The sequence below is a fragment of the Vibrio sp. 2304 genome (assembly GCF_033339475.1).
In the GTDB taxonomy this organism is placed as follows: Bacteria; Pseudomonadota; Gammaproteobacteria; order Enterobacterales; family Vibrionaceae; genus Vibrio; species Vibrio alginolyticus.
Window position 1 is genome coordinate 1 of record NZ_JAWOUQ010000013.1, and the last position, 57,671, is coordinate 57,671.

At 44.3% G+C, this 57,671-nt stretch carries 50 protein-coding genes and 2 tRNA genes (1 of these 52 running past the window's edge); 15 read left to right on the forward strand and 37 right to left on the reverse strand.

Annotated features, from left to right (window positions below; translation table 11 throughout):
* Positions 1-115: 115 nt before the first annotated feature.
* Entirely contained in the window at positions 116-985 is an 870-nt protein-coding gene (gene htpX, locus R7P64_RS20120) for a protease HtpX (RefSeq protein WP_005388085.1), read from the reverse strand.
* 509 nt (positions 986-1,494) lie between these two features.
* On the opposite strand from htpX, the gene R7P64_RS20125 reads away from it, so the two are divergent.
* The gene (locus R7P64_RS20125; protein WP_005378215.1) at positions 1,495-1,662 is read left to right on the forward strand and encodes a hypothetical protein; all 168 of its coding nucleotides are present in this window, start codon (positions 1,495-1,497) and stop codon (positions 1,660-1,662) included.
* A gap of 82 nt (positions 1,663-1,744) precedes the next feature.
* Here R7P64_RS20125 and bioD read toward each other — a convergent pair whose 3' ends face one another.
* The 4 genes from bioD to bioB are packed head-to-tail and all read right to left on the reverse strand — an operon-like array spanning position 1,745 to position 5,439.
* Positions 1,745-2,431: a dethiobiotin synthase gene (gene bioD / locus R7P64_RS20130; RefSeq protein WP_005378217.1), complete on the reverse strand. Its 687-nt coding sequence runs from the start codon at positions 2,429-2,431 to the stop codon at positions 1,745-1,747.
* Entirely contained in the window at positions 2,428-3,249 is an 822-nt protein-coding gene (gene bioC, locus R7P64_RS20135; RefSeq protein ID WP_005388087.1) for a malonyl-ACP O-methyltransferase BioC, read from the reverse strand. Before bioC ends, bioD begins: the two co-directional genes overlap by 4 nt.
* Positions 3,249-4,400: an 8-amino-7-oxononanoate synthase gene (bioF, locus tag R7P64_RS20140; RefSeq protein ID WP_318123901.1), complete on the reverse strand. Its 1,152-nt coding sequence runs from the start codon at positions 4,398-4,400 to the stop codon at positions 3,249-3,251. Before bioF ends, bioC begins: the two co-directional genes overlap by 1 nt.
* Positions 4,387-5,439 (reverse strand): biotin synthase BioB, encoded by a 1,053-nt coding sequence (bioB, locus tag R7P64_RS20145; RefSeq protein ID WP_086369529.1) that lies wholly within the window; start codon positions 5,437-5,439, stop codon positions 4,387-4,389. Before bioB ends, bioF begins: the two co-directional genes overlap by 14 nt.
* Positions 5,440-5,569: 130 nt before the next feature.
* On the opposite strand from bioB, the gene bioA reads away from it, so the two are divergent.
* Complete coding sequence (gene bioA / locus R7P64_RS20150) at positions 5,570-6,850, forward strand: adenosylmethionine--8-amino-7-oxononanoate transaminase (protein WP_005388097.1); 1,281 nt, start codon at positions 5,570-5,572, stop codon at positions 6,848-6,850.
* A gap of 69 nt (positions 6,851-6,919) precedes the next feature.
* Here the strand turns inward: bioA and R7P64_RS20155 are convergent, their stop codons facing one another.
* The 8 genes from R7P64_RS20155 to lrp all read right to left on the reverse strand — a co-directional run bounded on the left by R7P64_RS20155 (position 6,920) and on the right by lrp (position 15,833).
* The gene (locus tag R7P64_RS20155; protein ID WP_005437185.1) at positions 6,920-7,186 is read right to left on the reverse strand and encodes a DksA/TraR family C4-type zinc finger protein; all 267 of its coding nucleotides are present in this window, start codon (positions 7,184-7,186) and stop codon (positions 6,920-6,922) included.
* Positions 7,187-7,323: 137 nt separating this feature from the next.
* Positions 7,324-7,764 (reverse strand): hypothetical protein, encoded by a 441-nt coding sequence (locus R7P64_RS20160; protein WP_318119148.1) that lies wholly within the window; start codon positions 7,762-7,764, stop codon positions 7,324-7,326.
* Positions 7,758-8,489, reverse strand: coding sequence for an ATPase (locus R7P64_RS20165; protein WP_318119147.1), 732 nt, complete (start codon positions 8,487-8,489; stop codon positions 7,758-7,760). Before R7P64_RS20165 ends, R7P64_RS20160 begins: the two co-directional genes overlap by 7 nt.
* Positions 8,490-8,695: 206 nt before the next feature.
* Positions 8,696-10,003 carry a serine--tRNA ligase gene (gene serS / locus R7P64_RS20170; RefSeq protein WP_318119146.1) on the reverse strand — a complete coding sequence of 436 codons (1,308 nt, stop codon included), beginning with the start codon at positions 10,001-10,003 and terminating at the stop codon, positions 8,696-8,698.
* A 91-nt stretch (positions 10,004-10,094) separates the two neighbouring features.
* Positions 10,095-11,450, reverse strand: a complete 1,356-nt coding sequence (locus R7P64_RS20175; RefSeq protein ID WP_318123904.1) for a replication-associated recombination protein A — start codon at positions 11,448-11,450, stop codon at positions 10,095-10,097.
* Positions 11,451-12,077, reverse strand: coding sequence for an outer membrane lipoprotein chaperone LolA (gene lolA, locus R7P64_RS20180; protein ID WP_318119145.1), 627 nt, complete (start codon positions 12,075-12,077; stop codon positions 11,451-11,453). It abuts the gene before it with no gap.
* A gap of 61 nt (positions 12,078-12,138) precedes the next feature.
* A complete protein-coding gene (locus R7P64_RS20185; RefSeq protein WP_086046623.1) occupies positions 12,139-15,186 on the reverse strand; it encodes a DNA translocase FtsK 4TM domain-containing protein in 3,048 nt (1,015 codons plus the stop codon).
* A 152-nt stretch (positions 15,187-15,338) separates the two neighbouring features.
* Positions 15,339-15,833 carry a leucine-responsive transcriptional regulator Lrp gene (gene lrp, locus R7P64_RS20190; protein ID WP_005378234.1) on the reverse strand — a complete coding sequence of 165 codons (495 nt, stop codon included), beginning with the start codon at positions 15,831-15,833 and terminating at the stop codon, positions 15,339-15,341.
* Between the two features lie 156 nt (positions 15,834-15,989).
* Between lrp and ald the strand changes: the two genes are divergently transcribed.
* The gene (gene ald, locus R7P64_RS20195; protein ID WP_005378241.1) at positions 15,990-17,114 is read left to right on the forward strand and encodes an alanine dehydrogenase; all 1,125 of its coding nucleotides are present in this window, start codon (positions 15,990-15,992) and stop codon (positions 17,112-17,114) included.
* 93 nt (positions 17,115-17,207) lie between these two features.
* Here ald and R7P64_RS20200 read toward each other — a convergent pair whose 3' ends face one another.
* Positions 17,208-18,404 carry a methyltransferase gene (locus R7P64_RS20200; RefSeq protein ID WP_158156125.1) on the reverse strand — a complete coding sequence of 399 codons (1,197 nt, stop codon included), beginning with the start codon at positions 18,402-18,404 and terminating at the stop codon, positions 17,208-17,210.
* 53 nt (positions 18,405-18,457) lie between these two features.
* Positions 18,458-19,432, reverse strand: a complete 975-nt coding sequence (cysB, locus tag R7P64_RS20205; RefSeq protein WP_005388967.1) for an HTH-type transcriptional regulator CysB — start codon at positions 19,430-19,432, stop codon at positions 18,458-18,460.
* 313 nt (positions 19,433-19,745) lie between these two features.
* Here cysB and R7P64_RS20210 point away from each other — a divergent pair, with 313 nt between their 5' ends.
* Complete coding sequence (locus tag R7P64_RS20210) at positions 19,746-20,510, forward strand: hypothetical protein (RefSeq protein ID WP_005378247.1); 765 nt, start codon at positions 19,746-19,748, stop codon at positions 20,508-20,510.
* Between the two features lie 97 nt (positions 20,511-20,607).
* Entirely contained in the window at positions 20,608-21,378 is a 771-nt protein-coding gene (miaE, locus tag R7P64_RS20215; RefSeq protein ID WP_047100806.1) for a tRNA isopentenyl-2-thiomethyl-A-37 hydroxylase MiaE, read from the forward strand.
* 125 nt (positions 21,379-21,503) lie between these two features.
* Here miaE and R7P64_RS20220 read toward each other — a convergent pair whose 3' ends face one another.
* Both R7P64_RS20220 and R7P64_RS20225 read right to left on the reverse strand, forming a co-directional pair.
* Positions 21,504-23,132, reverse strand: a complete 1,629-nt coding sequence (locus R7P64_RS20220; RefSeq protein WP_318119144.1) for a methyl-accepting chemotaxis protein — start codon at positions 23,130-23,132, stop codon at positions 21,504-21,506.
* Between the two features lie 155 nt (positions 23,133-23,287).
* On the reverse strand, positions 23,288-23,554 hold the full coding sequence (locus tag R7P64_RS20225; protein ID WP_025766895.1) for a hypothetical protein: 267 nt from the start codon (positions 23,552-23,554) through the stop codon (positions 23,288-23,290).
* Positions 23,555-23,845: 291 nt separating this feature from the next.
* On the opposite strand from R7P64_RS20225, the gene R7P64_RS20230 reads away from it, so the two are divergent.
* Together R7P64_RS20230 and R7P64_RS20235 are read left to right on the forward strand one after the other, a co-directional pair.
* Complete coding sequence (locus tag R7P64_RS20230; protein WP_318119143.1) at positions 23,846-25,174, forward strand: sphingomyelin phosphodiesterase; 1,329 nt, start codon at positions 23,846-23,848, stop codon at positions 25,172-25,174.
* Complete coding sequence (locus tag R7P64_RS20235; RefSeq protein ID WP_318119142.1) at positions 25,171-26,127, forward strand: ATP-dependent dsDNA exonuclease; 957 nt, start codon at positions 25,171-25,173, stop codon at positions 26,125-26,127. Before R7P64_RS20230 ends, R7P64_RS20235 begins: the two co-directional genes overlap by 4 nt.
* An 84-nt stretch (positions 26,128-26,211) precedes the next feature.
* Here R7P64_RS20235 and trpS read toward each other — a convergent pair whose 3' ends face one another.
* A complete protein-coding gene (gene trpS, locus R7P64_RS20240) occupies positions 26,212-27,234 on the reverse strand; it encodes a tryptophan--tRNA ligase (RefSeq protein WP_213973500.1) in 1,023 nt (340 codons plus the stop codon).
* Positions 27,235-27,835: 601 nt separating this feature from the next.
* Here trpS and R7P64_RS20245 point away from each other — a divergent pair.
* On the forward strand, positions 27,836-28,792 hold the full coding sequence (locus tag R7P64_RS20245) for an AEC family transporter (RefSeq protein WP_005388415.1): 957 nt from the start codon (positions 27,836-27,838) through the stop codon (positions 28,790-28,792).
* 44 nt (positions 28,793-28,836) lie between these two features.
* Here R7P64_RS20245 and R7P64_RS20250 read toward each other — a convergent pair whose 3' ends face one another.
* The 4 genes from R7P64_RS20250 to R7P64_RS20265 all read right to left on the reverse strand — a co-directional run bounded on the left by R7P64_RS20250 (position 28,837) and on the right by R7P64_RS20265 (position 35,887).
* Positions 28,837-29,292: a MarR family winged helix-turn-helix transcriptional regulator gene (locus R7P64_RS20250; RefSeq protein ID WP_017635039.1), complete on the reverse strand. Its 456-nt coding sequence runs from the start codon at positions 29,290-29,292 to the stop codon at positions 28,837-28,839.
* A 187-nt stretch (positions 29,293-29,479) separates the two neighbouring features.
* Positions 29,480-32,641 (reverse strand): efflux RND transporter permease subunit, encoded by a 3,162-nt coding sequence (locus R7P64_RS20255; protein WP_005378264.1) that lies wholly within the window; start codon positions 32,639-32,641, stop codon positions 29,480-29,482.
* 2 nt (positions 32,642-32,643) lie between these two features.
* Positions 32,644-33,783, reverse strand: coding sequence for an efflux RND transporter periplasmic adaptor subunit (locus R7P64_RS20260; RefSeq protein WP_005388411.1), 1,140 nt, complete (start codon positions 33,781-33,783; stop codon positions 32,644-32,646).
* Between the two features lie 466 nt (positions 33,784-34,249).
* Positions 34,250-35,887 carry a methyl-accepting chemotaxis protein gene (locus tag R7P64_RS20265; protein WP_104978955.1) on the reverse strand — a complete coding sequence of 546 codons (1,638 nt, stop codon included), beginning with the start codon at positions 35,885-35,887 and terminating at the stop codon, positions 34,250-34,252.
* A gap of 774 nt (positions 35,888-36,661) precedes the next feature.
* On the opposite strand from R7P64_RS20265, the gene R7P64_RS20270 reads away from it, so the two are divergent.
* Entirely contained in the window at positions 36,662-37,651 is a 990-nt protein-coding gene (locus R7P64_RS20270; protein ID WP_025766900.1) for a Solitary outer membrane autotransporter beta-barrel domain, read from the forward strand.
* A gap of 5 nt (positions 37,652-37,656) precedes the next feature.
* Here R7P64_RS20270 and R7P64_RS20275 read toward each other — a convergent pair whose 3' ends face one another.
* Positions 37,657-37,905: a hypothetical protein gene (locus R7P64_RS20275; protein WP_005378271.1), complete on the reverse strand. Its 249-nt coding sequence runs from the start codon at positions 37,903-37,905 to the stop codon at positions 37,657-37,659.
* An 816-nt stretch (positions 37,906-38,721) separates the two neighbouring features.
* Between R7P64_RS20275 and R7P64_RS20280 the strand changes: the two genes are divergently transcribed.
* The 3 genes from R7P64_RS20280 to R7P64_RS20290 all read left to right on the forward strand — a co-directional run bounded on the left by R7P64_RS20280 (position 38,722) and on the right by R7P64_RS20290 (position 41,524).
* Positions 38,722-40,053 carry a cytochrome ubiquinol oxidase subunit I gene (locus R7P64_RS20280; protein WP_025766901.1) on the forward strand — a complete coding sequence of 444 codons (1,332 nt, stop codon included), beginning with the start codon at positions 38,722-38,724 and terminating at the stop codon, positions 40,051-40,053.
* Positions 40,054-40,055: 2 nt separating this feature from the next.
* Positions 40,056-41,048, forward strand: a complete 993-nt coding sequence (locus tag R7P64_RS20285) for a cytochrome d ubiquinol oxidase subunit II (RefSeq protein ID WP_318119140.1) — start codon at positions 40,056-40,058, stop codon at positions 41,046-41,048.
* A gap of 347 nt (positions 41,049-41,395) precedes the next feature.
* Complete coding sequence (locus R7P64_RS20290) at positions 41,396-41,524, forward strand: hypothetical protein (RefSeq protein WP_017635045.1); 129 nt, start codon at positions 41,396-41,398, stop codon at positions 41,522-41,524.
* Between the two features lie 273 nt (positions 41,525-41,797).
* Here R7P64_RS20290 and R7P64_RS20295 read toward each other — a convergent pair.
* Positions 41,798-41,872, reverse strand: a tRNA-OTHER gene (locus R7P64_RS20295).
* Between the two features lie 484 nt (positions 41,873-42,356).
* Positions 42,357-42,722, reverse strand: coding sequence for a hypothetical protein (locus R7P64_RS20300; protein ID WP_029848594.1), 366 nt, complete (start codon positions 42,720-42,722; stop codon positions 42,357-42,359).
* A 246-nt stretch (positions 42,723-42,968) separates the two neighbouring features.
* Between R7P64_RS20300 and R7P64_RS20305 the strand changes: the two genes are divergently transcribed.
* Together R7P64_RS20305 and R7P64_RS20310 are read left to right on the forward strand one after the other, a co-directional pair.
* Positions 42,969-43,523 (forward strand): recombinase family protein, encoded by a 555-nt coding sequence (locus R7P64_RS20305; RefSeq protein ID WP_078581159.1) that lies wholly within the window; start codon positions 42,969-42,971, stop codon positions 43,521-43,523.
* Positions 43,524-43,714: 191 nt separating this feature from the next.
* Entirely contained in the window at positions 43,715-44,653 is a 939-nt protein-coding gene (locus tag R7P64_RS20310; RefSeq protein WP_234702563.1) for a hypothetical protein, read from the forward strand.
* A gap of 127 nt (positions 44,654-44,780) precedes the next feature.
* Here R7P64_RS20310 and R7P64_RS20315 read toward each other — a convergent pair whose 3' ends face one another.
* From R7P64_RS20315 to R7P64_RS20330, 4 genes are all read right to left on the reverse strand, one after another.
* The gene (locus tag R7P64_RS20315; protein ID WP_005390782.1) at positions 44,781-46,484 is read right to left on the reverse strand and encodes a site-specific integrase; all 1,704 of its coding nucleotides are present in this window, start codon (positions 46,482-46,484) and stop codon (positions 44,781-44,783) included.
* 93 nt (positions 46,485-46,577) lie between these two features.
* Positions 46,578-46,665, reverse strand: a tRNA-Ser gene (locus tag R7P64_RS20320).
* A gap of 144 nt (positions 46,666-46,809) precedes the next feature.
* A complete protein-coding gene (locus tag R7P64_RS20325; protein ID WP_025766903.1) occupies positions 46,810-47,259 on the reverse strand; it encodes an L-alanine exporter AlaE in 450 nt (149 codons plus the stop codon).
* A gap of 502 nt (positions 47,260-47,761) precedes the next feature.
* The gene (locus tag R7P64_RS20330; protein ID WP_047100819.1) at positions 47,762-50,182 is read right to left on the reverse strand and encodes a hybrid sensor histidine kinase/response regulator; all 2,421 of its coding nucleotides are present in this window, start codon (positions 50,180-50,182) and stop codon (positions 47,762-47,764) included.
* Between the two features lie 51 nt (positions 50,183-50,233).
* Between R7P64_RS20330 and R7P64_RS20335 the strand changes: the two genes are divergently transcribed.
* Positions 50,234-50,845, forward strand: a complete 612-nt coding sequence (locus tag R7P64_RS20335) for a YecA family protein (RefSeq protein WP_005378278.1) — start codon at positions 50,234-50,236, stop codon at positions 50,843-50,845.
* A 73-nt stretch (positions 50,846-50,918) separates the two neighbouring features.
* Here the strand turns inward: R7P64_RS20335 and R7P64_RS20340 are convergent, their stop codons facing one another.
* The 8 genes from R7P64_RS20340 to tolB form a co-directional block, all read right to left on the reverse strand.
* Positions 50,919-52,085 carry a glutathionylspermidine synthase family protein gene (locus R7P64_RS20340; protein WP_318119138.1) on the reverse strand — a complete coding sequence of 389 codons (1,167 nt, stop codon included), beginning with the start codon at positions 52,083-52,085 and terminating at the stop codon, positions 50,919-50,921.
* 8 nt (positions 52,086-52,093) lie between these two features.
* On the reverse strand, positions 52,094-52,663 hold the full coding sequence (locus R7P64_RS20345; RefSeq protein ID WP_025766906.1) for a DUF1190 domain-containing protein: 570 nt from the start codon (positions 52,661-52,663) through the stop codon (positions 52,094-52,096).
* A gap of 8 nt (positions 52,664-52,671) precedes the next feature.
* Entirely contained in the window at positions 52,672-53,088 is a 417-nt protein-coding gene (locus R7P64_RS20350; RefSeq protein WP_005378281.1) for a DUF350 domain-containing protein, read from the reverse strand.
* A complete protein-coding gene (locus tag R7P64_RS20355; protein ID WP_017635053.1) occupies positions 53,088-54,131 on the reverse strand; it encodes a potassium channel protein in 1,044 nt (347 codons plus the stop codon). Before R7P64_RS20355 ends, R7P64_RS20350 begins: the two co-directional genes overlap by 1 nt.
* A gap of 118 nt (positions 54,132-54,249) precedes the next feature.
* Positions 54,250-55,311: a quinolinate synthase NadA gene (gene nadA, locus R7P64_RS20360; RefSeq protein ID WP_318119137.1), complete on the reverse strand. Its 1,062-nt coding sequence runs from the start codon at positions 55,309-55,311 to the stop codon at positions 54,250-54,252.
* Between the two features lie 251 nt (positions 55,312-55,562).
* Positions 55,563-56,315 (reverse strand): tol-pal system protein YbgF, encoded by a 753-nt coding sequence (ybgF, locus tag R7P64_RS20365; RefSeq protein ID WP_238844287.1) that lies wholly within the window; start codon positions 56,313-56,315, stop codon positions 55,563-55,565.
* A 15-nt stretch (positions 56,316-56,330) separates the two neighbouring features.
* A complete protein-coding gene (pal, locus tag R7P64_RS20370) occupies positions 56,331-56,855 on the reverse strand; it encodes a peptidoglycan-associated lipoprotein Pal (protein ID WP_005378293.1) in 525 nt (174 codons plus the stop codon).
* Between the two features lie 30 nt (positions 56,856-56,885).
* Positions 56,886-57,671, reverse strand: the 3' portion of a protein-coding gene (gene tolB, locus R7P64_RS20375; protein WP_005387925.1) for a Tol-Pal system beta propeller repeat protein TolB. It continues 567 nt past the right edge of the window; only the last 786 of its 1,353 coding nucleotides appear in the window; the start codon falls outside the window, past its right edge; the stop codon is at positions 56,886-56,888.

A 57,671-nucleotide genomic window follows, 5' to 3' on the forward strand; every position in this document is an offset into this window, starting at 1 on the left:
GAGGCCTCATACGGCTTTAAAATACAAAACGCCCGATGAAGTACATCGAGCGTTTTAGTTAAAAAGTGTCAACCCATATCAGGACGGGTCATAACAATTATTTAAGTAGGAACAATTAGTATTGCTGGCCTCGCAACGCTGCAATACGTTTATCTAGCGGAGGGTGGCTCATTAGTAGCTCAGTCAGCGACTGCTTGCCATTGATACCAAACGCCATCATGGTGCCATCCAGTTGAGATTCATGACTCACCTTCAAACGCTCTAGAGCCGCAATCATTTTTTCTTTGCCAACGAGGCGCGCAGCACCTGCGTCCGCGTGGAATTCGCGATGACGGCTGTACCACATAGTCAAGAAGCTAGCTAGGAAACCAAATACCAGTTCAAGCACCATGGATACGCCAAAGTAAACCATCATATTTGTACCTTGGCCTTCTTCATCATCGTTCGATGCCACGATATTGGCAATAAAGCGTGATAGGAAGATAACAAACGTGTTCACGACACCTTGCATCAACGTCATCGTGACCATATCACCATTTGCAATATGGCTCACTTCGTGTGCAAGTACTGCCTCTGCCTCATCACGAGTCATATTGTGTAAAAGACCAGTAGAAACTGCGACAAGAGAGTCATCTCGTTTTGCACCTGTCGCAAATGCATTGATATCTGGTGAATCATAAATAGCCACCGTTGGCATACCAATACCCACTTGTTGAGCTTGACGACCCACAGTTTCGACTAACCAATGCTCCGTTTCGTTGCGCGGGCTTTCAATGACCATACCACCAACCGAGCGTAGCGCCATACCCTTTGACATCATCAACGAAATAAATGCGCCACCAAAACCAAATACAGCAGCCATTACAAGTAAACCTGACAGACTGCCTGGTTGCATTCCAGTTACAGCGTAAACAATATTCAGAACAACACTAAGCACTAGCACGACAGCTAGGTTAGTTGCTAGGAATAACATAATTCGCTTCATTACTTTTCTCCGAGGAAGCTTATCGTTTTTTTAAAACGGATTGTTATAAGGAACAAATGGTAATCGCTATAAAAGCCAATTCCGTTGATTTTCATGTTCCGTGCGTTATAGATATAGTCTATCCGCGATAAAAACAAGGTTAAGCAATAAATTGCAACATTTGTTTTCGGGACTGAAATATTTGATTCAAGCGATTTCAAAACATGCTTTGGTAGGAGCTGGAACCTCCGTTCATATACATTTATCAAAATGATAAAATAAGCTCTGAGCTACCCATCATCTATTGATAGATGATCTTGGTGTTAAATCTATCACCTCTTAGCAACTTAGCTAGAAATTTTTTAATAGACCAAAAACAGTACGTTAGCTCTGCTATAGACTTTGGTCTTATTGTGCGGCCACATGGACATGCTAAATTCGAATGAGATGAACAAAACAGAGCCACTCTAAGTACATTGCAAAAAGTGCATTGGGTGAGCTCAAAAACTCCATGTATTGAGGGAAAAACCATGGTAGAAACTAACGACTATCAAATGGCTATTGATTTACTACGTTGTCACCTAGGCATCTCAGAGGACGAGGCAAAGCAACAACTTGGTATTTCAACCGATCATCATATGTCTCAGCGTGTTGCAGAAACACAACAAGCATTGATGGGGCTCAGCCAAGATAAGTAATCTGACTTTTTAGGTTACACCAACAAGAAAGGGCTGCATTGCGCAGCCCTTTGGGTTTTTTAGTCTTTTATCCTAAACACCATTAGTCAGTGTTTAGCAACGGCTCTACATTAATGTACTTGCCTAGCTCTTTGCGTTTAGCACTTGGAATATATGGAATTTCCCCAAGCTTAGGTGCATCGATACGTGCTTCTAGCATCTCGATAATGTCAGCGTAGTGCTCTGTGCCAGGGTTGACGCGGTTTGCCACCCAGCCAACAAGATTCAAACCATCCGCTTTAATACTCTCCGCTGTGAGTAAAGCGTGGCTCAAACAGCCTAATTTAATGCCAACCACCAGTACAACAGGTAACTGCTCTTCTTTTACCCATGTAGATAAACAGTCCGTATCGGATACTGGCACACGCCAGCCTCCAGCACCTTCAACGAGAACAACATCGGCTTGCTGCTTATGTTGAGCCAGTTTTTGACTCAGAACATCGTAACTTATTTCGACATGTTCATGCTTCGCTGCAATGTGGGGAGAAGCAGGCAACTCTAAAGCGTATGGGTTCACATCATCATAGGCCACATCGAGTGTTGCGGCGTCTTGTAAGTGTAAAGCATCAGAGTTACGCCATCCGGCTTCAGTCTTGTCACTCCCTGCTGCCACTGGCTTATAACCAATAGTGTTTAGTCCTTTTGCAGCGATCGCTTGCAAAATGGCTTTAGACGCTACCGTCTTTCCAACATCAGTATCCGTACCAGCAATAAAAAAAGCATCAATCATAGATGTATTACTCCAAAACAAACCTGATAACTTGCAGGTAGAAGACCTTGATCGTTTTTAAACGCTTGGTACGCATGCTCAACTTTTAACAAAGTCTCGCGACTAGTTAAACCGTGTGAGCGCCCGCTTACGTGATTTGCACCTATACCTTTGAGGTCACGCATAACTGAAAATGCAGAGTCGTACCAAACTGTGATGGTGGTCAAGTCTAGTTGATGGCTGTCACATCGAGATTGCGCTAACGCAATTTTTACCTGATTGAGCGTTAGAAAGTTATTGACGTGTTGATATGCATCAATTTTTTCCCATGATGCACGCAGCTCATACAGTGATCCATCAACCAGTGTAGAGAACCACGCTTTCCCACCATTTTTTAGCACGCGGCGCACTTCTTTTAGTGGGTAACTTAAATCTGTACACCATTGCAGCGCTAAACTTGAAAACACGTAATCGAAGCTATCATCATCAAATGGTAAGTTTTCAGCATCAGCAACTTGGTAATGCATTCGTACTGCACCACAACGCTGCTCTGCTTTATCTAACATGGCTTGAGAGATATCGCCGCAGACTACTTCCGCACCGCGTTGTTGAAGTAGTTGGGAGAAATAACCCGTGCCACAACCTAAATCCAATACACGTTTTCCCGTCAAGTTTTCAGGAAGTTTATCAAGCAGCTGATGCCCGACATCACGTTGAAAAGCCGCATGTTTATCGTATGTTTCTGCTGCTTTACCAAACGAAGAGGCAATCGCGTCTTTATCTTGATGGAAACTCTCTAACGCGAGCGTTTGCGCTAATGCGGTAGTTGCATTATCCATTACAGCGCTCCTAATGCTTGCTTCAATGCCATTGAAAGCGTTTTAACTTGTTCGTTGGTGTGATTGGCAGTGAGTGTGATTCGAAGACGAGACGTTCCTTTAGGCACCGTCGGAGGGCGAATAGCAGTCACCCAAATACCGTTTTGGCGACAAGCACCTGCTACTCGCAAAGCCAATTCAGATTCACCAATCAAAAAGGGCTTAATCGAAGTTTGAGTCTCAACAAACCCCTCAAGGTCGCTAAGGCTATCTCGATACACTTCACTAAGCTCAGAGAGCTTTTCACGTCGCCAAGACTGCTCTTGAACCATCGAGACTGCATGAGTCAACGCATACGCTTGTGCTGGCGGTATCGCCGTGGAATACACATGGTGACGAGCAAACTGAGTTAAAAAGTCCCCCGTTGCGTGGTCACATAAAATAGCCGCGCCAGACATACCAAACGCTTTACCGAAGGTAATGACCAATAACTCAGGCTTAACCGTTGCCAACTCGCAAGAACCACCACCGGATTGACCGAGAACACCAATTCCATGAGCGTCATCGACAGCAAACCATGCATTGTGGCTATCAACGACAGCAGCGATATCAGCTAGTGGTGCACAGTCACCGTCCATGCTGAATACCCCTTCAGTCACAACTAGATGGTTGCCTTCGCTATTAATCAGCGACTTCAGGTGATCGATGTCATTGTGCTTGAAACGCTTCATCTTAGCTGGTGACAACATCCCCGCTTCCATCAGTGAAGCATGATTCAAACGATCTTGGATCAATACGTCTGTTTTTTCTAACAAGGTGAACAACAAGGCTTGATTAGCACTGAATCCAGAACCAAACAGAATTGCTCTGTCGTAGCTCAACCATTCAGTTAGTGCGGCTTCTAAATTGCTGTGTGCTGCACTAAAGCCAGTCACCATTGATGATGCCCCACTGCCACTGCCGTATACGCTTAAACCTTGCTGCCAAGCCCGAACAAGCGCTTGGTCATTGGCCAAGCCCAAATAATCATTACTTGAGAAATTAATGTAGCGTCTGCCTTCGTGTTCCAAAACGGACTGGTTACCGGCAAACACCACATTCATAGAACGATTCAACCCTTGCGTTTTACGCTCAGCAAGGGCGGACTCGATACGAGATTTAAACGCTGGCATCGTAGAAAAGGTCGTCTTTTGTTGGACGAGCAGCAACGCGCTCTACGACGCGATCGAGTAACTCGTTTTCTTCGATTTCATCAGGTTTTTGAGACACCTCTTGGCTGTTAATACCGAGCTTGTTGAACAGCATCATGTCTTTGTCTTCAGAAGGGTTTGGCGTGGTCAGAAGTTTGCAGCCATAGAAAACGGAGTTTGCACCCGCCATAAAACACAGCGCTTGCATTTGTTCGTTCATGTTTTCACGGCCGGCGGATAAACGAACGGCTGATTGAGGCATCATGATTCGTGCAATCGCAATCAGGCGAATGAAATCGAAAGGCTCAACATCATCCACTTCTTCCAATGGTGTCCCCTTTACCTTCACGAGCATGTTGATTGGAACGCTTTCAGGGTGTACCGGCAAGTTAGCCAATTCAACCAACAAACCTGCTCGGTCGTTAGCACTTTCACCCATGCCGATGATGCCACCGGAACAGATCTTCATGCCAGCATCACGTACGTGAGATAAAGTATCTAAACGGTCTTGGTAAGTACGTGTGGTAATAATGTTGCCGTAGAACTCAGGTGAGGTATCTAGGTTGTGGTTGTAGTAATCCAGACCTGCGGTTGCCAATTGCTTTGCTTGATCTGGTGTCAACATACCTAATGTCATACACGTTTCTAAACCCATGTCCTTCACGCCTTTGATCATGTCGGTCAAATGCGGCATGTCACGCTCTTTTGGATTTTTCCATGCTGCGCCCATACAGAATCGAGTAGAACCAGCATTTTTGGCTTTTTGCGCAGCATCGAGTACGCGTTCTACTTCCATCAGACGCTCTTTCTCGATGTCTGTGGTGTAACGAGCACTCTGAGGACAGTACTTACAATCTTCTGGACAAGCACCTGTCTTAATCGACAGAAGCGTGCTTACTTGAACATGGTTGGTTTGTTGATATTGACGATGTACAAGCTGCGCTTCGAATAGGAGATCCATGAATGGTTTTTCCATGAGATCGCGCACTTCAGCATGCGTCCAGTTATGACGAACTTCCACGTGTATTCCTTTAGTCACTTTTGTTGTTGTGTTGACAGTCTACTGAGTCTCGATAAACTGTCAACACAACGCAAAAGAACAAAGTTTACATCTGTCTATTTTTTAACCTCAATTATTATTGGAATCGCACATGGATCTCGCCTTCGACCGCCAGCATATCTGGCATCCTTACACTTCGACATTGACACCTCTGACCTGCTACCCAGTGGCATCGGCAAATGGTGTTCATATTAAATTGGAAGACGGTACTGAGCTGGTCGATGGCATGTCTTCTTGGTGGTCGACGATCCACGGCTACAACCATCCGCATTTAAATCAAGCCGCTCACCAGCAAATCGATCAGGTCTCTCACGTGATGTTTGGCGGGATTACCCACCAGCCAGCAATCAGTTTGTGTAAGAAGCTATTGTCCCTTGCACCAAATAACCTTGAACATGTATTCCTTGCCGATTCAGGCTCCGTTGCCGTAGAAGTCAGCTTAAAAATGGCACTGCAATATTGGCATGCAAAAGGCGAACGCCGACCGAAGTTTCTTACTTTGCGACACGGTTATCACGGCGACACCTTTGCGGCTATGTCGGTTACCGATCCTGATAACTCAATGCACTCTCTTTACAAAGGCTTTTTGCCTGAGCATATCTTTGCGGAGTCACCAACTTGTGGTTATTGGGATGAATGGAAGCCAGAGGACCTTACCGACTTCGAGCACAAGATTGAAACGCACCATGAAGAACTTGCTGCGGTGATCCTAGAACCTATTGTTCAAGGCGCAGGCGGCATGCGCATCTACCATCCAGAATTTCTCAAAGGCGTGCGTAGGCTTTGCGACAAATACGGCTTGTTATTGATTGCAGATGAGATCGCTACCGGATTTGGTCGTACCGGTAAGTTGTTTGCCTGCGAACATGCAGACATTCAACCAGACATTCTGTGTGTCGGGAAAGCACTCACTGGCGGCTACATGACCCTCTCTGCGACCCTGGCGAGCAAACACGTAGCAGACACCGTTTGTGGTGGTGATGCAGGCTGTTTTATGCACGGTCCAACCTTTATGGGGAATCCACTCGCCTGTGCTGTTGCCACCGCAAGTTTGGAATTGATTGAGCAAGGTAATTGGCAGCAACAAACCCAACAAATTGAAACGCTGTTTTCTGAGTTACTACCAAAACTTGAAGAATACGAGTTGGTGAAGAACACCCGTTGGCTAGGTGCCATTGGCGTAGTGGAGACGCATCGCCCTGTGAATATGGAAACCATCCAAGCCTTGTTTGTTGAACACGGAGTTTGGATTCGTCCATTTGGCAAACTGATTTATATGATGCCGCCGTTCATCAGCAAGCCGGAAGATATTGAGAAGCTAGTTAACGCGATTGATGCGGCGTTGCAACGTAAAGACTGCTTCGCTTCATAGTCCAATTCAATACGAAAACGGTTTGAGTATGAGACTCAAACCGTCTCATTATTTATTAGAACAGTAAAGTTATCGGAGTTGACTGTCTTTACTCGCTCGTCGATTGAACAATGCTTGGCGTTGAGATACCAATTCGATTGTTGACTGACATTCGATACACAGACGAACGCCTTTCATAGCAAGACGACGAGCTTCCGGAATCTCATCACCACACTCATCGCAGTAATGGGCGCTCTCACCCTTTGTGATACTGCCACGAACACGAGAAATCTCGTCGTCTATTGTGTTTTGAATTTGTTGGCTGACACTATCGTCGTTTGCCCACCCTACGGCCATAAGCCCTCCTCGTTACTTGAATGAGAAAATCTACTTACCGTGGTAAGGTGGACGATTATATCGATTACAAATAACAAGATAATTAGGGTAAATTCGAAAACACTATTACGCTTTGGTAATAATTACTCTGCAATCGATTATTCAACACTCTCATGGAAAAGCAATGCAAGGTTACTCATACTCCCTTCCTCACATTCAAAGTACTGGATTTGTTCAGGCTCTCTCAAAGTAACACTGAGTATCTTCTCTACCTCACCAAACTCCTCGCTAAAGTACTCACTGACTAATATGACCCGCTCACCAATACTAAATTCCAGTGACTTCTCATCTACCAACGCTCGATGGTAATGTTTGATACGATAATCTTGAGGTTTAATGCGCAGTAAAACTGGGCTTTGATTCACAATGAACTTATTAAAGATAAGCCCACCTTTGCCTTGCTCTATCGAAATACTAAAATTCATAGTTTTGTTTACTGAACATTCAAAGACTTTTCTGGGCGAGGTGCTAGCAACGGCAACCGTGCTCATCATGGCAACACTTAAGCCCCAAGTGGCCACAAATCGTTTCATTACCATTCAGCCAACACTTTAAATAGCGCTTGTTCAGACATACGGGTTAATACATATCCGTGTGAAGATGAATATGAGCCACTGAGTACACTATTCTCTTTCTCAATGACGATATCCTCGATGCCGTCAGCGTTGTAATCACCTTTTGCTACAATCGTAATGACTTGAAAGCCATCGGTCGCGTCAAAGTACTCTGCTCTCACTTCACTGGAGACATGAGTTCTTTGGATATGGTCTGCTTCATCCCACGTTGATAGTGTCTTTGCTTTCTCAGCACTTTCGTTAGAAATAACAAAAGCAAGCGCACTTGGAGTCAAACTAGGAAAGCTATCATCTAACTTAAATTTCGATATATATGAGCGCTTAGAGGCGGTTAACTTTGCCATCTCACTCCATGTTTGGCACTGAGTTAAATACGCCTTATACGCGCCGTATTCATAAGCTTTAGCCGCAGTAAAGCCCGCAGAGTTTGCAATCGCTAAGTCTTTGCAATTAGACACCGATTCCGTCTCACCAGACGCACTTGCCAACTCAAGCCCGTACCCCCAGTCTAGTGAATTACGCAGCTCCATATTTTCTTTGGAAGGTTGCGCTAATTCGCGCGCAAAAAAGCGGTCGGTTCGCTCACTATCTAAGTATTGAGGCTGGATAAGTTTACTTGCGATAACACTCTCACTAACGAGTAAGGTAAGCGCAAAAGTTACGAGAAATGAAAGATGATTTACTGGCATAACGTTTAACAACAAGGGCAGATGAAGCAATTAGCTTGTCACGTGAAATACCGCTTAGAAAAATATCATTTATCTCGTACTGCCAGATTCTGGGCGAGCTCGTCACTAATGCGTGTGCTAATTACATAACAACGTATTTTCACTCGACGCAGATAACAAAAAACCCAGCACTAAGGCTGGGTTTTGGTGTTCTAGTGGTTAACGAATTAACCGATGTGCGTTGCGCCCGCCATGTACTTCTGAAGTACTGCAGGGATTGCAATGCGGCCGTCTGCTTCTTGGTTGTTTTCTAGGATAGCAACCATTGTACGACCTACAGCAAGACCAGAACCGTTTAGCGTGTGTACAAGCTCAGGTTTCTTCTCGCCTTTACGACGGAAACGCGCTTGCATACGACGAGCTTGGAAGTCCCACATGTTAGAACATGAAGAGATTTCACGGTAAGTTTCTTGAGCAGGAACCCAAACTTCTAGGTCGTAAGTCTTACGAGCGCCGAAGCCCATGTCACCTGTACATAGAACCACTTTACGGTAAGGAAGCTCAAGAAGTTGTAGGACTTTCTCAGCGTGACCTGTTAGCTCTTCTAGTGCGTTCATTGAATCTTCTGGCTTAGTGATTTGTACTAGCTCAACTTTGTCGAACTGGTGCATACGAATCAGACCACGAGTGTCACGACCGTAAGAACCCGCTTCTGAACGGAAACATGGCGTGTGAGCTGTCATCTTAATTGGTAGATCCGCTTCGTCAGAAATCGTGTCACGAACTAGGTTCGTTACAGGTACTTCAGCAGTAGGGATTAGAGACAGTTTACGTGGCTCTTCGTCGTTTACTTTTTCCGCTAGAGGCTCTGTGTGGAAAAGGTCTTTACCGAACTTAGGAAGCTGACCAGTACCGAATAGGCTGTCAGAGTTTACTAGGTAAGGTACGTACATTTCTGTGTAGCCGTGCTCTTCAGTGTGAAGATCTAGCATAAACTGAGCGATTGCACGGTGTAGACGAGCGAATTGGCCTTTCATCACGATGAAACGTGCGCCAGTGATCTTAACTGCACTTGCGAAGTCTAGACCGTCGCCCATTTCGCCTAGGTCAACGTGATCTTTCAGTTCGAAGTCGTAAGACTTTGGCTCACCCCAACGAGAGATTTCAACGTTGTCGTTTTCATCTTTGCCATCTGGCACTTCGTCTGCTGGGATGTTTGGTACAGAAAGCGTGAATTCGTCTAGTTGAGCCATTACTTGCTCAAGTTCAACTTTCTTCGCATCAAGATCGCTACCTAGCGTACCGATTTGTTTCTTGATCTCTTCTGCGCCTTCTTTGTCGCCAGCCGCCATTTTTTGGCCGATTTGCTTGGAGATGGAGTTACGCGTGGATTGTAAATTTTCTACTTCTACTTGAATGGACTTACGTTGTTCTTCAAGTTTACGAATAGTATCTACGTCTAGCTTAAAGCCACGACGCGCCAGTTTAGCAGCTGTTTCATCCAGCTCTGTACGAAGTAATTTAGAATCCAGCATTGTTAATCCTATGCTTTTTGTTGTGAAATCACGCGCACTTTCCAAGCGTACGCGTTAAAAAAATTTACTGCACAAATGTATCCAAAAACGCCTACTTTTCATAGCGCTTTTGTGGGCTATTTGCGTCTAAAGTAGCCAAGTAATCTAACTTTTCGCCGATTTTGGTCTCTAGACCACGATTTGTAGGCTGATAGTACCTACGATCGCCCATTTCAGGCGGCAAATATTGCTCACCTGCTGCGTAAGCACCAGGCTCATCGTGAACATAACGATACTCAGCCCCATAACCCATGTCTTTCATCAAACTGGTTGGCGCATTTCGAAGGTGATGCGGCACTTCATATTCAGGTAAGTTATGAGCGTCCGCTAGCGCTTGTTTCCAAGCAACGTAAACGGCATTACTCTTTGGAGCGCACGCGAGATAAACAATAGCTTGAGCAATCGCACGTTCACCTTCTGCTGGACCAACGCGTGTAAAACAGTCCCACGCGGAGAGTGCCACTTGCATGGCTCTAGGGTCCGCATTGCCGACATCTTCCGATGCTATCGCAAGCAATCGACGGGCAATATAAAGAGGATCACAACCCGCAGCAATCATACGTGCAGCCCAGTAAAGCGCCGCATCTGGGTTAGAGCCACGAATGGATTTGTGGACAGCAGAGATTAAGTCATACCAGATATCACCTTTGTTATCGAAGCGAGAGACTTTCTCCCCTGCCACTTCAGCCAGCAACTTAAGCGTGATCTCTTTTTCACCTTGCGCATTGTCTTCTGCCATGTCGTAGAGCAGCTCAAGATAATTGAGAGACATGCGTGCATCACCGTTGACCAGTTCTGCTAGGCGGTCTAATACGTTATCAGCGAAATGTGCGGGAGTATTGCCCAAGCCACGCTCTTTGTCACTGATCGCTTGATTCAGCGCCAGTGAGATTTCATCTTTATCGAGAGACGTTAGCTTGTAGACACGTGCACGTGACAGCAATGCGTTGTTTAACTCAAACGATGGGTTTTCTGTCGTCGCACCAATAAAGGTAACCGTGCCATCTTCGATATGCGGCAAAAAAGCGTCTTGTTGAGATTTGTTGAAGCGATGCACCTCATCCACAAATAAGATGGTGCGGCGGCCCGCCATTTTGTTCTCACGTGCTTTCTCGATTGCAGCACGGATTTCTTTCACACCAGACGTTACCGCAGACACGCGCTCTACTTCAGCATTGGCATAGTTTGCAGCCACTTCCGCTAATGTCGTTTTGCCTGTGCCTGGTGGTCCCCAAAGGATCATAGAGTGAATGTGACCCGCCTCTAGCGCACGGCGCAGTGGCTTACCAAGGCCTAAAATGTGCTGCTGTCCAATGTATTGCTCGATTGTTTCCGGTCTCATACGAGCAGCAAGGGGACGAAAATCTTCGTCCCCCGAGAAATCTAATGTGTAATTACTCACTACCAATTAATTCCTTTGGTCATCCACTTCCACACCTTTTGGAATTGTGAATGTGAATCTGTCTGCTTTTGGTTTACCCAGCTTCACGTTGTTAAAGGTGAACAAACCTTTTTGGCCGTCTTGCTCAACCACATTGAAGCCTTTCACCACACCTTTGGCATCAATATTAATCTGAAATTGACCTTGTGTGGAGTCTACTGCGGTAGGAATGAGAGTGAAATGGTCACCTTTTTGAGATATTTTGTAGTTATTCCAATCACTTGCTCGGTTACGCGTTAGCAAAACAAATGGCGTTTGCTCTGTTGCTTGCTCTTGCCAGTAGATACTCACTTGCTCGATGAATGGACTGTAGTACCACAATGTCTTACCGTCAGAGACCAGTAGGTTCTCATCGGGGGATGTTGTACTCCAACGGAACAGGCTTGGGCGGGCGATTTCAACCGTACCTTCTCCTTCCATCACCGTTTCGCCTTCAGGGCTGATAACCTGCTGAGAGAAATCCGCACTAAAGCCATCATTCATAGAAAGGCGTTTGTTTAATTCATCTTTAGGAGATGCTGCGTGTGCAGTAGAGAAGAGGGAAAAGCTTAAAACAAGCGCAGAGAAAAGTTTCGCTGAAAATAGTTTTTTCATTCAGATACCTATTATTAGAACCACTCACCTCAGTTGGACTGAGGTGAGTAACACAAGTTCATTAATCTTTTGGTGGCGCAGGTGCCAGTACTTCACGGTTACCGTTATGACCCGGAGCACTTACGATGCCCTGCGCTTCAAGCTGCTCTACAATACGGGCGGCACGGTTGTAACCTATCTTAAATCGGCGCTGAACACCGGAAACCGAACCTCGACGTGATTGAACCACGTGCTCAACAACTTGATCGAAGAGCGGGTCTACATCTTCATCCGCTTCCATTTGCTCACCTGGCAATAGACTTTCTGGAGTTTGATCTCCACTGATGATCTCTTCAATGTAGTTCGGTTTACCACGCGCTTTCCAGTTGTTTACAACAGCATGAACATCATCATCTGATGCAAATGCACCGTGAACACGAGTTGTATGACTTGATCCCGGCGGTAGATACAACATATCACCCATACCAAGTAGTGATTCTGCGCCGCCTTGATCTAGGATTGTACGAGAGTCCGTTTTAGTCGATACCGTAAACGCAACACGAGTTGGAATGTTCGCTTTAATTAGACCGGTAATAACATCAACCGATGGACGCTGAGTCGCAAGAATTAAGTGAATACCTGCCGCACGCGCTTTTTGCGCCAAGCGAGCAATCAGTTCTTCAACTTTCTTACCTACCACCATCATCAGGTCAGCAAATTCGTCAACAACAACGACAATGTAAGGCAGCTTTTCTAGCAATGGCGGTTCAGTATCCATGCTGTCGCCTTCTTGCCAGAACGGGTCATGGATTGGGTGGCCCGCTTCTGCTGCCATCTTCAATTTTTCGTTGAAGCCCTTCACATTACGTACACCTAATGCCGACATCAATTTGTAACGACGTTCCATCTCGCCCACACACCAACGTAGAGCGTTTGATGCGTCTTTCATATCAGTCACAACTTCAGAAAGAAGATGAGGGATACCTTCATAAATAGAAAGCTCTAGCATTTTCGGGTCAATCATGATGAAGCGTACATCTTCTGGACCAGCTTTATACAGCATGCTCAAAATCATCACGTTCACACCCACCGACTTACCAGAACCTGTTGTACCTGCTACTAGCACGTGAGGCATCTTCGCAAGATCGGCCACCACAGCTTCACCCGCAATGTCTTGACCTAACACAACCGTTGTTGGTGACGTTGCTTGCTCAAACTGAGGGCTACTGATGACATCAGATAAATAGACCGTCTGACGACTCATGTTTGGCAGTTCCAAACCGATGTAAGGCTTGCCAGGGATTACTTCCACGACACGTACCGCCATCGCAGACAATGCACGCGCTAAGTCAGTTGAAAGACCAGAAATACGACTTACTTTCACCCCCGGCGCCAAATCAAGCTCAAAACGAGTGATCACTGGACCAGGATAAATACCAACCACATCGGCTTTGATTTTGTAGTCAGCGAGTTTGCTCTCTACCAATCGAGCGACCTGCTCTAACGCATCACGGTCGATAAAGTTTTCACGTTTTTCTGGATGATAAAGCAACTCGAGCGTTGGGAGTGGCTCTTCCGGAACTGGCAAGTTTTCTTCTTTCTGTACCAAAAATGGGTTCTGTGTTGCAGCGACTTTGGCTTGCGCATTGGAAACCATATCTTGGAATGCGGTAACGTCTTGGTCGTTGTCTTGGACCTCTTCTACCTCCACTTTTTGAGGTGCAGGTTCAAATGTTGTTGAAGGTGTTGCAACTTGCTGATGAGGCGTTGTTGGCTGTACTTGCTGCGCAGGCTGAGACTCCACTTCGTCTTCATCATCTAACACATCAAAGTCAGAGATCGTAGGCTCAATATGTTGGCTCGACTCTGTTTGCGCCGTGATGCTATCTAATACAGCAGAATCAATTGCAGGCTCTTCATGTACAGGATGCTCAATACTTGGCTGCTGTACTTGCTCTGCTTCAAATTGTTCGTACTCCGCATAATCTGGTTCAACACTGATCGGTTCTTCTGTAGCTGTATGTGGCTCTACATAGGAAGAGTAAGTGTCTGCAAATGATGGGGCTGCCTGTTCTTCAGTTCCCCAGTCATCTGCTTGTTGCGCCGCTGCTTCAAGCTCTTCTATCGTAACATTCAGTTGCTTGGTGCGTTCCAAGAGCGGATCAACGTTATCCGTGTTAACCGTATGGATAGGTTGTGTTTGAGGCTCAGGTTCAGCATAAACTGGCGCAGCATTAACCGTAGCCTTGCGTTGTGGTGGCGTCGGTTCTACCATCGCCTGTTCCGCAGGCTTATCAGGTTTAGCTTGCGGCATATAAATAGGATACTCATGCGTTGGCGCCGATTCTTTCGGTTCATCGACATCGTACGCCGTTAAATGAGGAAGCGGCTCATCATCAATTTCATGGTCTACATTATGTTTAGGCGTAGAGACTTTATCTTCTACAAACTCATCAAGCTGAGGTTCTAAAACTTCCTGCTCTGAACCTCTTGCCTTATTTGCAAGCGCGGCAATTAGTGCTAATGCACGATCACCAAGCCATTCCACGATGTTAAGCCATGAGATGCCAGTGAAGAGCGTAAAGCCCGCTCCCCACAAGAACAGCAATACCAATGTGGTACCGAGTACATTCAATGTAGGTAAAGCGAGGCTAGACAACACATCCCCGACCACACCTCCGGATGAAAAATACCAAATGTCATCAAAATTAATATCGGCAAGACCGCAACTGGTCATAATAAGGACGACCAGACCGAGCAGCCTTGTACCCCATAGCATGAAATCAATTGGCTCATCTTCTCCTCGTTTACGGCAAATCACCCATGCAGCCGCCGCTAGCAAGAAAGGGATTGGGTAAGCGAGAGAGCCAAATGTGAAGAATAGAGTATCGGCTAGCCAAGCGCCGAAAAGGCCACCAGCATTATCGATATCCCCTCCCCATGCGGTTTGGGACCAAGAAGGATCGGCCGGACTGAAGGTAAATAGTGCAACCGCAAGCAATACCGAGCTAAGAACGCCAACGATAAAGCAGCACTCTTTTAAGCGTTGGAAGCCATTTAAGCGTGAAGACTGGGGCTCTTCACTGGTTTTGATAATGGTTTCGACTTTCTTTGCGTTCTCTTTGAACATAAATCAACTTGAATATGGAAATGAAATAGGAAATTGCAAAACATTCCGAGCGGCATCAAGCCGCTCGGTAAATTGATTTAACCATATCAAGGAGAAAAACCCAATTACTCTCTGGCGAAAGCGGAAGCATATACCGCTTTCTTTGCAAGAAATTAACGAGTTTTGATCACAAGCTGGTTAGATTGTTTCACTTCTTCCATAACAACGTATGTGCGAGTGTCATTTACGCCAGGTAGACGTAGTAACGTATCGCCCAATAGTCGGCGGTAAGCACCCATATCTGATACACGGGTTTTAAGAAGATAGTCAAAGTCACCTGAAACAAGATGACACTCTTGTATGTCGTCTAGCTTTTGAACAGCTGAGTTAAACTGCTCAAACACATCCGGCGCACCACGGTTTAGCGTAATCTCAACGAATACTAATAGTGATGCATCCAGGAACTGCGGATTCAATAATGCAGTATACCCTGTGATATAACCCTGACGCTCTAAGCGACGTACACGCTCCAAACATGGCGTTGGAGAAAGTCCCACACGTTTTGAAAGCTCAACGTTTGAAATACGACCGTCTTTCTGCAGCTCATTAAGAATGTTGCGGTCGATACGGTCTAGTTCCTTGGACGGCTTTTTATAGTTGTCTGCCATTTTTTATTCCACCTTATTACTTCCTTGCAAAAAAATATACTACAACTTTTTAATATTTGGTGCCAAATTTTACAAATCTATAACTATACTAGTTATTAATTCGACAATAACACCCTACTAACAGTTAATACAACCATTATAGAAAGAGGATACAGGATGATCATTGGCGTACCTAAGGAAATCAAGAATCACGAATATCGTGTTGGTATGATCCCAGCTAGCGTGAGAGAACTCATCTCACATGGTCACCAAGTTTTAGTTGAGACCAATGCAGGTGCCGGCATTGGTTTTTCAGACGATGATTACATCGCTGTCGGCGCATCCATTCTCCCTCATGCTGCTGACGTATTTGCGCAAGCAGACATGATTGTAAAAGTAAAAGAACCCCAAGCAGTAGAGAGAGCAATGCTCCGCGAAGGGCAAATTTTATTTACTTATTTACACCTAGCACCAGATTTTCCACAAACTGATGAGCTAATCAAGAGCAAAGCTGTCTGTATAGCCTATGAGACTGTAACAGATAATATGGGTCGTTTGCCACTGTTAGCACCAATGTCAGAAGTGGCAGGTCGGATGTCTATCCAAGCTGGCGCGCAAACGTTGGAAAAATCGCACGGCGGTCGTGGTCTACTCCTAGGCGGCGTACCTGGTGTTGAACCTGCAAAAGTCGTTATCGTTGGTGGTGGCGTTGTTGGTGCAAACGCTGCTCGTATGGCGGTTGGCCTTCGCGCTGACGTCACTATTCTAGACCGTAACGTAGACACACTTCGTAAGCTTGACGAAGAATTCCAAGGTCGCGCAAAAGTGGTTTATTCTACTGAAGACGCTATCGAGAAGCATGTTCTAGAAGCGGACCTTGTTATCGGTGCCGTTCTAATTCCTGGCGCAGCAGCACCTAAACTGGTCACTAAAGAGCACATTGCTAAGATGAAGCCTGGTGCGGCAGTGGTTGACGTGGCAATTGACCAAGGCGGTTGTTTCGAAACTTCGCACGCGACAACTCACGCAGATCCAACTTACATCGTTGATGAAGTGGTTCACTACTGTGTAGCAAATATGCCTGGCGCAGTTGCTCGCACTTCAACATTTGCACTCAACAACGCTACACTTCCATACATCGTGAAGTTAGCAAATAAAGGCTACCGCGAAGCACTTCTAGAAGATAAAGGCTTCCTTGAAGGTCTAAACGTTATTCACGGAAAAGTAACGTGTAAAGAAGTAGCAGAAAGCTTTGACTTGGAATACGTTGAACCAACTCAAGCTATCGCTATGTTTAATTAATGACAAAATAAAACATAACTTGTCACGTTTTGTTTACAAAAGCCCACTCATAAGTGGGCTTTTTCATATAGAGCGTTTGGCTATAAAGAATAACTAAATCTTATATGCACAAATTAAAATATTTCTAGGCGTGACCGATTTAGGGCAAAACTCTGACAATCTAACACGGTAACCACGTTCTTCAAGATAAAGCACTTTGTCTAATGCGAGCCAGATCTCCAACGGACGTTGAAAAACAAGTTGCACTAAGCTCATTCTCTCCATTTGCCAGAAGCGTTGTTCGCTTAACTTTTCAAAATGAGAGAAATCGATTTCTTGAGGAAGAACAATGCCTTTTTGCTCCGCTGCCCAGCGACATAAGGCTTCAAAACCATCACTTAATTGCGACTTACGGATACTCGGCACAGGCTGATACTCTGCCATTCCCAAAGCTTGTCGCGTGATCAAATCAAACCCAAGACGAAACATCATTTCCTGCTGACGATGACGACGCACGCGCTCTCCTCCCGTCACCGTTTGTTGTAATGGGATACGCAGTTCTTGCTTAGACAATGAGAGAGAAGAAGCCCTGCCCGATTCCGACATCGGCTGGTATTGTTCCGACTGAATCAAGTGGTAACAACAAGGTGATATGGTCATCGCAGCAATCCCATTTTCACTGCCGTACTGCATTAGACGAACGTGAAGGTCACCGCATGCATGCAGTGCTACTGCGTGTTGCGTTGGCTTAAACACGGCTTTCGCTTTGCTATCAAACGCGTCGCCTTGAATAAACGTCATCTTCCAATGATGTTCATTGGCTGCTTGTTGCCCCGAATCGCACAGTGCTTGTTGGTATTCAAAGCTGGTTACAGGCTGATCGGTTTGCGTTGTCAGGATTCGCCCCAAGTAACCTTTACCTGAGCACCATTCTAGCCACTCTTCGCCACAGTGTTGTTGAATTGCAGCTTCACCCATCGAGCTAATTTGCTCCAACTTACGTCCCGGAATACCGTTATCTAAACCACGAGCGAGTTCCAAGCCGTTTAACGACAAAAGCTCTAAATGAGTCAGTTCTGCGAGTTGTTCAAGCTCAGGCAAAAACGGACTAAGTGCTTTTAACGCGAGTTCTGGTGCTGCTTTGTATTCTTCGATTTGAGAGGGAGTAAGAGACGCTAGCCATTGGCACAGTCGAGGATGTTGCTCCTGCCAAGGTAATGATGTGTGAATGCTGCTTTTAAAAGGCTCGAATCGCCACAAAGATTGGTTTTCGATTAAGCAGTCATTAATAAACTGAAATTGCGTTTTCATAGCTCCCCCTACAACGAGCGCATTGTAGAGGGAATCGAAACATCAATGAAGTGTTATCTCACCGGAAGCTCGATGTCTTTAAACATCTCTTCGATTTCTGCATTAGACTTCAACGAAATCGCCTGCTCAACCACTGGACGCGTTAAGTGCGGTGCAAAACGCTCCATAAAATCGAACATGTAAGAGCGTAAGAATGTACCACGGCGGAAGCCGATGCTCGTGGTGCTCGCGCCAAACAAATGGCTCGCATCTATTGCAACCAAGTCACCGTCCTGCTCTTCATCCACAGCCATGCTTGCAATCACACCCACACCAATACCCATACGAACGTAAGTTTTAATGACGTCTGCATCAGTTGCCGTGAACACCACTCGCGGGGTTAAACCTTCGCGGTTGAATGCTGTATCCAGCTCTGAACGGCCAGTAAAACCGAACACGTAAGTGACTAATGGGTAAGCGGCAAGATCACTGATCGTTACTTTGTCTTTCTTCGCTAGTGGGTGGTCTTTAGGCACAACTATTGAACGATTCCAGTGATAACAAGGCAGCATGATGGCATCTTGATATAAGTGAAGCGCTTCTGTCGCAATCGCAAAATTCGCTGTGCCTTTAGCTATCGCCTCAGACATTTGTGATGGTGTACCTTGGTGCATGTGTAACGACACTTTTGGATAACGAGAAGTAAAACCTTTGATGACATCTGGCAGTGCATAACGAGCCTGCGTATGTGTCGTGGTGATATTCAGCGTCCCCATTTCTGGATGGGTGTGCTCTCCAGCCACCGCTTTGATACTTTCTACACGAGCGAGAATTTCTTGAGAGATACGTACAATTTCTTCTCCAGCTGGCGTCACTTGCGTTAAGTGCTTACCGCTACGTTCAAAAATCTGAATGCCTAACTCGTCTTCCAGCAACCGAACCTGTTTACTGATACCTGGCTGAGAGGTATATAAGCTTTCCGCCGTTGCAGATACATTCAGATTATGGTTTACAACCTCAACAATATACTTCAGCTGCTGCAGTTTCATCGTAATCCCTTACTTATTCATGAGAGAGTTTATTGGCCACTCAAGCGAGCGATATAATAATTAGTTATAACGCGTTCAAATCGAAATGAACAGCAATTTCTAACTTATACCTCAATCACATACTAATAATCTTCAAGCAAGAAACAATATGCACAAAGTTGAGCCAATAAATGACCGAAGTTCTATGATGTGACTTCTATCAGTAACTAAAACGTGGGAGAGACAAAATAATCAAACAAATAAGGTGCCGAGTAAGATAAGATTCATGTATTCTTTAACGCTAGCCGCAGAAAAGTAAAGCAGACGCAAAGATATGAATATTGGTTTAATAATCGCTTTGGTAGCCATCCTACTGGTGTTAATCCTAGGCTATAACATTATGTTGCAATATAAGGTTAAAGTTGAAACCGCAAAAAGGCAGGAATCAGCGCGATATGTAGCCTTGATAGATGGTACTGAAGAGTTGATTGGTCATGCGCACCATATCCCTTTTAGTAAAGAGCTGTTGCTGTGTCTAAACAATCGTATTCTTGACGCGCTAGAGAGCATGCATGAGCTGGACCCGAAGAACAAGCAACTTGCTCAACGTATCGAAAATATGAAGCAGCAGATTACGCAGCTAAAAGAGAATGGCCCTACTGGCGAGAGTACCACTTTCAAGATGCCGAGTAGTGATAAACAAGCTATCGTCATGCTTAAGCTGGTCAAACGACTTCGCGACACTATCCGTAACGAGCACAACAAAGGCCGATTGGATACCCAGACTTACGTCACAGAAAATGCGCGCTTGGAAACGATGCAAATTCGCATCAACATTGAAAATGTCATCAAAAGAGCAAACGACTCTATCGCTCGTGGCCAACCAGGCACCGCGCTTCAACTGCTGCGTAAAGGTATCGATGCTTTGAGCACTAAGAGCGATCCTTATTCTATTCAAGCGAAACAAAAGCTTGAAGAGATGTTGGGTGACTTAGATAAAAAGCGCCAAGATAAAAGCGATGCTGAAATGCAGCAGATTGCAGACAAAGAGCGAGACAATGACATGGAAGCACTCTTCGGCGAGAAGAAAAAGTGGTAACATTCACTTCAGGTCAAGAAAGGCTGCAATTGCAGCCTTTTTTCTATCCGCAAGACAACGGATATGCCCAATAAAAATGTGAAGTACTAAAACTAAAATGATGAATCTAGACGCCTATCAAGATCTTCTTGCTCCCATTAACCAATTTCTGCAATGCAGTACACCTGATGAATGGGTAGAGGAAGCAAAGAAACCAGAGAACCTTCAAACCATTTTGTTAGACCACCTACTGTGCGAGCTAAAAGCTGGCCAATCTGCCATGTTTTTAATTCGTAAGTATGCCGTTGATCAATCCAGTTCACATGCTCTACTTGACTGGTTTAAGCCCTACGAAGATTTTGCTTACCGTAACGTAGGCTCATTGGAAACTTTAAAAGGCAAGAGCAATATTTCTAAGGCAATCATGGCTAAGTCCGACTCACCATACAGCCAAGATTTGATCGATAAGATGGTGCTTTTGATAAAAGAGGAGTTACACCACTTTTATCAAGTTTTAGAGATCATGGAAAGTCGTGGAATTGAGTATAAAAATATTCCAGCAAGTCGCTATGCTAAAGGACTGATTTCGCATATGAAGACTCATGAGCCGGAAACGCTGATCGATAAACTCATCATTGGTGCGTACATCGAAGCCCGATCTTGTGAGCGTTTTGCCAAACTAGCACCACATATGGATGACGATATCGCAAAGTTCTACATTTCTTTATTACGTTCAGAAGCACGCCATTACCAGGATTATCTTGTATTAGCGGAGCAAATCGCAGGCAAAGATATCAGCGAGCGCATCGCCTACTTTGGACGTATCGAGGCAGATTTAATTTCTACGCCAGATACAGATTTTAAGTTTCACAGTGGTATTCCAGCCTAGCGAGCATATTCTCCCAAGGTTGAGCATACTCTGAACTTATATAGACAGAGAATAAATAAGCCGGACATTTCGTCCGGCTTATTTTTTGTGGCAATGAGGTTAGGAATAAAGCTGAAACACAACAACTAGAGCTGGAATGAACCCATTCGAGTTTTCAAGTTGTGCGCTAGGCTACTAATCTGCTGACAAGCCACAGCCGTTTGTGAAGCTCCCTCAGCCATCTCTGTTGAAGCACTATTAATATGCTCCACACTGCGATTCAGCTCTTCGGATACAGAATTCTGCTCACTGCACGCCGTTGCGATTTGTGTGCTCATTTGCGCTATGTTATCGACAGAATGTTCAATTTCTTTTATCTGGCTATCAGCATCATTAACTTGCTCAACACACTGAGAAATACCCTCCTGACAATCACGGCTTGAATGCCCTATTTTACTGCTGCTCTCTTGTAGCTGATTAACAATTTCCACAATTTGTGAAGTGGAGTCTTGAGTGCGTTGCGCCAGAGAACGAACCTCATCTGCCACAACAGCAAACCCACGTCCTTGTTCACCAGCCCGAGCGGCTTCAATTGCGGCGTTCAGTGCTAACAAGTTTGTTTGCTCGGCAATCCCGCGGATCACATCGACGACCACATTGATATTGTTTGAGCTCGATTCAAGCTCACGTGCCAGTTCATCTGATTCTTGGATCGTCTGTGATACACGCTCAATTACTGCGATAGTTTGTTGTAACGTCGCCGTTCCTTGCTTTGCCACTTCCGCAGCCGAATAAGCAGAGGTTGCGCCAACTTCGGTATTTTGTGCCACTTCACTTACAGCAGCTTGCATCTCTGTCATCGCAGAAGCCACCGAGCTAAGTTCAATTTGTTGATTTTGCATACCAGAGGCGGTCTGAGAAGAAATAGCACTCACTTCCTCTACTGCTGCCGTTAGCTGAATCGTTGAGTCATTAATCTCAGAAACCAACGAATGTAAGTTTGTTTGCATACCGACAAGCTCTTTGAGCAGCGTTCCTAACTCGTCTTTGCTCAATTCGCTTTCGTCGATTTGATTATTCAATTGACCCTTGGCGATTTTGGAAGCGAATTCCAATGCTCGATCAACAGGCCCGCAGATGACTCGAGAAAGCAGCATGGCAGACATTACCATGACCAATGCGACGACAAGCGCACCAACAGCAGCGCTGTATTGTGTAAATGCCGCTTCACTTTGTACTTCTTCGCCAATCAAATTCACCAACTCATCGTTCAACGCGAGGGTATCATCCAAGCTGCTCAACGCTTTTGAGTAGGTATCGAAACTTGATAAAATTACATCATTTGCACTTTCAGCATCGCCTTGGCTTAGCAATACGTTGTAAGTCTTCGTTTCTTTGATGTATTGATTCCAAGTTTCTTTAAAAACACTAAAGGATTGCGTTTCACGCTTATTAAGGTCGAGCTTTTCGTATTCTGCAATACCAGCCTGCACAGCAGAACGCCATTGGTCGAGGCCTTTTAACCACTCACCAATTTTGGGGTGATTTGCGTTTGGCAATAAAGAGAACTCATCTTTACGCACTTTAGTAATATCAACTTGGATACCTTTCAAAATCGCAACAGAAGGTAAACTTTTATCTGTTAACACTGAGATGTCTTTATTCAGTGTTAACAAACCTTGCACCAACATTACTGACACTAAACCAAACACGGCAAAAACGGTTAAATAACTAACCGATATTTTCTTTACGACACTTAAGTCTTTAATACGCATGCACTTTCTCCCCGCAGCCTTTCCAAACCTCTCACTTAAGTGAAAGCTTAACCTCTAAAACACACTGTTTTTTGCGCTCGATATCATTGAACGCTCTTATATACATCGGCTTGAGAGATCAAATCTTGACCAGTAATTGATGGTTTTATCACATGCTATTTTAGAGATAGGCTCGTATGCTCCTTATTGTGTCTACATCTTTTCATGAGCGCTTCTCGGCGCAGATCCAAGATCTCATCGATGAGCTTTTCTTTCGCGTTTATCCCAAAATGCTGGGCATAATTTTTTACTTTTGCTATCTCATTAGGCTGCAAGCGGTACACCTCTTTCTTTAAACGCGCTTCTGCTTCACTTCTAATCAGACCTTGCTCTTGTAACAATTTAATGATGGTTTCATCGGTTGGATTTACTGCTCTAGCCATGGTGCTCCATCTATCAATTTGAGTTCTAGCCATATGGCTAGATGAATGACGCCGCACAACTTATAGAGCAAAGATGACAGCTTGATTGCAGTGAATGCAATTCGTTGACTGTTGGTATTATTTTCCACCGCTTCAACGGCAACACACTCAATACCTCCACCCTCACCATTGAATAAAGATCACATTCTGATAACAATTTTCAGCACTGGCTTAGATGTCATCCATATTTAACGTGCAAGTAACATTTATAAACAAGAATGATTACTCTAGTTCAAATGATGGAAAAATAAGATGAAATTTTCGCTGTGGAGCCTTTTATTAAGTAGCTTGATAGCGTTACCCAGCATTGCAGATACCGACGTTTACCTAACGAATAACTCTGATCAACCGTTAACTATTCAAGTAAAACATGAAGGTAGTGATTTGCTTCAATACGGAGAAGATTGGCAACAACATGTGCAGGTACTTGGTCCGTGGGAAACTAAATCTGTATTAAGCTTCAACCGCTGGGAGGGCGTGAAATCAAATCAAACTTACCGTTTTGAAACTGTGGTTTCTAGCCCCGAAGGTGAAAGCATAACACTCAATCAAATAATGGAAGGCCATTGGTACAATTCGACCATTGAATACGGCTTATCCGCAGCCGATGTCGAGTTATCTCTCAAAGATGATCGTAACATTCATCGTGCCAACACTAACGCTTTTGGTACGAGAGAAACCGAACTGGCATTTAAGTCAGACAGTACCGCTCGATATGATGATCTTTACTACACCATCACGCCAAGCAAGGTAGCGGAGTCTGTCGACAACGAAGAACAAAACCTTAAGTTGATGACTTATAACATCTGGGCGTTGACGGCTATTGCATCGCACATTGGAGATCGTTACGAACTGATTCCTCAACATGTAAAAGGTTACGATGTTTTGGCGCTGCAAGAGGTGTTTGCCAGCGGTCGTGAAGCATTCTTACGTGAGTTAGCCAAGGAATATCCTTACCAAACAAAGATGTTAGATAAAGAAGGCGTTAATATTCATGATGGTGGCGTAATCATAGTTAGTCGCTACCCTATCGTGAATGAAGCGCAATATGTCTTTCCCGATTGCTCTGGTACAGACTGCTTTGCCGATAAAGGCGTAAATTATGCGGAAATAATTAAAGGTGGTCAGGCTTACCATGTGTTTGCTACCCATACCGCATCTTTCGATACAGACACCGCTCGTGAGTATCGTCAGCGCCAGTTCAAACAAATCCGCGCACTCGCCCAATCTCTTAACATTCCTTCAAGCGAAACTGTGGTATACAGCGGCGACTTTAACGTCAACAAAAGAAAGTTCCCTGGTGACTACCAACAAATGATCGCTAACTTAAGCGCCATAGAGCCTCAGTACTCTGGTTACACGGAGTCAACCTTTGATCCCCGTATCAATAACTTCGCAGGTGAAGCGTTATCAGGTGGCGAAAACGTGGAATACCTTGACTATGTTATGGTGAGTAGTGAATACGGGGTGAAATCATTCAATGACAACCGTGTAGACGTGCCGCGCACAACCGCAGAGAGTTTATGGAAACACTACAACCTTTCTGACCATTTCCCAGTAAGCGCAACAATCAAGCCATGAAGAAAATCGCTTTGATAATCATGTCCGCCATTATGGCGGGCATGATATTTTTAACTTTCAATCACGATGTTCAAAAAGAAGAGCTCGCTTCCTCTCCTTCCCCTAAGACAAAAAATCAGAGTGTCTCCAGTACATCACCACAAACAAGCAGCATCGTGCCCGATACGGATACTTCACCACAAACAGCTAAGCTCCCTTCCACAGTTCAAATAACGACTGAGCGATTAACTCAACTCAAAGGCAGGAAACTTGTCGCTGAACTTGAGACGTTTTGGCATGAGTGTATGTTGAACCGTAGTTGTGAAGAGCAGATCGCCTTGTTTGAGGCGCATTTATCTTTAGCTCGATTCCAGCTTTTGGCGAACTACCCTCAGCTCAGCAGCCAATGGCAAGAGAGTGTAGGAAATTTGTTATTTGATGAGCAACAATCACTGGCATCGCGTATTGCACAGCTGAAGAACGAAGCAAGAAGCATCTGGGGAGAATTGGCTGATGTTGTTTTCGCGGATGAGTTCGCGCTGTACGATTTCAACTTAGAAGCCCAAAAGCTGGACACTCAAAGCCCAGATAACTTTTTGCGAGCTTTCGAGCAACTCACCATTGACTGGCAAGAACATGCAGGTGCTATCAGGCTAACAAGCGACCAGGAAAAATATGAGCGTGCGGTCACCCTGATTCCTAATAGTATAAGCCTACCAGATCGCTTGGCGATGATCGCAGAGCTAGAACGAACTTACTTAACGAAAGAAGAAAGTAAAAACATTCATGCTCGTCAGCAGCAAATTACAGAGCAAAAAAAACAAGTCAAAGATTATCAACAAGCATTACAACAACTTGAGTCCAAGCTAAGAACGCAAAGAGCTTCTAGCCATTCAAATTTGTCAGAACCGGAATGGCAAAGCTATTACCAACAAGAAGTCGCGGATTTTCGTCGTGAATTTTTTTCTTCTTAACAATGCGCTTTGACTGACTGGGAACTTAAAAAGGCACGTTGCTAACCAGCCGTCGTGCCTTATGTTCAACTCTCTACTTTTAATTCAGAACAAATTTAAACCAAATACATCTTTCACATCAAATAGCACTTTTTCGGTTTTCTCGCGAGAACGCTCACTACCTTGTTTTAAAATATCAATCAACTGCGCTTTATCATTCAAATACATAGCGCGCTTTTCTCGAATAGGGCGAAGCATCTCTTGTAAGCATTCTTCTAACACTTTCTTGGTCAAACCATCACCTAACCCACCTCGTCGATAATGGTCTTTTAGCTGTTCGACATAATTTTTATCAGGATGAAAAGCATCGAGGTAGATGAATACAATATTCCCTTCGACTTGGCCAGGGTCCTCAATTTTCAGATGATTGGGATCGGTATACATAGATTTCACCGCCGCAGAAATCTCCTTTTCAGACGCCCCTAGGTTGATTGCATTCCCCATGCTTTTAGACATCTTATTTTTGCCATCAGTACTCGGCAAACGAGGTGCATCGCTAAGTAATGGACGGCATTCTCTAAGAACCTCTTTTCCACCCAGATGGTTTATTTTTCTCACGATTTCATTAGTTTGCTCTAACATCGGCAGTTGGTCATCACCCACTGGTACTAGCGTCGCATGAAACCCCGTAATATCAGCAGCTTGAGAAATTGGATACGTTAAAAAGCCTGCGGGAATAGAGCGTTCAAAGCCTTTACTTTGAATCTCATTTTTAACCGTGGGGTTTCGCTCTAATCGTGCGATAGAAACAAGATTACTGTAATACATTGTCAACTCGGCTAACGCTGGAATTTGAGACTGCAACGTGATCGTAGTTTGAGTGGGGTTGATACCAACAGCCAAATAATCTGCAACGACATTGAGAATATTAGAGGATACCTTTGATGGGTTATGCGCGTTATCCGTCAGCCCTTGCATGTCCGCAACCAAGATCGTTTGCTCGTGCTCCGTTTGCAATTTGACTCGTTGTTGCAATGAACCAATATAGTGCCCTAGGTGTAATGGACCTGTTGCTCGATCTCCGGTAAGTATAATTTCACGCTGAGATGTATTTTTATGGCTATTCATATTTGTCTCCAAGTATTTAATAGATCGCTACTGGAGATAAAAAGATCAAACACTCTTAGCTACCATCCAGCAGCTTAAGAATGTAAGTATTCCGCGCCGCTCTATTTAGAGCGCCACCAAGAGAAGGTTGTTAATGAAGGGCGAACGTGTATTTTCATGTTTTTTAAACTAACAGCACATACCGCAGAACTCAATCTGTTTTGTACTGAATTAGTGTGAGTGTTCCAACAGCCAATTAATAGGATTACATTGGTAAAGACATCGCAATGACCAAAACCGCACCAAATACCGAACCAGAGACAAACGCACACAGTACAGTTTTGTTGTGTTTCCTTTTCATTGATGAACTCCTATCCATAACTACGATGACCAGCCCTCACATCTAATACGCATGTGGATGCATCACGACAATGAGTTAACCAACATATCGCACGTAGGACCAGTACCGCTTTGTTAAATTGGGACCTCGTCCATAACTTGGAGTGTAAATGACTCCGGAACCTACAACAGAAGAAAATTTCATCACGTTACTGTCCTACCCTCCGGGTTTGTGGCTTAATAGGCAGCAGGAACACTTTTTTCTTTTGCTGCGGATACTTACATGGAAGCTGTTTTACATCAGTTGCAATTCTCTTTGTCGATAACCGGACCTATCTGTTTGATGTTGGTACTTGGCGTTCTTTTTAAGCGCTTTGGTCTAATCAACGATAATTTTATCGAAGTAGGCTCTAAACTGGTGTTTCAAGTTACCTTGCCTGCAATGTTATTTGTCAGCATTGTGGCTTCAGAACACGACTTTTCCGCGGCAAGTGGATTCGTCAATTTCGGCGTCATCGCTAGTATTTCGTTTTTCATTTTCACCTATCTTTCCGTCAAACTTCTATTCAAAGCATCGCCTGATCAAGGCGTTCTCATCCAAGGTGGGTTCCGAGCAAATACAGGTATTATTGGCATCGCTTACGTTGCCAATGCGTATGGTTCTCAAGGTGTGGCGTTAGCGGCTCTCTATGTCGCGGTCACCACATTTATTTATAACGTCCAAGCGGTAATTTGCTTATCTCCCAAAGGAGCAACGTCTGCCTCGCAAGCAGCAAAGATGATGGGCCGAACACTGACTAGGAATCCACTCATAATCTCCATTGTTCTAGGAATGGCTTTTTATTTACTCGCTATTCCAGTACCGAATGTGGTTATTGACGCAGGAGACTACTTGTCCAAAATGACATTGCCTTTGGCGCTGTTGTGTACGGGTGGCTCACTTGACTTTAGCTTGATGAGAAAAGAGAAAGGTCCATCTTGGTTTGCGAGCAGTTACAAGCTCATCGTAGCGCCAGTCATCATCACCATGGGAGCGTACTTAGTAGGATTTCGAGGAATTGAGCTAGGTATTCTTTTCTTTATGAACGCCTCTCCAGTCGCTGCTGCCAGCTATGTCATGGCGCGTTCCATGGGAGGCAATGCCACGTTAGCTGCAAATATCATCGCACTCACTACGGTGCTTTCTACCGTGACCTGTACGTTGGGCATCCTATTTCTTAAGTTCTACAACTTAATATAATTGGTCTGCGATAAAATAAAGACGCTAAACGGCATTGATGTCAGTTACTGGTCGTGATTCGCAAAAGTGAGCTTTCTTACCAGACGAAAAAATTCACTCGCTTCAGATTCCGACAAACAAGAAAAAAACTCTTTCTGTAAATTCGTCATGATTTGATGAACTTGCTTTAAAGCATTTGCCCCCTCTTTTGTCATGCTTAGCATTTTAAGGCGCTGATTCGATTTACTTTTAGACACTTGAACAAACCCTCTCTTTTCCAGATTGTCCACCATCCGCTTTGCTACACTTCGCTCAGTTCGAACCGCATCAGCCAACGCTTGCTGGCTCATAGGTTGAAATTCTTCTAAAGCGGCCAGTGCACTTGCCATTTCTAGTGTCATCAAATTTTGCCGAGAGAGCTCAGCTTGGGCACGATTGCGGTACATGCGCTGCATCACACCGCAGACAAACATAGGGCTTTGATCCAAAACGGAAATTGGGGAAATTTTCTGATCTTTCATCGTCGTTTTTCTTCTTTAGGCTTTCATTCGGCCGAAAAGGCTGTGCTGATACTGCACACAACACGCCGTCTTTCAGGCTCGCGTCATAAACGGTAACCACCAAGTGAAAACATAAAATAAAGAGCGCCGAAGCGCCCTTTAATCGTGTTTATTATCACTAGTATAACTCAGTTAAAACAACCAAGTCCTACTCGCTTTGCTGAGTGGGTTTAGTGCTGGTCTCAGACAACTCTGCCTCCGACTCTTTTCTCGCACGTCGATCAAACAATCGCTCAACCACTACAAAGAAGATTGGGACGAAGAATATACCCAATATCGTGGCACTGATCATGCCACCAAGTACGCCGGTACCTACTGCGTTTTGACCTGCCGATCCCACACCTGAACTGATAGCAAGTGGTACCACACCCAAACCAAAAGCAAGCGATGTCATGATAATTGGGCGCAGACGAACGCGAACAGCATGCAGGGTTGCTTCGATAAGCCCAGCGCCTTTCTCATAGTAGTCCTTTGCAAACTCAACAATCAGAATGGCGTTTTTGGTTGCCAAGCCGACCGTAGTTAATAAGCTCACCTGGAAGAACACATCGTTATCCATACTGCGCGTCATTACCGCAAGCACAGCACCAAGCACACCAAGAGGAACAACTAACACCACGGCGAAAGGTACTGACCAACTTTCATACAAAGCGGCAAGAACTAAGAATACGACAAGGATAGATAGCGCATATAGCATCGGCGCTTGGTTTCCGGAAAGGCGCTCTTCATACGAAATACCATTCCAGTTCACCGTGAAACCTTCTGGTAGCTTTTCTACCATTGCTTCAATTTCTTCCATGGCTTCACCAGTACTTACACCAGGAGCTGCACCGCCTTGAATATTCATTGCTGGCAAACCATCAAAGCGCTGCAAAAGAGGAGAACCATATGTCCACTCGCCACTCGCAAAAGCAGAGAAAGGCACCATCTCTCCCTTAGCGTTGCGTACGTACCATGAATCGAAGTCTTTTGGCTGCATGCGGTATTCCGCATCACTTTGCACCATCACTTTCTTCACACGACCGCGATCAATATAATCGTTAATGTAAGCCCCGCCCCATGCAGCTGACAGGATTTGGTTTACGTCATTGATACTGACATCCAAAGCACGAAGTTTGACGTGGTCAATGTTCACTTTGTACATTGGCGCATCTGCCTGACCGTTTGGACGAACACCGACAAGTTTCGGGTTTTGTGCTGCCATGCCCAGAAGTTGCCCTTGAGCCGCAACTAATGCATCGTGCCCTTTATTCAACGAGTCTTGGAGATAGAAATCGAAACCTGTCGAGTTACCTAGCTCTTGAATCGCTGGAGGGGCGAACGCAAACACCAAAGCTTCTTTAATGGTAGAGAAGTACCCCATCGCTCGGCCCGTAATGGAAGCCGCATCAGCGCCAGGCGCTTCACGCTCAGACCAATCTTTCAGACCGATAAATGCCATCCCCATGTTTTGGCCTTGGCCTGCGAAACTAAATCCAGCAACGGAGAAGACGGACTTTACATTGTCTTTTTCGTCTACTAGGTAAAAATCACGCATTTTCTCAAGTGTTTTTTCCGTCTGTTCTTGTGTTGAGTTAGGCGGCAAAATAGCCATTGAGAATACTGTGCCTTGGTCTTCATCTGGCAAAAATGACGTTGGAAGGTTCATAAATAACCAGCCAGCACCTGCACTCATTGCCAAAAATACAACCAACATGCGACCTGTGCGTTTTAGAAGTTTGGCAACGCCGGTTTCATAGCCTGCTGTCATCGCATCAAACTTGCGGTTAAACCAGCCAAAGAAGCCTTTCTTCTCTAGAAGCTCAGCATCGCCTTTTTTCAGCAACGTAGCACACAATGCTGGAGTCAGAATTATCGCAACCAAAACGGAAAGCGTCATAGCCGCCACAATAGTTATTGAAAACTGACGGTAAATAACCCCGGTAGAACCAGACATAAACGCCATAGGGACGAATACCGCTGAAAGCGTCAACCCCACACCAATCAGGGCACCAGTAATCTGTCCCATCGATTTTTTGGTCGCTTCTTTGGGCTCTAAACCATCTTCATGCATCACACGCTCGACGTTTTCTACCACAACGATGGCATCATCCACCAGCAAACCGATAGCCAGAACCATCGCGAACATGGTTAACGTGTTTACACTAAATCCAGTCGCATACAAAATAGCGAAGGTTCCTAGCAATACGACAGGCACAGCGATCGTTGGAATGATCGTCGCACGGAAGTTCTGCAAGAACAGGTACATGATTAAGAACACAAGAAGAATGGCTTCTAACAGCGTTTTAACCACTTCTTGAATCGAGGCTTTGACGAATGGCGTTGTTTCAAATGGGTAAGCAATCTGCAGCCCTTCTGGGAACGTTGCACTCAGTTGTTCTAAACGCTCTTTTACCGCATTGGCTGTCTCAAGCGCGTTTGCGCCAGTACCTAATGAAATACCTAACCCCGATGCTGGGAAGCCATTATATTGGCCTCGAATATCGTAACTTTCTGCACCACGTTCAACACGAGCTACATCTTTCAAATAAACATTCGAACCACTGGCGTCAGACTTAAGAATGATGTCTTGGAACTCTTCCACACTGCTCAAACGACTTGCAGACGAAATCGTTGCATTCAACAACTGGCCTTCCTGCGCAGGTGCTGCACCAAGTTGACCTGAAGAAACTTGCGCGTTCTGTTCACTGATCGCGTTCGCTACATCGATTGCGGTCAAGTTGAACTGCGTAAGCTTAAATGGATCCAGCCAAACTCGCATCGCATACTGCGCACCAAACGCCTGCACTTGTCCTACGCCAGTTACACGACTTATCGGGTCTTGAATATTCGTTACAACAAAGTCGCCGATATCGTTTTCTGTAAAGTCTGGATCTTCAGAATAAACTGCGACAACCATGAGAAATGCCGTATTGGATTTATTTACGACAATACCTTGGTTTTGTACCTCCATCGGTAATGAAGTCAATGCCAATTGCAGTTTGTTCTGCACCTGTACTTGCGCGATATCAGGGTCAGCTTCGCTATCAAACGTCAGGGTAATTGTCGCATTACCAAATGCATCACTGCTCGATGATAGGTAGCGAAGGTAATCTAATCCCGTCATGTTTTGCTCGATAACTTGCGTTACCGAGTCTTCAACGGTTTTTGCTGATGCACCTGGATAGCGAGCACTGATGGTGATCGTCGTCGGTGAAATCGTTGGGTATTGCGAGACGGGTAAATTGAATAATGACATTACCCCCGCCAACATCGTTAGAATCGCGAGAACCCAAGCAAATACCGGACGATCGATAAAAAATCGTGCCATGATTACTCCTGTTCACCGTTTTGGATAGTTACCGAACTGCCTGGCCCTACCTTTTGTAAACCGGCGGTAATGACTTTATCACCCGCGTTCAAACCATCAATAATGCGCCATTGGCTATTGATCGCTTCGGCAGTCTTCACTGGTTTCGCTTCCACTTTGTTCTCGCCATTAACCGTCATCACTGTCGCTTTACCTGTCGCATCACGAGATACCGTATTTTGTGGTATTAGAATCGCATCAGGGTCGACACCAGTAATGACCGTCGCACGAACAAACATTCCAGGTAGCAACAAACCGTCAGGGTTTGGGAATTCGGCACGAAGCGTCACGCTGCCCGTACTTTCGTTCACATTAACCTCAGTAAATTTCATTGTGCCTTTGTGTTCGTAAGTGCTGCCATCTTCAAGCATCAATGTAACTTGCGCAGAGTCATCTTCTTGCATATGGCCTTGGGAGAGTGATGCTTTCAAACGCAGCAGTTGCGCGGATGATTGCACAATATCAACATTGATAGGGTCAAGCTGCTGAATGGTCGCTAATTTGGCAGCTTGATTAGCCGTAACCAACGCACCCGCTGTCACACTCGATTTACCGATCACCCCGCTAATCGGAGCTTTGACTTGCGTATAATCTAAGTTGATTTTTGCTGTGTTGATCTTGGCTTTTGCGACTAAGACCTGCGCTTTCGCTTCTTTGTATGCCGCTTCTGCTTCATCCAAGTCTTGTTGGCTGATGGATTTTTTGGTGATCAAGGTTCTGTAACGCTTCACCGTGGCATAGGTCGACTCTGCCGCAGCTTGCGCACGGATTAATTCCGCTTCAGCGCTCAGCAAATCCGCCTGAAATGATGAATCATCAATTTGATATAGCGACTGCCCTCGTTCAACAAGGCCACCTTCAACAAAATTTCGCTCCGAAATAATGCCAGTGACTTGCGGACGAACTTCTGCTTCTTTGAATGCTCTGCTACGACCCGGCAACTCTACTGTCAATGCTTGGCGCGTTGGCTGCACTGTTAACACTTCGACTTCGGTTGCGGGCGCAGGCCCCCCACCTTGGCTCGATCCTTCTTCGCTAGGTTGACATCCAACCACAAAAAGGCTCGACGCAATCAGCAGAGATAGCGTGGTTTTACGTCTCATGAATTTTTCTCTCTTATCTACCGACAAGCCTTCAAGATTCCTTATTAAAAGCTTCTAGAATGACTTAATAATGACTAATGGATGTATATCCAGAACAAATTAATTAGGATGATAAATACCCAGTGTTGTACATACAACAAAATTTACAGTTCTATACGCTTACGAAAAACGTTTATGGTAAAGGTGTTATGAAGTTCTCAAATTTGAAGATTTTGGGTTGGAAATCACATTTTCCTGTGTGCAATTGCAATAGTTAAAAAGCAGCAAAAGTGATGATAAAAGCATCATCACGCTGTACAGAGTTTGTTACCGCTGTCTAGGGTTATTTGCCCACTCTGGTATACGAACTAAAGTGAGAAAGGAATGTAAATATAGTCGAAATTTCACAAGTCAGGTTCGCCACTTATCTAAAAAATAACCCGCTAAGAAGCGGGTTATTTCGTCAGTGAGATTGCTGTTCTCAAGCTTATACTTTGAACTGACTGACCTGATGATCTAAACGTTGAGTTTGCTCTGACAACATGGCTAAAGAAGCTTGCGCTTGGTTTACGATTTCCACAATTGAAGTGCTACTGTCTGCAATGCCTTGTACGTTGCTATTTACTTCGTCACTTACTGTACTTTGCTGGCTCGCAGCCGTTGCAATGTGTGTATTCATCTCGTTCATACGTGAAATCGCGTTCAAGATTTCAGAAAGGGATTCACTCGCTCGGCCAGCGGACTTGATCGTTTCATCACTGCTATTTTGGCTACCGCGCATCACTTCTACAGCTTGTCCTGCACCAGATTGTAGCTTTTCAATCATGGTTTGGATTTCTCCCGTACTCTGTTGCGTACGACTGGCTAAAGAACGAACCTCGTCCGCTACCACAGCAAAGCCTCGCCCTTGCTCTCCAGCGCGAGCCGCTTCAATGGCTGCGTTAAGCGCTAATAAGTTTGTTTGCTCGGCAATACCACGAATTACATCCAGTACGGACGCAATGTTACTCACATCATGATCCAATGTGTTAATGACGTGGCTTGCGCTTTCGATTTCACTTGCGAGGCTACGAATTGAGCTAACTGTTTGATCCAAAATAACATTGGTATTGGTAAGTTCATCATTCGCTGTTTGGCTCGCAACCGCAGCTTCGTTAGCGCTATCGCTTACATTTCTGCTGGTGACTTGCATTTCATGCACTGCCGCCGCTACCGCCTCGCTATCTTTTTGCTGAGAAACGGTCGAGTTCGCGATGGTCGTGGTCAACGAGCTAAGATTTGCCATTTCGTTACGTAAAGTATTTGAGCTTTCAATTACCTGAGCGACTGTCATTTGAATTTTGGACACAAACTGGTTAAATGCGTCTGCTAAATTGCCAATTTCGTCTTGTGTTTTTACATCAATTCGCTGACTTAGATCACCTTCACCGGACGCAATTTCTGTCATCGCATTTTTAATATCATTGATAGGCTTCACAACCGTTTGTAACAACAAAAAAGCCATCGCGATAGCGGCAAAAATAACAATCACAATGCCAGCCTCAAGAATGAGTTCTGCTCTTGTTGCAGCCGCTGATATTTCGCCCTTCAACTGGCTTTGCTTTTCTTCTATTGCATCTTTTACAACGTTAAGCTGCGCTCTAACCTCGATAAATTGGTCTTCAAAGGTATGTTTGTGCTCGTTGTAGTAACCACGCCATTGAGATTGAGGTAAACGTAGCATCGCTTCATAACTTGCTAACCATTTTTCACCCAAAGAGACAAGCGTTCGAACTTCATTACCATGTGTAGAAGGCATCACACCGGCTTGTGATAGCTCAATCATTTGTTCCATACGTGGTAGTGCTTTGTAGGCGTTGTCTTTGTATTCACCGATGTGATGATCAATATCGTTTTGAGTATCAGAAAGTGCAACACCTTGGATTGCAGATGTTGCTTGGTAAAGATCGCGATAAGCATCCTCAATCGTTAATAAGTTCGGCACGATCTGTTCGTTGAGTGTCTCACTCAATTCAGATTGCTTCCAACTTGTCATAACGTTTAATACAGAGCTCACAATAAACAATCCAATAATCAATGACAGCGGAATCACTATCTTCTGCTTGATCGTTAAGTTCTGGAACATGAATAGACTCTCTTTATTTATGGTATACAAACTGCCGGAAATTATATCAAACAAATAGAGTATACTATTAGGTAAAAGAGGCTATTCAACATGAAATCTAATGACTTTTTGACAAGGGTTCTAATTTCAACAATTAGTTGATTTTATACAAAATTTAACAAAGAGATCTTTTCAAAATATGCAAATTAAAATGCTCTTTCAAAACGAAAAATATGTAACAGAAAGTGAATTAAAAGGGACCACATTTTGAAGAATAGATCGAATCAATGATTTACTGAGAACACATACAAAACACAGTTCTTGGATTGAGCACCACCGCGGAATATGCAAAGGTCCGAACATTTCTTCTAAAGCTCAAAAAAACCATTGTTTATCTGACGTATTTAAGGGTACTCCTTGATGATGTTAGTCGTGATGTTGGCAGACAGGATGCTTACAAGTTTTCGAAGTTAACCAGTAGCACAGTGAACGATTCAGATTTTCTTGAGCGCCAAGGCAATAAAAAAGTTTGCTATTTTCCTCTCAAGAGACGCATTAAAGAAAATAATGCAACCTAGTCACAAAGTCTTGCTACATCTTCAGAAAAGAATGATGTTGCTAAACAAATCTGGTGCAGCATACACATTGAAGCTAAACTCGTTTAAGGAACTTTTTCATATCAATATGAGAAAACATAGATTTCTCAAAGTTACACCGACCATTCAACGATTAAACTAATGTTAGCGTACCGGTACGTCCAAAAACTCCATGCATGAACCATTTGAAAGAGCCAAAATGTTCCAACCCAACTTCGCCTCAGTGGAGTGGCGAGTCGTTTCGCTCGCTCTCCTACTCTCTCTTCCTAACACAGCTCAAGCGGATCCACTAGATAAGGAAATTAGCAACCTTCTCCAACAACGTTTTTCTATCGCGGTTTTGCTGTCCGACACTGACGCAATTGCGTTTGGTATTGGCGACTTTGATCCGAATGCATTATTTGATACCGCCAACCCAGAGTTCGGGACTGACGAGTCAATCAATGAACGTCGAAGCAAATCCGTATATGTTCTCCCTTACACGACTAACTTTGACATAGAGGGCAGCGAGGACTTACATGAGCTGTCGTTTAAGGCATTTACGATACAAACAGAGAATGATCTCAAACTATTCGGCACAAGTAAGGATCTTCTCAAGGAAAGGACATACGGTGCATCGATTGGTTATGGGTATCTATACAAAGCAAGTGAAAACGTCACCCTTAGCACCAGAACGACGACTCACCTTATGCGTTATAAAAACTCATTCTCTACCGATAATAAACTTTCATCCATCATTGGAAGAATCCTAGACGGCCGTGCCGTTAACGTTTCAGCATGGGCGGCAATAGTTCAACCATCCATTAAAGCCAAATACACGTCTCCCACAAGTTGGGGGAAATGGCATGCCAGTTCGACATTGAATTCATTCATTGGGCACAGCTGGGGAAGCGCAAATAACGGCAATATAGGCAACCCTAAAGGTTGGTACCTATCTAATGAAATCACCGGTTACTACAATATTTATCACGGTGAGCAAGCTTTATTTACTGGGATTAAAAGAGTCGACCTTTCGCATGATTTAAGCGACGAACTTGGAAGTCCGCATTACTACGAAGCTTCTATAGGATGGCTATTTTATGCACCAAAGCCCTTTGATTGGTTGGACAATTTCGGCATAGGCGTTAACTTCAACTACGGCTCGACTCTCAGAGGTGGCAGCATTCAACTTTACTACAACAAACAATAAAGCCGTCAGTACAGGAACCAGTTGGTAGCATATATAACAAGAAGAACGAGAAGACACAAAAGGAATGGCAGAGTTAGCGTCTTCGCAAACTTTTTCATGAGACTTGGGTTATCAAACACCACACCTTCCGCTTCTCTTACCCTTCGCTCTTCGTCAAAATGCCATTTAATGGCTAAGTAGGCTCCTATCCCTAATACAATAAGCTTAAAAGCTCCAGCAAAGTAAGGAAAGAAATTAGCCCAACTGTCGTTCATTATCCATCTCCATCAAATTCAATATCAGCTTTGCGGTGGCAGAATCCAAGATTCATGTAGAATGCCCCCCTCAAAGTCAGACTCTCTGGCTAGCGTCAGTCTACTGCTCGAGATAGCTGTCCACAACTCTCTTTACCATATCGGCATTTATTAATTATTTAATAAATAACAAGAAAGACACTAGCACACTTGCTGAAAAGTAAGTGTCAGTTTGGATTGAAACTCATCAGGAATCGAAAATGGTCCACAGTCGACTTGTTGATCTAGTGAAAGCCGAATTACCTAGCTTTAAATCGTTCGCTAGTATAAAAATGTAGCCTATCGCACTTCTGGTCGAGTCCTAACAAACTTATGATGCATATGTCATTAGCGGTGCAATTTTAAGTTTATCAATTAGCTAAAGTTTCCCACCTTAACTGTCAGTAAGCTTGCTGTGTTTGAGACGATCTCGACATGACTAGTGTATAAATAGTATGGAGGTTCAAAGTGAAGGCAAGGCAAATTTCCTTACTAAAAATATTGTTTCTGTAATTTTATTTCAGGATTATCGAAACCATCATAAGGATAATTCGAACTAATCTTAATCCATGCTCCTTCAGTTACATTTGCTTTCTTTTACTCACTTCTCGCGACTATTAGTGGCATTTTGAGACAATTTCCTACACTCCTTTCTTTGTCTTAGTTGATATAAATCATTGTTAGAAGAAAACAGAATCACCTGTATTTCTCGATACATAAATCCAAACTGCCCGACTTTTCGTAACTAAATTACAGATAGACACGATTTTTAGTATGGCACGTTTTTGAGGAACCAAGATGTTAGATACCCTCATGCTGTCGCGGATCCAGTTCGCGGCCAATATCAGCTTTCACATTCTCTTCCCGACCATCACCATCGCGTTGGCATGGATGTTGGTGTTTTTCAAGTGGCGATATAACCGCACACAAGCCCCCGTATGGCTCGATGTTTATTACTTCTGGGTCAAGGTATTCGCTCTCACTTTCGCCTTGGGTGTGGTATCCGGCATTACGATGAGTTTCCAGTTTGGTACCAACTGGCCAGGCTTTATGGAACGAGTCGGAAACGTAGCTGGACCATTGCTCGGATACGAAGTGATGACCGCCTTCTTTATGGAAGCCACCTTCCTGGGTGTAATGCTTTTTGGACGAGGACGAGTACCGGAATGGGTTCATACTCTCGCCACAGTTCTGGTTGCTGTTGGGACAAGTATGTCCGCATTTTGGATTCTGGTGCTTAACAGCTGGATGCACACACCAAGTGGCTATGAAGTGATTGACGGCATTGTTCATGTGACCAGTTGGAAGGAAGTCATTTTCAATCCTTCTTTACCTTACCGTCTTCTGCACACGCTATTAGCATCGGCGCTGACTGCCAGCTTCTTGATTGCGGGTATCTCGGCTTATCAAATAATGAAAAAGTCAGATCACCGCTCAGCCAAACTTGGCCTAAAAGTCGCGTTGTTCGCGGCGGCTGGGTTCATCCCGGTACAAATCTTTGTCGGTGACCTTCACGGGTTAAACACGCTTGAACATCAACCTGCAAAAATTGCAGCGATGGAAGGTGTGTGGGAGACCGAGCAAGGCGCACCTCTTCTACTATTTGCGATGCCAAATGAAGAAACTCGCAGCAATGATTTTGAAGTGGGCATCCCTAAGTTGGCGAGTTTGATTCTTACGCATGACTTAGACGGGGAAATCCAGGGACTTAACGAGTTTGCGCCTGACCACCCGCCAGTGAAGCCCTTGTTCTTTGGTTTCCGCGTGATGGTTGGTGTGGGCGTCCTTATGCTGCTGGTTAGCTGGTATGGCGCGGTGAAGCTAGCACGCAAAAAAACGCTACCTAAACCTTACCTATACACAGTATTAGCCATGACGTTCTCCGGTTGGATAGCCACACTAGCGGGTTGGTATGTTACTGAGATTGGTCGGCAGCCTTGGCTCGTCAGCGGTGTATTGCGAACATCCGAAGCCGTCACCACGGTTGCGAGCAGTAGCGTGATGACTTCGCTCATTATGTACTTAGCCATTTACGCTGCATTGCTGGTTGCGTACATCCATACCCTGTTCTATTTGGCGCGCAAAGACGTTGCAGCCCATGAAGTCCCACTGACACAACAAGAGGCCTAATCATGCTCGACTATCTACCAGAAATTTACCTTCTGCTGCTTGGCTTCTCGGTCTTTATGTATGCCGTGCTCGACGGCTACGACCTTGGCGTCGGTATCCTGTTGCCAAGTGATAATGAAGCGCAACGTGACCGAATGATAGCATCTATCGGCCCTTTCTGGGACGCGAATGAAACGTGGTTGGTGTTAGCCGTCGGTATTCTGCTGATTGCCTTTCCTACCGCTCATAGCTTGATTTTGACGGAGCTTTATATGCCGACCGCCATCATGCTTATCGCACTGATCATGCGTGGCGTGGCATTCGACTTCCGAGCCAAAGCCAACTCGGATCATAAGCTTCATTGGGATTGGTGCTTCCGAATTGGCTCGCTAATCACCGCACTAACTCAGGGTTACATGGTGGGTCGTTACATCATGGGGTTTGAGCAATCAACCGAAGCATTTGGCTTTGCATGGTTAAGCGCACTTTGTGTAACAGCGGCGTACGTTTACATCGGTGGCGCATGGTTGGTACTGAAAACGGAAGGTGATTTGCAAATACGTTCGGCGCGTTGGTCTCGCCGTGCTGGTTGGTTAGCGGCTCTGGGTATCTTGGTAGTGAGTGTTGTAAACCCAATTGTAAATCAACAAGTTGCCTTGCGTTGGTTCAGCTTCCCAGAAATCTTGTTGCTTGCCCCAGTTCCGCTGATTGTGTTTGCGACCATCTTCCTCGTTGATCGCTATTTGCGTCAGGTTCCAATGGTGAATGATCTGGGTGTGCGCTGGCCTTTCTTTGGTGTCACCGTCATTTTCGCGTTGAGCTTTCTTGGTCTTGCGTATAGCTTCTTCCCAGAAGTTGTGCCGGGGTTGATGACCGCACAACAAGCGGCCTCCTCACCTGCGACATTAATAATCGTGGGCTACGGTGTGATGATTGTTATGCCGGTGATATTGCTTTACACCTTTGTGGTATACCGGATCTTCAAAGGCAAAGCGACAGAACTTAGCTACAAGTAGGAAGGTAATTCCTCAACAAAGCGCCGCTGCTCATGCGGCGTTTTTTTGCAGTACTCACGACAAAAGTATCTACCCAAGGCGACTGAGTGGGAACGCTGAGAGAATGTAGCGGCAGCCAGTAGTTTGTTCCTAACTAGAACGAGATAACCGTTTCTCAACTATAGCGATACAGGCACAAAAACAGAAAGAACATTTGATGTTACAAAAGGTAGACCGCCACTTTAAAACGCTTTGAGTATTTTTTGCGCTCAATGAGGTACAAGTATACTTATGCTTTTTATGACTTGTGAACACTCAATTGCATGTTATGTTGCTGTTGAAATCGTACATGAAATAAGGACAAGAACATGAAGATAAGATGCAAAACGACGCAAAGCATTGAAAAATTTAACCCTGATGACCTCAATCCAAACACAGATCTCTTTGGTATGATTGCTGTTGTATTCGTGTTCATGGCTGTTTTGCTTAGCATCTAGTAGCAATACGTTCATTCTTGTGGCCGTATTCATACCTCATGTGATATGGGTGCTAAATTCTAGATTAAAGCGGATGTGCTAACCCGCACCAATCAGATTATGGCTGCCTCTGTATAGCATCTTCAATTTTGGCGTTGTATAGAGGTGAGATGTGAATAGTTGGCTTGTAGATAGAATGGCGCTTGCACCTTGAGCACTCTTGTGTACTTTCAATGACGCATTACTTTAGTGCAGATATGAAAAAAGGCCTGATAAATCAGACCTTTTAGAATGTGGCGGTGAGTGAGAGATTCGAACTCTCGATTGCTAGCTACCAAGTTTAAAACATTTAAAATCAACCACTTAAATATATACAACTTCCATTGTTTGTACCAGTTTTTTGTACCTTTTCCTAGACACTCTCAATCGTGATTCCAAACAGGAATACACTTGGTAAATCGACTCCTACAGTAAACATGATGTGAGTGGGCAGCTACCAACCACTACAATGATACTCAGACATACGTAACGCTGGTTATTGAATTTACAATTTAGAATTTTTTTTCATAGAGTTACAAAACTACAGAGAAATAAACAGGACAGTAAATTGCTCAGATAAGAAGTGGAATAATAATGCGTACCGGAAAGGCTATTCTGATAGAAGACTTCATCCTTACAGGAGTTTGGCGAAGCGGTATTAAGAACTATAAGAGCACACTCTGCTCTATGGTTGTGAAGTGGTTGAATCAATATGGGACGCGGAGAGAATCACCACGAGGGATTGGTTAAGCTAAGGTTCATTTACAAAAATATTGGGGAGTACTCAACACACTCCCCATGATATCGCAGCTAATTAACTACTCCAGTTCTCACAACCAGATTTAGACTTGTCGATCACTAAGTCTCCCTCAACCTTGTATGAGATGAAACCCACAAGGAATGAAAAGAACTCTGAATCAGCGGTAACGTCTGTTAGACCTACTGCACATGTATCATTTTCAATCGCTTTATCAGCAGCCTCTTTAACGCTAGGAACACCTAAAGGAACAATGATAATAGGCTTTGCATCCTCACCAGTTACACGAGGGCCTTTGACAAATTCACCGCCATTTAGGTCGACATTTTTGGTCGATGCCAGTGTGAAATCCGCAACACGCTGAGCACAACCCGTAGACAGCAGTGAACCGGCGATAGCAATAGACAATAGTACTTTTTTCATTTCCAGCCTCTGTTGTTATTAATTTTTTGGGGGGCGGATTATTACATATCATTTGAATTATGTAAGTAACCCACTGAACTGATTGAGTAATATCTAGACGCCTTGTGTGTATATTGCTCAACATACCCATTAGGTATACCCAAACGACTACGGTCAAACCTTGATCAAACAGTACCGATTAGGGTTGAATTAAAATTGTGACCACAATAAAATTTCTAACATCTTAGAGTTAAACGGGTACACCTAATGGCACACATAGCTTATCTACGTGTTTCGACCACAGACCAAAATACAGACCGTCAACTTACAGATTCTGGTATCACCTTTGATAAGAGCTTTACAGATAAATGCAGTGGCGGTTCAACTAAACGACCAGCATTAGAAGCTCTTAAAGACTACGTTCGAGAAGGAGATACAATCCACGTTCATAGCATCGACCGCCTAGCTCGTAATTTGGTTGATTTGAAGCAACTAATAAACGACTGGACTAGCCAAGATGTTAGCGTGAGATTCCACAAGGAAAACCTAAGCTTTAATGCTGGTGGAAGTGATCATATGTCTGAGCTCATGCTGAACATGCTAGGAGCTGTAGCTCAATTCGAGTTAGCAATGATTCAGGAAAGACGTCAGGAAGGCATTGAGAAAGCTAAAGCAGCAGGGAAATATAAAGGTAGACCAACTAACACAACTAACCACCAGCGTATCGCTGAGCTACGCTCACAAGGTTTTTCCTTGAGAAAGATTGCCTCCGAAATAGGAGTCTCCTTATCCACAGTCCAAAGAGCCTTAGCAAAGACTTAGTACACCGTAATTACCAAAAAAATGAAGTTTTATAAATCCCATTTTGTGTGTGCGTAACGGTACGCCGCAATCGTATTCGATATGTATTACCCCGAACCCTCCCCCCTCCTAGGGTTCCAATCAAACCAAAAAGAGAAACATTAATAATCAGTCATAGACCTACAGGTACATAACACACTATGAATCAATTCATGGCAGATAGCAGATTTGCGTATTTAGACCCTCGAACTCTCATACTCGATCCCGCGATGCAAGCCCGTGACGTTGAACTCATAAAAGACAAACGAGAACGTTCAGCGCAAGAGATTAAGCAAGAGAGCCAAAGTAAGGAGATTCTTGAAGACCTTCGTAATGGACAGCCTATAAGGCAACCTATCACTGTTTTTGTGATTGATGACAAGTATTACGTAGTGGATGGTTTCCACCGCACTGGAGCTTGTTTGAAGTACCTTGAAGAAAACCCTGATGCTGAATTAATGATTAACTCGTTGATCATAGAAAACCGTACCTACGCTGAGGCATTCTCAGCAGCCCAAGATGTCAACCAAGCACATGGGGTTGGAGTTACTAAAGATGAAGCAACGCAAGCTAAGTTTCGCAAGCTAATTGTTAACCGAGAGTTTGGCCTAAGCGTCTCTCAAATAGAGGAGCTTGTTGGGTGTAGCCGTGGTCAAGCTGGACACATCGCTAACGGCTTAAAAGCTTGCAAAGAAGCATTAGGGAATGACATCGAGATGAACGACTTAGAGAGCTTTGTTGAAAACCTCAAGTTTGGCTTGGAGTCACGTTATTACCTACCCCAAAGCTGTTGGGACTCTAAGGGTTTCCCGAAGATTAGACGACTCTCAGATGCTTTTAAGGGTAAGGAGTATGTGCCTGACAAAGATGATGAGCAGTGGGAGCAAAAGCAAATTAAAGACGTCTCAAAGAGCATCAGCCGCCTCGTTGAGTTCTTTGGAGAGGATATCTTCAGGGAAGGCTTAAGGAAGTTCACTAGGGGCTCTCAACTAGGTATCTCGATATCTCAACGGAGTAAGTGGCTGGAAAAAGCTGGGACTATCGAAGGAAGTATTCAAGATAAAAATAGTGGAAATAAAGCCCCTAACGTAACAGAAAACTACGAGTTATAGAAATGACATTGTGAGCTCGTAAGCCTTATCCCACAAGGCCTACGGGCTAATTCAAACCAAAGTGTACACGTGTGTACAGTGGGGAGACTTTAGGTGTACACAACAGTGTAAAGACACTAACTAAAAGCTACCAAAGACGTTGGACAGCCAACCTAGGCAAACAGTCTATTGCTTTCTTCTTAGCCTTCATATCAACCGTACCGTATGCTGCTCCGATATTAGCCGGAGCGTGACCAGTGATAGCATCACTAACAGAATCAACCACTCCTAGGCCACGCAAAGCTGTTCTCAAAGAGTGTCTAAACGAGTGTGATGGCTGCTTGGTTATACCTAACGTCTTGACTTGTTTACTCCACCACTTACCAATAGCACCAGACCTTTTACCGTGTTTGTTTGGCTTGTGCTCAGGGAATAAAAACTCTCCACAGGACGCCACATAATCCAAAAAGCCCAAATCAATGAGATGATCATGAATCGGTACTTGTCGAACTGACTTAACGTTTTTTACGTTCTGCTCTTCACCCTCACGAACATAAATAAAATGAATACCTTCGTCTGACTGTTGTATATCTGACCTTCTAAGTTGAACCATTTCTTCAATCCGAGAGCCCGTATACCTGCATAGAAGTGGTACCCAATAACAAGCCATGCCATAAGGCTTATTAGCAGTAGCGTCAGTGAATATATCAAACTGAAATAACTGGTTGATCTCACTAGGGCTAAAGCCTTTAGCTTCGGCAACCGCTGACTTATTCTGCACTTTAGGAAGTGTTACACCTTTGTATGGGTTGACGTCTATCAGACCAAGCTCAACAGCATAGCCAAATACAGGAGAAGTCTTTCTGAGAATAGTCTTAACGGTTGAAGGAGCTATTGTTTCGAGCCCCTTTGTCTTAACAAGCTCAAGCTGCTCAGGTACTGATTTGTTTCTAATTTCTTTAGCTTTAGACTTAGGTAATTGTAACAGGGTATCTTTGTATTTTGAGATATGACCTCTGGTTACATCAGCAACGTCTAGATCCCCTATTATCTCTATAAGACGCTCTATCTGAGACTCAACCTCTGCCAAGGATTGAGAAGCTTTGCCATTAATAGATGCAGACTCAAGGTAACGCTTCAATAGGCTCGAAATGGAGTTCTGAGATGGTTTCAAAACCCTAGACGGTATCTTATCAGGCTTAGACACTGAAATGGGCTCACTAGCGATTGAACTGGTCACTGGCTCATACCCAAAGTCTCGCTTGTGACGAGCCAAGCAGAGAGACTCAACTCGACGGGCGTAATCATAAAAGGCACAGACCAAACGTCTATATGAAGCGCTTGTCTCACATACAACTAAACCTTCTATTTTTAGCTGCTCCTCAATGAAGTCTTTAAAACCTTCCAAAAGCTCTTGGTATTCCTCTTCAGTAGCTTTTGACGCATCTAGACCACTAAACTCAAATGTGTCAGACAAGCCGAATACGTGGAGACGCTTATCGCCCTCAACGCCATACCATTCATATCGAAGATAGCAATCATAGTTACCATTACCATCAACCTCATCTTTAACACGCAGATACCAACGCTCGGCAATGATCGCGCAATCACGGACATTAAGCTCAATATCAGATGAATTAGATAGCTTTAAATTAGCGAAGTCGATTTGCTTGAGCGCATCATCAAGATGCTGAGGAAATCGCTGCTTTGCTTCAGAAAGGTTTTTCGTTTGAAGAGATTTCTTGAAGACTGTCTTACCGATTATAGGAACCAGCTTTTTTGGGACAGCCATTCTAAAGTAGTAAACACCAGTTTGAGGATGCTTATAAGGACTTGCCATGATGTTCGACATTGTACCTACTCTTTGTACCAGTAGGCAGCTTACATTAAAACACCAAACCCCTGTATTATAAGAAGTTCTTACACTACAAGGGCTTATAGAATGTGGCGGTGAGTGAGAGATTCGAACTCTCGATACGTTGCCGTATACACACTTTCCAGGCGTGCTCCTTCAGCCACTCGGACAACTCACCGAATCAAATTTTGGTTAGCATCATTGGCTAACGAGGCGCTAATTTAATGATTATGTGCCTGATGGTCAAGGCTAAACATAAAAAAAAGCGCCCTTTTCGAATCGATTGCTCACTAAGTAACTAAATTGAGCAAAACTGGGGCATTTACATGCTTTGAGAATAACCGGGAACACGGAACCAACGGCGGCACATGTCCAAGAAGTACCCATACAACACACCCATGCCACAAGAAATAACAGCGTTACTTGCCACTGCGGTCACAATTTGATCTGTAGACGCGCCAACTGCGAATAAAATACCCGCATAAACTGGAGATTGAAATAGTACATAAGCGACCAGATCAGAGATGTTCTTCATAAAGGAAGACGGTGACACCTTACTACCTTGATGCAGCATCCAATCACGAAAAACCCCATACGGCCAAGCAATGGCGATATTCACTGGAATCGATAGCGTACGCGATGCTAGAGATTGCTCAAATGTCATCCCTGAAATCAAAATCTCGACAATCATCCCTGTGATAAAGCAAAAAACAACCATAGCAAAGGTATCCGCTGCGGCGTGACGAATACAAAATGGTCCACGAGACTTCATTTACAAAACCCTTAAAATCAAACACTGCAATTAATAAAAATAATAAAACTATTAACCACTAAAAAGACATCAAGCCAGTTAATGATGCAATTAGAACACACAAAAACTAGCTTATGGCTCTGTATTTAAAATTAAGTTGTAAATTTATAACCAACTTTTAAAGTAAAAGTAGTTTTTTTCACCAATGGCGAGTAAAAACGCCTAAAATTACGTAAAAATGGTACAAAAACACGGATTTCACTTACATAAAAAGGGGTTACGATAATTATTTTGACGTAAAGTTAGAACAAAACTCGGACTGTAAACAGTCACTCCTATAGCTTATGCTACCAAGCTGCGAAAATTCAGAGTATTACCGATATAATCACAGTAGAAGGTCTTGCTGCTTTACTCGTAAAAGTAAAACTGCAAGCCTGTTCATTGCAGGTTAGAAGAGTTTGTGACGACGCTGGATGACGTATGAATAGTAAGAACAATTCACAGTTGCGCCATATTGATTCAGTTATGGTGAGGCCAGCAAAATCGTTAATGTATCGATATCATCTTGGTCCGGGGATTGCTGACGCTTTAAGTTACTTCTTATCCGTTCGGCGACTGAAGAAACGTCGCCACTGAGTTCAAGGGGAGCCTCCGCAATGATCGCTGAAATAGCCTCAAGTGCTTCATTAAGATGTCCATTATCTAGAGCGACATAGAAGTTGAGTAACCACTTTTCAGCATTAAAGCTATCTGCTGCATTTCCATCAAAGTCCGATTGGTACTGATATAACTGTGTCGCATGAAGATACAGTGCATCATTTAATTCAGACTCCACTATTGGCTTCGCTATTATGTGGTCTGCTCCTACATTAATCATACGCTCTTGTGTTTCTTTGAACACATCCGCTGTACAGCCAAAAATCAGTACCGACTTAGCAGGTGAACTCATTGCTCGAATGGCTGATATGGCCCCAACGCCATCTAGAACAGGCATATGATTATCCATCAGTATCAAATCAAATGGTTTGATCGCAACCTCATCGACTGCAAGCTGACCATTTTCGACACTTGTGCACTCAAAGCCCTTGGCTCGGAGGAAAGTTTCCATAATGATCGCATTTGTTCGGTTGTCTTCAACAATGAGTGCTTTCAACCCTTTACAGTTCAATTTATGTGTATTGATTGACTCTACTTTACCCGGCTTGCAAGGTGTAAGGGCAATTTCGACAGTAAAAGTCGTTCCAGCGTCCTCCTGACTCTCTACAACCACTTGCCCACCCATATGTTCCGCGATTTCTTTGACTATTGCTAAACCAAGCCCTGTACCACCAAACCGTCTAGTCGTTGATGACTCTGCTTGCTCAAAAGGACGAAAAATGCGTTTTTGTGCCTCTTTTGAAATACCAATCCCTGTATCTTTTACCTTTAGTATCAGCTTGGTGCCAGCCTTACTCGATTTCTCGGCTAGCTCTACCTCTACGATGCCACGATCGGTGAACTTAACAGCGTTATTGAGTAGATTGAACAGTACTTGACGCAAACGGGCTTTGTCATTGTTGTACCAACGACCCGTTGGTAAATGCGAGACTACTCTAAAGCGAAGACCTTTTTCTGCACATAGCGTTTGATAAACACTCTTGATACTGCCGATAATCGACTCAATTGGGAAAGGCTTATTTTCAAACTCAACATGCCCTTGTTCAATTTTTGAGTAATCTAAAATCTCATTGAGTAATGTCATCATGTGATCACCTGAATCATAAAGTGTTCTCAGGTGCTTACGCTGCTCATCGGTAAGTGGTGTTTTTAACAGTATCTGGGCAGTTCCTAGTACACCGTTCATTGGTGTGCGAATCTCGTGGGACAATGTGGCTAAGAATGCCGTTTTAGCGTTTGTCGAAGCCTGAGCTTTTATTCTCTCCTGCTCTAAATAGATCGTCTTTTCATTGAACTTCTCGATAAGCTGTCCGATTTCGTCATCGCTATCGTAGTCAATATCTATGATCCCACCAGTTTTCGAGTCATCAATCTTAGCGGCAATGCGAACAATTGGTTCAACAATATAGCGATTCAGTAAGTAGTAACCGACCAAGACACACAAGAGCAAAAATGGAATGATCCTCCCCTCAACGCTCATCACTTGTTCAAACACTTGATCAGCGACTTTAGCTTTTGCGTTGACAACTTCCATGCGCCAATCGAACTCTCCGAAATCAAGCTCGCTGACATAAATTTCGTCCGTCAGTTGAAAGTTGTGCTCAATAATCACGTTTGAGTCAGCATCGCGAACCACTACCCCTAAAGAATGCTGGTTCGTGTGCTCTCGAATAAACTGAAAAAGTGCATCAAGTGATAGGTCTACCGTTACAACTCCAGCGAATCGACCGTTTTGGTAATATGGAGAAGATGCGGTAATCATCTGGACCTGAGTAAAGGTATCGATGTAAACCGTAGACCAACTAACAGAACCTACCGGAGCATCGGCGGCAGCGACATACCAGGGTTCATTATCATAACCGCCAGATTCGGGGTTATTGTAGGAGTGAATTTGGTCAATACCACTATCACTGTTTTTATTGAAGAATAGACTTTTATATCTCCATTGTTCTGCTTTGAGTTCGGGTTTAGGCCATACGCCACCACTAACAAGCATCTTGTCACTCAATTGAAGAATATGTGGAATTATTGTGTTGAGAGATTGAATATTTTCAGTCCCTTGGGCTAGCCCTACTAAGCTGCTCAATACACCTGTAGAACTGAGGAGGGGCTCTTTTATCTCAAGAGCAAGGAGTTGGGTACGTAACTCTAGGTTTTGCTCTAGCTTTTGTCTAACCGGTGGCTCAACAACCAAATAGGCGACAGAACCAATCGTTGCGATAAAGAAACACAGGTACAGTGTCAGGGCGAGAATGCTTTTTTTTCTCAGTGATGAGCGAATTTCCATAGATGTGTGAATCATTCCCTAATATCGATTTATCACAAATTGATTGGTAAGATGAGCGCAATCAACCAGCCCATTAACAAATGGTATTCTATTTTGAAACTACAAGACATCCTTTCTCTCCCAGAACTTGACGGTAAACTACTAAACCTAGCAAAAACTCAAGGCTTTGTAACAGCGATGGCTGCAGCGCCAAACGTATTAATGCCTCAAGAGTGGTTGCCATTCTTATGGGGTGGAGAAGAAACAGCGCCATTTACTGACGGTGAACAACTAGAGCAGTACATTGACGAGATTGTACAAATGTGGAACCAAACTCGTCCCGCTCTCCTAGAAGGCACTTGGCAGTGGCCTGCAGGGTGCGCGCTAGATGAGCAAGACATTGTAACAAGTCAGGCTCGCGATTTCTGTGAAGGTGTATTACAAGGCTGGCAACTTGCGCGTGATGACTGGGAAACGTTGATGCCTGAGGATAGCGAAGATAATGCCCTACTCGGTGGTGTTTTACTTTCTCTTACTATGCTTTACGACCCAGAAACAACCATTGAAACATTGGCCGAACAAGGTATGGAAGGCTTAGAGCAGTTTGAGGAAATCTTCAACGCAATGCCAGTGATGTTATGTGGTCTTACTCAGCGCGGTGTTGCATTAGCTGAAGAACAATAGACGCAACGCTGTCGACCATCAAGATTGAACGACTGAATAGACAAAAAGCTCTCCAAATGGAGAGCTTTTTTGATCATGTTAAAATTACATGTGGAATATACCGCGCCATATCTTGAGTCACTAAGCTACTGTCTTCCCTAATCGAAATACCGGCAGCTCTATCATTGACCAACCAACTGCCAATTAACGTATGGTTTTGCCCAAACTTAGGTAGTGGATGGTATTGCTGGACGATATTGAATTTAGATTCATAAGGCCCTGACGTTTTAACAAAACGTTTTCCATCGATGACGATCTCGATGTTCGCGCCCTCTCGAGAAAATAGTGGCTTGATGACACAATCTCTCATAGTGTTCGCTTTTGAATCGTTAGCAAAATAAGCGGGCAAAAGGTTCGGGTGGTTAGGAAAACGCTCCCACAATAACGGTAAAAGTGCTTTATTGGATAGAATCGACTTCCACATCGGTTCTAACCAGTTTACGTTCGCAGTCGCTAAGTACTTCGCATATTCCTCTTCAAACATAAACTCCCAAGGGTAAAGCTTAAACATCCAACGAATCGCTCTGTCGTCAGCATCCACAAACAGACCATCTTCCGTCACTCCAATATCTTCGACATGCACGAATGCCGTTGCTAACCCTGCCTCTCGCGCGCAATCCTCTAAATACTGGACAGTCCCTTTATCTTCTTCAGTGTACTTGCAGCAGCTAAAGTGAAGTGTTTGTCCTGGTTGGTATTTTGCTATTTCGGCAAAGCGCTCGATCAAAAAGTCTTGAAGAATATTGAATTGATCCGCGCTCTGGTGAACTCGACCTTTATTTACAACATCTTCTAGCCACACCCACTGCCAAAAGCCAGTTTCAAACAAGCTGGTTGGCGTATCCGCATTGTTTTCCAGTAATTTTGCTGGCGAGGTCCCGTTGTACGCGAAATCCAGCCGCGAATAAAGCGAAGGTTCGCTTCGTCTCCATGAAGAAGCGACCTGCTCCCACATAGATTCAGGGAGCGCACATTGCGTCAGCAACCGCTCACTCCGAACGACTTCATCCACAATAGCCAGGCACATCTGATGCAGCTCTTCAGTGGGCGCTTCTATATCGCGCTCAATTTGCTCCAGCGTGAATTGATAGTAAGCACTCTCATCCCAATACGGTTGGTCATACATGGTATGGAAACCAAAACCAAACTGGCGTGCTAATTCACGCCAGTTTTCGCGCTCTTGTATTTCTCGTCGAAACATAGTGCTTTTTAACCGCCTCGACTGACCGACACCGCTTTACCAAACCCGCCTCGAGACATCGCCCTGCCAATGGTGCCGCCACCACGTTTATTAAGGCTATTCGTCGCAACTTTGGTCGGCTGATTTCGGTAGGAGCCAAAGAATTGTCCTGCTCCATTATAGAATTTGGATTTATAACGGTACATCGGCTCTGAGTAATAGCTCTTGTTATAACCTTTCAACCCGCTTAATGAGCGACTGTAAAAAAAACCGCCAAAGTTAGGTACATAAGCTCGGGAACTGGAACTGTAGTAACAATCATCCTCGTAGAAATCATTCTCGCATTCGAACTCGCTGCGGTAGCGAGGGGCATTTTGTTCGGCACGAGCTAAAGCTTCTTGGTATGCAATGTCACACTGTTCACTAAACTCAGGCGAGTTAGATTTACACTCATCGGCATCAGAAAAAATGTACCCTTCTGTTTTTGACTCGTACGTAGCAAAGAAGAAAATACCACCAAAGGCAGCAAAGGGAAGAATTTTCCCAAGCTTTAAGCTTTTGTCCATGGAAGAACGTTTAACGTTAGAACTCCGCTTCATCGTTCCTCCTAGTAGGTCATGCACGCGGCATTCAATACGCCAACCGAAACAGAAACTGCTGCTAATACGATACCGGCTGGCAGTTCATCTTTTTCGATACGCTCTGCCACTTTCGGAAGTAAAATAAAGCGTACAATTGCAAATGCGATAATTTGAGCAAGCATTGCGACAACGCCCCACACCATAAAATCGACGATATTGACCGAGTTTTTTGCCGCCCCCGAAATCGCGAGACAGTAACCAAGGAAAGCCCCACTTAGCGCAATCGCTGCTGCTGTATTTTGTTTTTCTTTAATCAGATGCCACTCATCGTATGGCGTCAACTTGACGTAGATGAACTTAAACGCCAATACAAAAATAATAGAAACAGAGAAATAGAGTAAAAAGTTTGGGAAGCCTGCTAACAGGCCGGCAATCATGTGCATTATTGTTCCTTGTTCATTTCTTTCCAGGCAAAATCTTCAATACGTTCATCTGCAATGTAAAACAGCTTGGTACTCGCGGGTACTTCAGCATCTAAATCTGGGTTGAGTTGAATACCATCGCCAATATCAAAAGCAATCAGCGTGGCATGATGGCGTCTTTTGAGAAAAACGAAGAGATTCTCAATAGTGGTGGCAGACTGACCCTCAGGATAAATAACTGAGTATTGCGTCATACCTCGTGTTGAAGCCAAAAGCTCCTGATGAAGCGCACTTGAGCCCGGGTCAACCGCCGCTTTTGCCAACATTTCTGCGCCAACAGCAGGTATGCATTCCGCTTTCGGGCAATGCTGACTTAGAAGTCGGCCTAGCGCTTCATCTTTAAAGTAAGCGACCAAATGAGCGGAAGGGTTTACAGATGCGCAGTATAGAGCGGCTGACAAGGTAATGTCGTCCGAGAGATTATCCACAATAATGCAAGCGGCTTCGGCAATATTGGCGTTTTTCATTTCTTGCGAATCGGTATAACTGGTCACTTTGATAAAACTGATTTCGCCAGGTAACGGGTTCTCTATTTCTGAACGGCTGCATAAAACAATCGGACGCTTTCCCTCTTCTTCATGTTGTAACATGCGAATAAGGTGCATCGTTCTCGATCCATTCCAGCCCAACAATACAATATGGTTTTCCACTCTTACTCTCCGTTTTCCTAAAATACCCGCTCGCCAATAGTCCATCGCTGCTCCAGCGACACGCCCCAATAATGCGGCGAATAAGCTCAAACCGCCGGGGATTACAAATAGTACGACAACCCATTTACCCAAATCTGTTACTGGAGAATGGTCGCCATAACCCACCGTACTCGCCGTAACCATGAGGTAATAGATAAAGTTAGCGAAACTGTCTGTTAATGCGGTTTCACCAGCGAGAACCAGCAGCCACCATGAAAGGCTCACATATAAGCCACTAAAGATGAGAAGGCTTCGGTTGCTCAATTTAAAAAGGTGTGAACTAAGCCACTTTTTAACTACTAACCACACCGCCATAAATTTATGACCTCGATATTCATTGATTGCATCAATAGTAACTCATTGATAGTAAGACACAAAAAAACCAGCCATATTCGGCTGGTTTTTGAGATTTACTTTCAGTTACGCCTACTTTTTAAGCATTACCTTTCACTTGCATATTTAGCTGCTCAGCAAAATCTAGCATGCGGTTCAGTGGGATAAGTGATTTCACACGTAGCGCTTCATCAACAAAAATTTCGTGCTCTTCACCACCTTCACTAAGCGCTTTCTCAATTGCTTTCAAACCGTTCATTGCCATCCAAGGACAGTGTGCACAGCTGCGACATGTTGCGCCTGCACCTGCGGTTGGCGCTTCGATAAGTTCTTTCTCTGGCACAAGTTGCTGCATTTTAAAGAAAATGCCTTTGTCTGTCGCAACGATCATTTGTTTGTGAGGAAGCTCTTTCGCTGCTTTGATCAGCTGACTCGTTGATCCAACGGCATCGGCAAGTTCTACGACGCTTGCTGGTGACTCAGGGTGAACCAAAATAGCCGCATCTGGATACACGCTCTTCATTTTTCGTAGCGCATCAGCAGAGAACTCATCATGAACCACACACTCACCCTGCCAAAGCAGCATATCTGCGCCAGTTTTGTTAGCGATGTACGATCCTAGGTGACGGTCTGGTCCCCAAATAATTGGCTTATCTTCAGCGTCTAAGTGTTCCACGATTTCAAGCGCAATACTCGATGTAACGACCCAGTCGGCACGGGCTTTAACCGCTGCTGAGGTGTTTGCGTAAACTACAACCGTATGATCAGGGTGAGCATCACAAAACTCGCTGAACTTATCCGAAGGACAGCCAAGGTCGAGCGAACATTCCGCTTCCAACGTTGGCATTAGAATGCGCTTTTCTGGTGTCAGAATTTTGGCCGACTCGCCCATAAAGCGAACACCACCAATAATCAATGTACTTGCAGGGTGACGATTACCAAACTTCGCCATTTCCAACGAGTCACCAACAAACCCGCCAGTGTCTTCAGCTAGGGCTTGAATCTCAGGGTCGGTATAATAGTGTGCGATAAGTACCGCATCTTTTTCTTTGAGTAACTTTTTAATACGCTCAATGTAAGATGCTTTTTCTTCTTCGCTTAATGGAACTGGTTTCGGTGGGAATGGGTAAACAGTGTCGATTTTATCTAATATATGGCTCATTGCTCTTGCTCTACGCAACTTCCTTTAATCCGAGTATTGTAACCTCGTTAATTTTCAAAAACCAACTTGTCGCGGGGATTTCTAGCGGTCTAACCGTATATCTTTGTTACAGGTAGCATTTCCGAGTAGCGAAATTCGGTGCAACACAAGGTCAGAGGCTCTGCATCATTGCTATCGACTTAGCCGTTCTGCACCAACAGAAAATGGAAAAGAAAAAGGAAGCCGAGGCTTCCTTTTCAAAACATAACGTCTTACAGCTTAGAGCTGGCAAGTTTTGCAGATGCACTACCTGGGTATTCATCAACCACTTGTTGGTAGTACTTTTTCGCTTGAGCTGCATTGTTATTACGCTCAGCGATTTCGCCTAACTTAAGCAACGCATCGGCTCGCTTGTTGGAGTCTTTATAAGACACAACAGCGGCAAAACTTTTCACTGCATCCTCATCCTGCTTTTTAGCGAAGTACAACTGACCTAACCAGTAGTGAGAATTCGCTGAATATGTAGAATCAGGATAATCTTTCTGGAACTGCTGGAACGCTGCAATTGCGCCAGTGTAATCACGCTTTTTGAGAATGAGGTCAACTGCATTCTGATATGCCGTTTGCTCATCAACATTTGGAGTGTACTGGCCACCTGTTTTCACAGGTTGTGCTTCTTGTGCAGGTGTGGATTTTATCTCTCCACGAACACGATCCAGCTCGACAAACAACTCACGTTGACGTTGCAACATTTGTTTCATTTCGTAGCTATTTCGCTCTGATTGACCACGCAATTCACTGATCTCTTGTGACATTTGGTCAATTTGCTGTTGCATTTGGAGCTGAACGCGATTGCGATTTTGTAGCAAACGTTCTAGACGTTCTACTTCCGTTTCAGATGAACGGCTCTTAGAGACGGATGATGTGCTGTTGAGATCGGATACTGGAGCTGGTGCAGCGAACGCAAAGTTCGCTGCACTTGCCAGTAACGTAAGCGCAACAGCGCGCTTAGTGTTACTGAACATGAGGATTACCTCGAATTAGTATACTAGAACCGCGCGACGGTTCTTAGCGTAAACTTCATCTGATTGACCTAGAAGAAGTGGCTTCTCTTCACCGTAGCTAACGATTGAGATTTGGTCAGCTTGAACACCTAGTGCTTGTAGGTAGTTCGCTACTGCTTGTGCACGACGCTCACCTAGAGCAATGTTGTACTCAGGTGTACCGCGCTCATCAGCGTGACCTTCGATAGTTACGTTAAGTGCTGGGTTCTTGCTTAGGTAAGAAGCGTGAGCCGCTAGCATCTCTTCGTAATCTGCTGCAATTGTTGAGTTGTCAAAAGCAAAGTAGATTGTTTGAGTTTCACGTAGCGCTTGCTCTTTTAGCTCTTGCTCTGTCAACTGACCGCTTTGATCAATTGGCGTAGCTACTGTTGTTTCCACTGCGCCATTGTTGTTTGTTGCTGCACCAGTGTTAGAAGCAGCGTCGTCGCTTGAACTACACGCTGTAACAGCCATTACAGGAAGCGCGATTAGTAGCCCTTTTAGAACCTTGTTCAGTTGCATCTTATTTTCCTTTATTAATCAAACTTATTACTACAAAAACGGTGACCATGCAGGCGCTCGAACACGCCCATTTGTTGCCGGTAATCTAGCTTTGAATCGACCATCAATTGACACCATCGATAGTACGTTTTTCTTGTTGTAAATCGAGCTATACACAACCATGCCACCGTTTGGGGCAATACTAGGAGACTCATCAAGCAAGGTCTTAGTTAAGACTTGAAGAGCACCAGTTTCCAAATCTTGTTTCGCCAAATTAAATCCTGCGTTGCTGCGGTTCACCATAACTAGGAATCGCCCATCAGGAGTAATCTGACCACCCAAGTTTTGGCTGCCTTGCCAAGTCAAACGGTCAATAGAACCGCTGCCCAAATTTACTTGATAAATCTGTGGTTTACCACCCCTATCCGATGTGAAAATCAACGATTTTCCATCCGGATGCCAGAACGGTTCCGTATTATTTGATCTGCCACGCGTAATTTGCGTCAGCTTACGAGTGTTAAGGTCAAACGTATAAACATGAAGCGAGCCTGTTTTAGAAAGAACAATCGCTAACTTATTGCCATCTGGCGAAAATCTTGGCGCACCATTGTGACGTGGGTATGAAGTAATTTTCTCACGTTCACCGGTGTAGATGTTCATGATGAAGATTTCTGCTTGGCCATTTTGGAAGCTAACATATGCAAGCTTTTTACCATCGGGTGACCACGCTGGTGACATTAATGGTTGCTTAGAGCGTAAAACCAGACGCTCATTGTAGCCATCGTAATCAGCGACTCGAAGTTGGTAAGGGAAACGGTCTTTATCGTTCACTACCAC

Bases quoted from the DNA above. Each gene is read 5' to 3' on its own strand.
- htpX (WP_005388085.1), bottom strand. From the start codon at position 985: ATGAAGCGAATTATGTTATTCCTAGCAACTAACCTAGCTGTCGTGCTA.
- R7P64_RS20125 (WP_005378215.1), top strand. From the start codon at position 1,495: ATGGTAGAAACTAACGACTATCAAATGGCTATTGATTTACTACGTTGT.
- bioD (WP_005378217.1), bottom strand. From the start codon at position 2,431: ATGATTGATGCTTTTTTTATTGCTGGTACGGATACTGATGTTGGAAAG.
- bioC (WP_005388087.1), bottom strand. From the start codon at position 3,249: ATGGATAATGCAACTACCGCATTAGCGCAAACGCTCGCGTTAGAGAGT.
- bioF (WP_318123901.1), bottom strand. From the start codon at position 4,400: ATGCCAGCGTTTAAATCTCGTATCGAGTCCGCCCTTGCTGAGCGTAAA.
- bioA (WP_005388097.1), top strand. From the start codon at position 5,570: ATGGATCTCGCCTTCGACCGCCAGCATATCTGGCATCCTTACACTTCG.
- R7P64_RS20155 (WP_005437185.1), bottom strand. From the start codon at position 7,186: ATGGCCGTAGGGTGGGCAAACGACGATAGTGTCAGCCAACAAATTCAA.
- R7P64_RS20160 (WP_318119148.1), bottom strand. From the start codon at position 7,764: ATGGTAATGAAACGATTTGTGGCCACTTGGGGCTTAAGTGTTGCCATG.
- R7P64_RS20165 (WP_318119147.1), bottom strand. From the start codon at position 8,489: ATGCCAGTAAATCATCTTTCATTTCTCGTAACTTTTGCGCTTACCTTA.
- serS (WP_318119146.1), bottom strand. From the start codon at position 10,003: ATGCTGGATTCTAAATTACTTCGTACAGAGCTGGATGAAACAGCTGCT.
- lolA (WP_318119145.1), bottom strand. From the start codon at position 12,077: ATGAAAAAACTATTTTCAGCGAAACTTTTCTCTGCGCTTGTTTTAAGC.
- R7P64_RS20185 (WP_086046623.1), bottom strand. From the start codon at position 15,186: ATGTTCAAAGAGAACGCAAAGAAAGTCGAAACCATTATCAAAACCAGT.
- lrp (WP_005378234.1), bottom strand. From the start codon at position 15,833: ATGGCAGACAACTATAAAAAGCCGTCCAAGGAACTAGACCGTATCGAC.
- ald (WP_005378241.1), top strand. From the start codon at position 15,990: ATGATCATTGGCGTACCTAAGGAAATCAAGAATCACGAATATCGTGTT.
- R7P64_RS20200 (WP_158156125.1), bottom strand. From the start codon at position 18,404: ATGAAAACGCAATTTCAGTTTATTAATGACTGCTTAATCGAAAACCAA.
- cysB (WP_005388967.1), bottom strand. From the start codon at position 19,432: ATGAAACTGCAGCAGCTGAAGTATATTGTTGAGGTTGTAAACCATAAT.
- R7P64_RS20210 (WP_005378247.1), top strand. From the start codon at position 19,746: ATGAATATTGGTTTAATAATCGCTTTGGTAGCCATCCTACTGGTGTTA.
- miaE (WP_047100806.1), top strand. From the start codon at position 20,608: ATGATGAATCTAGACGCCTATCAAGATCTTCTTGCTCCCATTAACCAA.
- R7P64_RS20220 (WP_318119144.1), bottom strand. From the start codon at position 23,132: ATGCGTATTAAAGACTTAAGTGTCGTAAAGAAAATATCGGTTAGTTAT.
- R7P64_RS20225 (WP_025766895.1), bottom strand. From the start codon at position 23,554: ATGGCTAGAGCAGTAAATCCAACCGATGAAACCATCATTAAATTGTTA.
- R7P64_RS20230 (WP_318119143.1), top strand. From the start codon at position 23,846: ATGAAATTTTCGCTGTGGAGCCTTTTATTAAGTAGCTTGATAGCGTTA.
- R7P64_RS20235 (WP_318119142.1), top strand. From the start codon at position 25,171: ATGAAGAAAATCGCTTTGATAATCATGTCCGCCATTATGGCGGGCATG.
- trpS (WP_213973500.1), bottom strand. From the start codon at position 27,234: ATGAATAGCCATAAAAATACATCTCAGCGTGAAATTATACTTACCGGA.
- R7P64_RS20245 (WP_005388415.1), top strand. From the start codon at position 27,836: ATGGAAGCTGTTTTACATCAGTTGCAATTCTCTTTGTCGATAACCGGA.
- R7P64_RS20250 (WP_017635039.1), bottom strand. From the start codon at position 29,292: ATGAAAGATCAGAAAATTTCCCCAATTTCCGTTTTGGATCAAAGCCCT.
- R7P64_RS20255 (WP_005378264.1), bottom strand. From the start codon at position 32,641: ATGGCACGATTTTTTATCGATCGTCCGGTATTTGCTTGGGTTCTCGCG.
- R7P64_RS20260 (WP_005388411.1), bottom strand. From the start codon at position 33,783: ATGAGACGTAAAACCACGCTATCTCTGCTGATTGCGTCGAGCCTTTTT.
- R7P64_RS20265 (WP_104978955.1), bottom strand. From the start codon at position 35,887: ATGTTCCAGAACTTAACGATCAAGCAGAAGATAGTGATTCCGCTGTCA.
- R7P64_RS20270 (WP_025766900.1), top strand. From the start codon at position 36,662: ATGTTCCAACCCAACTTCGCCTCAGTGGAGTGGCGAGTCGTTTCGCTC.
- R7P64_RS20275 (WP_005378271.1), bottom strand. From the start codon at position 37,905: ATGAACGACAGTTGGGCTAATTTCTTTCCTTACTTTGCTGGAGCTTTT.
- R7P64_RS20280 (WP_025766901.1), top strand. From the start codon at position 38,722: ATGTTAGATACCCTCATGCTGTCGCGGATCCAGTTCGCGGCCAATATC.
- R7P64_RS20285 (WP_318119140.1), top strand. From the start codon at position 40,056: ATGCTCGACTATCTACCAGAAATTTACCTTCTGCTGCTTGGCTTCTCG.
- R7P64_RS20290 (WP_017635045.1), top strand. From the start codon at position 41,396: ATGAAGATAAGATGCAAAACGACGCAAAGCATTGAAAAATTTAACCCT.
- R7P64_RS20300 (WP_029848594.1), bottom strand. From the start codon at position 42,722: ATGAAAAAAGTACTATTGTCTATTGCTATCGCCGGTTCACTGCTGTCT.
- R7P64_RS20305 (WP_078581159.1), top strand. From the start codon at position 42,969: ATGGCACACATAGCTTATCTACGTGTTTCGACCACAGACCAAAATACA.
- R7P64_RS20310 (WP_234702563.1), top strand. From the start codon at position 43,715: ATGGCAGATAGCAGATTTGCGTATTTAGACCCTCGAACTCTCATACTC.
- R7P64_RS20315 (WP_005390782.1), bottom strand. From the start codon at position 46,484: ATGTCGAACATCATGGCAAGTCCTTATAAGCATCCTCAAACTGGTGTT.
- R7P64_RS20325 (WP_025766903.1), bottom strand. From the start codon at position 47,259: ATGAAGTCTCGTGGACCATTTTGTATTCGTCACGCCGCAGCGGATACC.
- R7P64_RS20330 (WP_047100819.1), bottom strand. From the start codon at position 50,182: ATGGAAATTCGCTCATCACTGAGAAAAAAAAGCATTCTCGCCCTGACA.
- R7P64_RS20335 (WP_005378278.1), top strand. From the start codon at position 50,234: ATGAGCGCAATCAACCAGCCCATTAACAAATGGTATTCTATTTTGAAA.
- R7P64_RS20340 (WP_318119138.1), bottom strand. From the start codon at position 52,085: ATGTTTCGACGAGAAATACAAGAGCGCGAAAACTGGCGTGAATTAGCA.
- R7P64_RS20345 (WP_025766906.1), bottom strand. From the start codon at position 52,663: ATGAAGCGGAGTTCTAACGTTAAACGTTCTTCCATGGACAAAAGCTTA.
- R7P64_RS20350 (WP_005378281.1), bottom strand. From the start codon at position 53,088: ATGCACATGATTGCCGGCCTGTTAGCAGGCTTCCCAAACTTTTTACTC.
- R7P64_RS20355 (WP_017635053.1), bottom strand. From the start codon at position 54,131: ATGGCGGTGTGGTTAGTAGTTAAAAAGTGGCTTAGTTCACACCTTTTT.
- nadA (WP_318119137.1), bottom strand. From the start codon at position 55,311: ATGAGCCATATATTAGATAAAATCGACACTGTTTACCCATTCCCACCG.
- ybgF (WP_238844287.1), bottom strand. From the start codon at position 56,315: ATGTTCAGTAACACTAAGCGCGCTGTTGCGCTTACGTTACTGGCAAGT.
- pal (WP_005378293.1), bottom strand. From the start codon at position 56,855: ATGCAACTGAACAAGGTTCTAAAAGGGCTACTAATCGCGCTTCCTGTA.